Source organism: Acinetobacter terrae (genome assembly GCF_013004375.1).
In the GTDB taxonomy this organism is placed as follows: domain Bacteria; phylum Pseudomonadota; class Gammaproteobacteria; order Pseudomonadales; family Moraxellaceae; genus Acinetobacter; species Acinetobacter terrae.
Map to the genome: position 1 here is coordinate 1 of NZ_JABERI010000041.1, position 57,671 is coordinate 57,671.

49 protein-coding genes and 1 pseudogene (1 of these 50 running past the window's edge) are annotated in these 57,671 nt (G+C 40.4%); 17 read left to right on the forward strand and 33 right to left on the reverse strand.

Annotation, left to right across the window (positions count from 1 at the left end; all coding sequences use genetic code 11):
* Window positions 1-82 (forward strand): annotated as a pseudogene (locus HLH14_RS14810) (uracil-DNA glycosylase family protein); the annotation flags it as partial.
* 7 nt (window positions 83-89) lie between these two features.
* Here HLH14_RS14810 and HLH14_RS14815 read toward each other — a convergent pair.
* The 3 genes from HLH14_RS14815 to HLH14_RS14825 all read right to left on the reverse strand — a co-directional run bounded on the left by HLH14_RS14815 (window position 90) and on the right by HLH14_RS14825 (window position 3,169).
* A complete protein-coding gene (locus tag HLH14_RS14815; RefSeq protein ID WP_131272216.1) occupies window positions 90-575 on the reverse strand; it encodes a pyridoxamine 5'-phosphate oxidase family protein in 486 nt (161 codons plus the stop codon).
* A 261-nt stretch (window positions 576-836) separates the two neighbouring features.
* Window positions 837-1,274, reverse strand: a complete 438-nt coding sequence (locus HLH14_RS14820; protein WP_131272217.1) for a hypothetical protein — start codon at window positions 1,272-1,274, stop codon at window positions 837-839.
* Between the two features lie 335 nt (window positions 1,275-1,609).
* Window positions 1,610-3,169, reverse strand: coding sequence for a phospholipase D family protein (locus HLH14_RS14825; protein ID WP_131272218.1), 1,560 nt, complete (start codon window positions 3,167-3,169; stop codon window positions 1,610-1,612).
* Window positions 3,170-3,291: 122 nt separating this feature from the next.
* Here HLH14_RS14825 and HLH14_RS14830 point away from each other — a divergent pair, with 122 nt between their 5' ends.
* Window positions 3,292-4,407 (forward strand): S-(hydroxymethyl)glutathione dehydrogenase/class III alcohol dehydrogenase, encoded by a 1,116-nt coding sequence (locus HLH14_RS14830; protein ID WP_171533355.1) that lies wholly within the window; start codon window positions 3,292-3,294, stop codon window positions 4,405-4,407.
* Window positions 4,408-4,461: 54 nt separating this feature from the next.
* Here the strand turns inward: HLH14_RS14830 and HLH14_RS14835 are convergent, their stop codons facing one another.
* The gene (locus HLH14_RS14835) at window positions 4,462-5,667 is read right to left on the reverse strand and encodes an amino acid aminotransferase (RefSeq protein ID WP_171533356.1); all 1,206 of its coding nucleotides are present in this window, start codon (window positions 5,665-5,667) and stop codon (window positions 4,462-4,464) included.
* Window positions 5,668-6,286: 619 nt separating this feature from the next.
* Here HLH14_RS14835 and HLH14_RS14840 point away from each other — a divergent pair.
* Both HLH14_RS14840 and HLH14_RS14845 read left to right on the forward strand, forming a co-directional pair.
* Window positions 6,287-7,348, forward strand: coding sequence for a 3-deoxy-7-phosphoheptulonate synthase (locus HLH14_RS14840; RefSeq protein WP_086193287.1), 1,062 nt, complete (start codon window positions 6,287-6,289; stop codon window positions 7,346-7,348).
* Between the two features lie 288 nt (window positions 7,349-7,636).
* Window positions 7,637-8,830, forward strand: a complete 1,194-nt coding sequence (locus HLH14_RS14845; protein ID WP_086193286.1) for a PilT/PilU family type 4a pilus ATPase — start codon at window positions 7,637-7,639, stop codon at window positions 8,828-8,830.
* Window positions 8,831-8,947: 117 nt separating this feature from the next.
* Here the strand turns inward: HLH14_RS14845 and HLH14_RS14850 are convergent, their stop codons facing one another.
* The 5 genes from HLH14_RS14850 to HLH14_RS14870 form a co-directional block, all read right to left on the reverse strand.
* Entirely contained in the window at window positions 8,948-10,129 is a 1,182-nt protein-coding gene (locus HLH14_RS14850) for an MFS transporter (protein WP_086193285.1), read from the reverse strand.
* 317 nt (window positions 10,130-10,446) lie between these two features.
* Entirely contained in the window at window positions 10,447-10,821 is a 375-nt protein-coding gene (gene gcvH, locus HLH14_RS14855; RefSeq protein ID WP_086193284.1) for a glycine cleavage system protein GcvH, read from the reverse strand.
* A 71-nt stretch (window positions 10,822-10,892) separates the two neighbouring features.
* Window positions 10,893-11,921, reverse strand: a complete 1,029-nt coding sequence (locus HLH14_RS14860) for a helix-turn-helix domain-containing protein (RefSeq protein WP_171533357.1) — start codon at window positions 11,919-11,921, stop codon at window positions 10,893-10,895.
* A 111-nt stretch (window positions 11,922-12,032) separates the two neighbouring features.
* A complete protein-coding gene (locus tag HLH14_RS14865; RefSeq protein ID WP_171533358.1) occupies window positions 12,033-12,482 on the reverse strand; it encodes a MaoC family dehydratase in 450 nt (149 codons plus the stop codon).
* A complete protein-coding gene (locus HLH14_RS14870; protein ID WP_171533359.1) occupies window positions 12,482-14,335 on the reverse strand; it encodes an ABC transporter ATP-binding protein in 1,854 nt (617 codons plus the stop codon). Before HLH14_RS14870 ends, HLH14_RS14865 begins: the two co-directional genes overlap by 1 nt.
* Window positions 14,336-15,372: 1,037 nt before the next feature.
* Between HLH14_RS14870 and HLH14_RS16175 the strand changes: the two genes are divergently transcribed.
* From HLH14_RS16175 to HLH14_RS14880, 3 genes are all read left to right on the forward strand, one after another.
* The gene (locus HLH14_RS16175; RefSeq protein WP_265733065.1) at window positions 15,373-15,507 is read left to right on the forward strand and encodes a hypothetical protein; all 135 of its coding nucleotides are present in this window, start codon (window positions 15,373-15,375) and stop codon (window positions 15,505-15,507) included.
* A gap of 438 nt (window positions 15,508-15,945) precedes the next feature.
* The gene (locus HLH14_RS14875) at window positions 15,946-16,437 is read left to right on the forward strand and encodes a glycine zipper 2TM domain-containing protein (RefSeq protein WP_086193280.1); all 492 of its coding nucleotides are present in this window, start codon (window positions 15,946-15,948) and stop codon (window positions 16,435-16,437) included.
* A 512-nt stretch (window positions 16,438-16,949) separates the two neighbouring features.
* Window positions 16,950-17,087, forward strand: a complete 138-nt coding sequence (locus tag HLH14_RS14880) for a hypothetical protein (RefSeq protein WP_155859772.1) — start codon at window positions 16,950-16,952, stop codon at window positions 17,085-17,087.
* Between the two features lie 199 nt (window positions 17,088-17,286).
* On the opposite strand, the gene HLH14_RS14885 is transcribed toward HLH14_RS14880, so the two are convergent.
* From HLH14_RS14885 to plsB, 7 genes are all read right to left on the reverse strand, one after another.
* Complete coding sequence (locus HLH14_RS14885) at window positions 17,287-18,558, reverse strand: mechanosensitive ion channel family protein (protein WP_171533360.1); 1,272 nt, start codon at window positions 18,556-18,558, stop codon at window positions 17,287-17,289.
* A gap of 239 nt (window positions 18,559-18,797) precedes the next feature.
* Window positions 18,798-19,334: a DUF2058 domain-containing protein gene (locus HLH14_RS14890; protein WP_067722655.1), complete on the reverse strand. Its 537-nt coding sequence runs from the start codon at window positions 19,332-19,334 to the stop codon at window positions 18,798-18,800.
* 14 nt (window positions 19,335-19,348) lie between these two features.
* Entirely contained in the window at window positions 19,349-20,023 is a 675-nt protein-coding gene (locus HLH14_RS14895; RefSeq protein ID WP_171533361.1) for a YoaK family protein, read from the reverse strand.
* 32 nt (window positions 20,024-20,055) lie between these two features.
* Window positions 20,056-21,249 (reverse strand): serine/threonine transporter SstT, encoded by a 1,194-nt coding sequence (sstT, locus tag HLH14_RS14900; protein WP_067722651.1) that lies wholly within the window; start codon window positions 21,247-21,249, stop codon window positions 20,056-20,058.
* Window positions 21,250-21,569: 320 nt separating this feature from the next.
* A complete protein-coding gene (locus tag HLH14_RS14905) occupies window positions 21,570-23,294 on the reverse strand; it encodes a SulP family inorganic anion transporter (RefSeq protein WP_171533362.1) in 1,725 nt (574 codons plus the stop codon).
* Window positions 23,295-23,395: 101 nt separating this feature from the next.
* On the reverse strand, window positions 23,396-23,713 hold the full coding sequence (locus HLH14_RS14910; protein ID WP_067722645.1) for an ArsR/SmtB family transcription factor: 318 nt from the start codon (window positions 23,711-23,713) through the stop codon (window positions 23,396-23,398).
* 185 nt (window positions 23,714-23,898) lie between these two features.
* Window positions 23,899-26,400 carry a glycerol-3-phosphate 1-O-acyltransferase PlsB gene (gene plsB, locus HLH14_RS14915; RefSeq protein ID WP_171533363.1) on the reverse strand — a complete coding sequence of 834 codons (2,502 nt, stop codon included), beginning with the start codon at window positions 26,398-26,400 and terminating at the stop codon, window positions 23,899-23,901.
* Between the two features lie 267 nt (window positions 26,401-26,667).
* Between plsB and cysK the strand changes: the two genes are divergently transcribed.
* Window positions 26,668-27,666, forward strand: coding sequence for a cysteine synthase A (gene cysK, locus HLH14_RS14920; protein WP_131272081.1), 999 nt, complete (start codon window positions 26,668-26,670; stop codon window positions 27,664-27,666).
* Between the two features lie 98 nt (window positions 27,667-27,764).
* On the opposite strand, the gene HLH14_RS14925 is transcribed toward cysK, so the two are convergent.
* Together HLH14_RS14925 and HLH14_RS14930 are read right to left on the reverse strand one after the other, a co-directional pair.
* Window positions 27,765-29,195, reverse strand: coding sequence for a coniferyl aldehyde dehydrogenase (locus HLH14_RS14925; protein WP_235940530.1), 1,431 nt, complete (start codon window positions 29,193-29,195; stop codon window positions 27,765-27,767).
* Window positions 29,196-29,367: 172 nt separating this feature from the next.
* A complete protein-coding gene (locus HLH14_RS14930; RefSeq protein WP_171533364.1) occupies window positions 29,368-30,975 on the reverse strand; it encodes a GMC family oxidoreductase in 1,608 nt (535 codons plus the stop codon).
* Window positions 30,976-31,272: 297 nt separating this feature from the next.
* Here HLH14_RS14930 and HLH14_RS14935 point away from each other — a divergent pair, with 297 nt between their 5' ends.
* Window positions 31,273-32,208: a LysR family transcriptional regulator gene (locus HLH14_RS14935; protein ID WP_171533365.1), complete on the forward strand. Its 936-nt coding sequence runs from the start codon at window positions 31,273-31,275 to the stop codon at window positions 32,206-32,208.
* Between the two features lie 31 nt (window positions 32,209-32,239).
* On the opposite strand, the gene HLH14_RS14940 is transcribed toward HLH14_RS14935, so the two are convergent.
* Window positions 32,240-32,848 carry a TetR/AcrR family transcriptional regulator gene (locus tag HLH14_RS14940; protein ID WP_086193269.1) on the reverse strand — a complete coding sequence of 203 codons (609 nt, stop codon included), beginning with the start codon at window positions 32,846-32,848 and terminating at the stop codon, window positions 32,240-32,242.
* Window positions 32,849-33,486: 638 nt separating this feature from the next.
* On the opposite strand from HLH14_RS14940, the gene HLH14_RS14945 reads away from it, so the two are divergent.
* The 4 genes from HLH14_RS14945 to HLH14_RS14960 all read left to right on the forward strand — a co-directional run bounded on the left by HLH14_RS14945 (window position 33,487) and on the right by HLH14_RS14960 (window position 38,670).
* Window positions 33,487-35,268: an acyl-CoA dehydrogenase C-terminal domain-containing protein gene (locus HLH14_RS14945; RefSeq protein ID WP_171533366.1), complete on the forward strand. Its 1,782-nt coding sequence runs from the start codon at window positions 33,487-33,489 to the stop codon at window positions 35,266-35,268.
* A 94-nt stretch (window positions 35,269-35,362) separates the two neighbouring features.
* Window positions 35,363-36,532, forward strand: coding sequence for a thiolase family protein (locus HLH14_RS14950; RefSeq protein ID WP_171533367.1), 1,170 nt, complete (start codon window positions 35,363-35,365; stop codon window positions 36,530-36,532).
* A gap of 99 nt (window positions 36,533-36,631) precedes the next feature.
* Entirely contained in the window at window positions 36,632-38,134 is a 1,503-nt protein-coding gene (locus tag HLH14_RS14955) for a succinate CoA transferase (RefSeq protein ID WP_171533368.1), read from the forward strand.
* Window positions 38,135-38,331: 197 nt separating this feature from the next.
* Window positions 38,332-38,670 carry a hypothetical protein gene (locus tag HLH14_RS14960; RefSeq protein WP_171533369.1) on the forward strand — a complete coding sequence of 113 codons (339 nt, stop codon included), beginning with the start codon at window positions 38,332-38,334 and terminating at the stop codon, window positions 38,668-38,670.
* A 509-nt stretch (window positions 38,671-39,179) separates the two neighbouring features.
* Here HLH14_RS14960 and HLH14_RS14965 read toward each other — a convergent pair.
* From HLH14_RS14965 to HLH14_RS15025, 13 genes are all read right to left on the reverse strand, one after another.
* Window positions 39,180-39,896: an SIR2 family NAD-dependent protein deacylase gene (locus HLH14_RS14965; RefSeq protein WP_171533370.1), complete on the reverse strand. Its 717-nt coding sequence runs from the start codon at window positions 39,894-39,896 to the stop codon at window positions 39,180-39,182.
* Window positions 39,897-40,048: 152 nt separating this feature from the next.
* On the reverse strand, window positions 40,049-40,825 hold the full coding sequence (pcaD, locus tag HLH14_RS14970; protein WP_086193263.1) for a 3-oxoadipate enol-lactonase: 777 nt from the start codon (window positions 40,823-40,825) through the stop codon (window positions 40,049-40,051).
* Window positions 40,826-40,932: 107 nt separating this feature from the next.
* A complete protein-coding gene (gene pcaF, locus HLH14_RS14975) occupies window positions 40,933-42,138 on the reverse strand; it encodes a 3-oxoadipyl-CoA thiolase (RefSeq protein WP_171533371.1) in 1,206 nt (401 codons plus the stop codon).
* Window positions 42,139-42,309: 171 nt separating this feature from the next.
* Window positions 42,310-42,963, reverse strand: a complete 654-nt coding sequence (locus tag HLH14_RS14980; protein WP_171533372.1) for a 3-oxoacid CoA-transferase subunit B — start codon at window positions 42,961-42,963, stop codon at window positions 42,310-42,312.
* Window positions 42,964-42,984: 21 nt separating this feature from the next.
* Window positions 42,985-43,656, reverse strand: coding sequence for a 3-oxoacid CoA-transferase subunit A (locus HLH14_RS14985; protein WP_171533373.1), 672 nt, complete (start codon window positions 43,654-43,656; stop codon window positions 42,985-42,987).
* Window positions 43,657-43,683: 27 nt separating this feature from the next.
* On the reverse strand, window positions 43,684-44,904 hold the full coding sequence (gene benE, locus HLH14_RS14990) for a benzoate/H(+) symporter BenE (protein WP_171533374.1): 1,221 nt from the start codon (window positions 44,902-44,904) through the stop codon (window positions 43,684-43,686).
* A 60-nt stretch (window positions 44,905-44,964) separates the two neighbouring features.
* The gene (gene benD / locus HLH14_RS14995; RefSeq protein WP_171533375.1) at window positions 44,965-45,750 is read right to left on the reverse strand and encodes a benzoate diol dehydrogenase BenD; all 786 of its coding nucleotides are present in this window, start codon (window positions 45,748-45,750) and stop codon (window positions 44,965-44,967) included.
* Between the two features lie 16 nt (window positions 45,751-45,766).
* Window positions 45,767-46,783, reverse strand: a complete 1,017-nt coding sequence (gene benC, locus HLH14_RS15000) for a benzoate 1,2-dioxygenase electron transfer component BenC (RefSeq protein WP_171533376.1) — start codon at window positions 46,781-46,783, stop codon at window positions 45,767-45,769.
* A gap of 89 nt (window positions 46,784-46,872) precedes the next feature.
* A complete protein-coding gene (gene benB / locus HLH14_RS15005) occupies window positions 46,873-47,364 on the reverse strand; it encodes a benzoate 1,2-dioxygenase small subunit (RefSeq protein ID WP_086193257.1) in 492 nt (163 codons plus the stop codon).
* Entirely contained in the window at window positions 47,361-48,746 is a 1,386-nt protein-coding gene (benA, locus tag HLH14_RS15010; protein WP_171533377.1) for a benzoate 1,2-dioxygenase large subunit, read from the reverse strand. Before benA ends, benB begins: the two co-directional genes overlap by 4 nt.
* 81 nt (window positions 48,747-48,827) lie before the next feature.
* The gene (gene catA, locus HLH14_RS15015) at window positions 48,828-49,748 is read right to left on the reverse strand and encodes a catechol 1,2-dioxygenase (RefSeq protein ID WP_067722606.1); all 921 of its coding nucleotides are present in this window, start codon (window positions 49,746-49,748) and stop codon (window positions 48,828-48,830) included.
* A 149-nt stretch (window positions 49,749-49,897) separates the two neighbouring features.
* Window positions 49,898-50,188, reverse strand: coding sequence for a muconolactone Delta-isomerase (gene catC, locus HLH14_RS15020; protein WP_086193254.1), 291 nt, complete (start codon window positions 50,186-50,188; stop codon window positions 49,898-49,900).
* A gap of 15 nt (window positions 50,189-50,203) precedes the next feature.
* On the reverse strand, window positions 50,204-51,313 hold the full coding sequence (locus HLH14_RS15025) for a muconate/chloromuconate family cycloisomerase (protein ID WP_171533378.1): 1,110 nt from the start codon (window positions 51,311-51,313) through the stop codon (window positions 50,204-50,206).
* Between the two features lie 115 nt (window positions 51,314-51,428).
* On the opposite strand from HLH14_RS15025, the gene HLH14_RS15030 reads away from it, so the two are divergent.
* From HLH14_RS15030 to HLH14_RS15040, 3 genes are all read left to right on the forward strand, one after another.
* The gene (locus HLH14_RS15030) at window positions 51,429-52,343 is read left to right on the forward strand and encodes a LysR family transcriptional regulator (RefSeq protein WP_067722600.1); all 915 of its coding nucleotides are present in this window, start codon (window positions 51,429-51,431) and stop codon (window positions 52,341-52,343) included.
* A gap of 324 nt (window positions 52,344-52,667) precedes the next feature.
* Window positions 52,668-54,041: an MFS transporter gene (locus HLH14_RS15035; protein ID WP_171533379.1), complete on the forward strand. Its 1,374-nt coding sequence runs from the start codon at window positions 52,668-52,670 to the stop codon at window positions 54,039-54,041.
* 108 nt (window positions 54,042-54,149) lie between these two features.
* Window positions 54,150-55,466: a DcaP family trimeric outer membrane transporter gene (locus HLH14_RS15040; RefSeq protein ID WP_171533380.1), complete on the forward strand. Its 1,317-nt coding sequence runs from the start codon at window positions 54,150-54,152 to the stop codon at window positions 55,464-55,466.
* Window positions 55,467-55,556: 90 nt separating this feature from the next.
* On the opposite strand, the gene HLH14_RS15045 is transcribed toward HLH14_RS15040, so the two are convergent.
* Window positions 55,557-56,444, reverse strand: coding sequence for a DUF4198 domain-containing protein (locus HLH14_RS15045; RefSeq protein WP_171533381.1), 888 nt, complete (start codon window positions 56,442-56,444; stop codon window positions 55,557-55,559).
* A 105-nt stretch (window positions 56,445-56,549) separates the two neighbouring features.
* Here HLH14_RS15045 and HLH14_RS15050 point away from each other — a divergent pair, with 105 nt between their 5' ends.
* A protein-coding gene (locus HLH14_RS15050) for a DUF2271 domain-containing protein (protein WP_171533382.1) crosses the window boundary here: on the forward strand, window positions 56,550-57,671 show its 5' portion. 438 nt of this gene lie beyond the right edge of the window; only the first 1,122 of its 1,560 coding nucleotides appear in the window; its start codon is at window positions 56,550-56,552; its stop codon lies off the right edge, out of view.

Below are 57,671 nucleotides of genomic sequence, written 5' to 3' on the forward strand. Positions count from 1 at the left end.
TTCATCACGTGCTTATCCACTTGCTATAGAGAAAAAAGCTGAAGCATATGGTCAATTATTTAATGAAATAGGCTTACTATAAGTAAGTTTTATTTACCAAAAGGCATCATTTTGGGATATTTGACCCATCTAAAAGACTGCACGCTGAAATCCCGTACCTGAGTAAAATCGGACCAGATGAGTTGACTGCCTTTGGTCCATTTCAGACTTTGAATACGCTGTGCAATTTGAGCTAACTCTTCATTAGTGGCAGGGCGTAGTTCTCCAATTTCAACATAGAGTCGCACACCGGGATAATCACTAAATTCACCTTTAAATAAAGATTTTAACCAAAATAAGCGGCTGCTGTTAATTGCTTGAATACAGGCTTTTTTATTCTGTGGCAAATTTTCTTTAAAAGATTCAGCATAAGTATCAAAGAAAAAACCGGTTTGGTTTTCTCTAAGAAATAAAGTACCTATAGGCGTGATGGTGGGCTGTAACTGTGCATCAACAGTGGCAATAGAGCAGTGCATGGCAGCTTTTTGAGTATTTTCCATCACTTTACGAATATGCCGCCATTCTTGATTATTCATTTTGATTGTCCTTTTTATTATTTTTAATATTATTCAGTAGGATGAAAAAAAATTGAATACATTTTTAGCAATCTGACTGGTCATTCATATAATTTTTAAGTTTGAAAAACGATATGAACAATGTCCAAGATATAACGATATCTAAGTTGATAAACATCGTTTTGTTAAATGTGTCGATAAAAAAGTATTCGATGTATTGTCAGAGGCTATTGAGAATTATCAAACTTATGATGTTTAAAGATCATTAATAAAGCGTGAAATTTATCCATCATATTCAACATAGTCCCATAAATTTAAACGGGATTTAATTTCACGGCGGATATTCGGTAGCATGGGTAATAATGTGCCATCAATCCATAAACTTAAAGCCTGTGCAGAAATATTCTTTTGTTCACTATCGATAATTTGAGCGCCTTTAACCAAGAGCAAGGTTTCTTCATTTGCTTCAGTTTCAATGCCTTTAAATACCACCTGTAATTCCGAACCAGTATCTTGAATTATCCATTCCAATTCCAGCTGAATATTTTCACTGGATTTCAAAACAGCCTGACCTTCAAGAGTTTCAGAATCAGATAAGCAATCATATTCCACACGGACTTTGGCTAAAAACCATTCTTGCTGTCCAAGTTCATTTAGTGTTTTGTAGGGCGTTAAAATACCACTTAAATTAAATTGACGACTTAAATCAAAAAATTGCATTGCAGGGGGTCACGATCAGGAGATAAATGAGTTAAAAACTCGAAAAGTGGGATGTTAAAGCAAATCAGGAAATGAGTAAAACCATTGTGCTGATTCATCTAAAATATGTATAAATCGCATTCAATATCTTATAAGTCATAATAATAATGTTAATCAAAGAAGTACCAAGCCCCATTGATTTAAAAAATCCACAACATGCAGAACATTAGGCGAATGAAATCAATATTAAAAAACCGTGACGTTATTAATTTTTTAATTATTATGCTGAACTGATTCAATTGAAATAGCATTGGAAATAAAAGGACAATCTCTATTTTGATGTCATTCACTTGTCATTACATCACCCATTCAATCGGGAAATAAGACACCACTTTCATGGCAAAACGCTGGAATTTGGTGCTTTTAGGGTCTTGGTTGTATTCAACTGTAGATCCATCTTTTTGATAATCTAGCCAAATCACTTCCCCTTGTGGGTTGAGTTTTAACTCATAAGCAATTTGTGGTAAGTATTGATCCAGTGAGGTTGAAATCTGATCTTGTAATACATCAGATTCAACCACCAATCCGACTTCAGTATTTAAATTGGCTGAACGCGGATCGAAGTTAAATGAACCAATAAACACCATACCGTCGATATCAAAAAATTTTGCATGCAAGCTTGAGGCATTTTTATTTTTGGCGGGAATCACATTGCCTGTGACCACTTCATACCAGGTACGTTTATGCCGTTCAATATAAGGCTTAAACTCATAAAGTTTGACACCACCTTTTAGCAAATCATGACGATATTTTTTATAAAAGGCATGCACTACTGGAACATCATTGGCCATGAATGAATTGGTCAGTACTCGAACCTCAACATTATTCTTGACCAGCTTGGTTAAATAATCTGTACCTTTACGGGTCGGTACAAAATAGGCAGAAACCAGTTCAAGATGCTGCTTTGGTTCCCCCATAATATTCAGCATCTGACGGTAAATCAGTTGATCTCCTGATGCCTCTGCACGAATTTTGTTCGGTGAGTCTGCGACAAAATGTGCTTTTGCCCAATTAATGGGACGGTCTTTTAAGTGCTGATTAATTTGTTTTTCGGCCAGTTCAATCCGTTTTTTCAGCTGATCTTTTTGTAAAGCCGTCAGTTCATAATATTTACGTAATTTGGAAAGTTGCTCTTGATGACCATCGCCTAGCAGCTGGGGAACTGAATAGCTTAAATCATCATTCCAGAAGTCCTGAAACACTTGATTGGACTGCTTCACTGCTGTGCCATAAAACAAAATATCCATGTCGGTAAACTGAAAATTTTCACTGGCATCAAAGTATTCACGGCTGATATTGCGTCCACCCGTCACCGCTATGGCACCATCTGCAATAATCAACTTATTGTGCATACGGTGATTGATTTGGTTAAAACGAAAAACATAATCAAACACCCGTAATTTTCTAAATCTAAATGTGTAAGGATTAAAGAGTTTAATTTCAAAGTTTGGATGTTTTGCCAGTTGTTTTAAGGTGAAATCGAGTTGGGAACCGTTTTGGTCATCAATCAATAAACGGATTTTTACCCCACGATCTGCGGCTTTGAGCAATTCAGCCAGCATCAGATGTCCAATCGAATCATCTTCCCACATGTAATATTGCAAATCGAGATTATATTGCGCTTTATTAATCAGATGAAGTCTTGAAGCAATACTGATAAAGGCATCTTCCAAAGTAAAATAAGCCGTTAGACCTTGTGCCATTTGTGCATCAACATTGGAACCGTTTAACCAGTGTTCAGCATGAACGTGAATAGAAGATTGCTTTTTTGATTCATTCATCGGCAAACTGCATCCTGTCAGTGTGATGACTGCAAATGAAAGTAAGACAGCTTGAGCAGATTGTCTAATTTGCATAATTATTATGAAGTCATAAAGTTATAAGTACATATTATCATCATGTTAAAGGTTGAACCGGACAATAAAAAGCGGTTACTGTAGCTCATCTGTTAAAGAACCAAATAAAGGATGGTCATTTCATGAAATCACGTGCTGCAGTCGCATTTGGTCCGGGTCAACCACTTCAAATTGTTGAACTGGATGTGGCTCCACCGAAAACAGGTGAAGTCTTGGTGAAAATCACACATACCGGCGTATGTCATACTGATGCCTTTACTTTATCCGGTGATGATCCTGAAGGTGTTTTCCCGGCAGTATTGGGCCATGAAGGTGCAGGGATTGTCGTAGAAGTGGGGGAAGGCGTGACCAGTGTTAAACCTGGCGATCACGTGATTCCACTTTATACCGCTGAATGTGGTGAATGTTTATTCTGTAAATCTGGAAAAACCAACCTGTGTGTCGCAGTTCGTGCGACGCAAGGTAAAGGCTTAATGCCAGATGGTACGACTCGTTTTTCTTATAATGGTCAGCCAATCTATCATTACATGGGTTGTTCAACTTTCAGTGAATATACCGTAGTTGCTGAAGTGTCTTTGGCAAAAATCAATCCAGATGCAAATCCTGAACATGTATGTTTATTGGGTTGTGGTGTTACCACAGGTATTGGTGCGGTACATAACACTGCAAAAGTTCAGGAAGGCGATTCTGTTGCAGTGTTTGGTTTAGGCGGTATTGGTCTTGCAGTTGTACAAGGTGCTCGCCAAGCTAAAGCAGGCCGGATTATTGTGGTCGATACCAATCCGGAAAAATTTGAACTTGCGAAAGAATTCGGTGCGACAGATTTCTTAAATCCAAAAGAATATGACAAACCGATTCAAGAAGTAATTGTTGAAATGACAGGTTGGGGCGTTGACCATTCATTTGAATGTATTGGCAATGTCAATGTGATGCGTTCTGCGCTTGAATGTGCACACCGTGGTTGGGGACAATCCGTGATTATTGGTGTAGCCGGTGCAGGTCAGGAAATCTCGACCCGTCCGTTCCAGCTGGTCACTGGTCGTACCTGGAAAGGCACCGCTTTTGGTGGTGTGAAAGGTCGTTCACAACTTCCGGGCATGGTTGAAGATGCAATGAAAGGCGAGATTCAACTTGAACCTTTTGTAACGCATACCATGGGTCTAGACAGAATTAACGAAGCTTTTGACTTGATGCACGAAGGTAAATCAATTCGTACAGTCATCCATTTTAAAGATTAATCTTCTTCAAAATAAAAAAATGGGCATATCGCCCGTTTTTTTATATCCGCTTGTTTAAGCAGTAGCTTTAATGACTTCTGCAATAGATTCAGCCACATAATCAATATTACTTAAATTCAGTCCTGCAGCACACATACGACCACTGCGCACCAGATAAATAGCATATTGATCTTTTAAGATATCAACCTGTTCAGCCGTTAAGCCTGTGTAACTAAACATCCCTTGCTGTTTGACCAGATAACTAAAGTCACGTTCAGGCAAAGCTTGGCTCAATTTTTCATTCAAAATTTGACGCATTTTAATGATACGTTCGCGCATTTCTGTCAGTTCCGCCTGCCATTGTGCAGTCAGATCAATATCATTCAGTACATTATCCACCAACAAGGCACCCGTGGTTGGAGGGCTTGAGTAAATACGACGTACAGTTGCCTTTAGTTGACCCAACACTTTTTGTGCGGTGGCTTGATCATCACATACAAAAGTTAAGCCACCGACGCGTTCGCCATAAAGTGAGAAAATTTTAGAGAATGAATTGCTAATAATAAAATTCATGCCTGCCTTATCTAAAGCACGAATCGCATAAGCATCTTGTTCTAAGCCTTGACCAAAACCTTGATAGGCAATATCCAGGAAAGGAATCAGATCCTGTTTTTGCAAGACTTCAATCACTTGATCCCATTCAGCAGAGGTTAAATCTGCACCTGTCGGGTTGTGGCAACAAGGGTGTAACAGCACAATGCTTTTTGCTGGAAGCTGGTTTAATTTTTCTAGCATGGCGGGCACATTGACGCCATTGGTCGCTGCATCAAAATAAGGGTAGAAATGCGAGTGAATGCCAGCGCCATTAAAGATGGCAATATGATTTTCCCACGTCGGTTGACTCATCCAAACGTCAGATTCCGGAAAATATTTTTTAAGAAAATCTGCACCCACTTTCAGTGCGCCAGAACCACCCAAAGTTTGAATCGTTACCGCGCGACCATCACGACGGGCTGGACTATCTTGACCTAAAACAAGGGCTTGAGTAGCTTGATTATAAGACTTCAAACCATCCATAGGTAAATAGAGCTTGACCTGATCATTGGTCGCTTCAATATTTTTATAGGCTGCTTTAATGGCATTTAATTGAGGAACAATATTGTCTTCATTGTAATAAAGTCCAATACTTAAATTAATTTTTTGCGTCCGTTCATCTTTACCAAACTCTTCCATAAGAGAAAGAATCGGATCACCTGCATAACTATCAACATGTTGGAACATGAATATATCCTTCGTTATATGTGGTAAACAAATCAAGCCTTCGGTATAGAACGCATTTTATCTTTTAATGCCAATGGATGGTCTTTTATTTTTATAGGAACTGCCCAGTAGTATTGAGATATTTATTTAAAGAACATGAAAAATAGAAAACGATTAAATTGAAGTTTGAGAGCCAAGCTTTATTTTTAAACAATATATAAGTAAAAGTTGACTGATTTATGTATTTTTATTTTGTATAAAATTCTTGTCAAATTGATGAATACAGCGTATTTTAATTTTAAGACACATACTTTTTTGAAGAAATAAAGATGTTAAAGCAACCAGTCATCTCAAACGCACGTTATTATTTTTGGCAATTTAGATAATTGCCTGAACGCGTTCGGGCAAGAAATGGTTGCCCACCAAGTTTATAACCTGATCGGCAACCCTGATCAGGTTTTTTTATGCTTTATTTTTCTTACACTTTTTGGAGTTAGCTCATGAAATCATTAAATTACTCATATTTTAGCAACTCTTATTGGTTTTACTTTAGTCAAATGATGACGCTTGCCTTGCAATCCATTAGACCCATAACGCTCAAATAAAAGATTGGACTGAAAAAAGTCCCCAGGAAAGACCAATGAATGCTTTAAATACTGCTTTACAACAAACGCAAACGACTGCGAAAGAAACCACTTTAAGTTTGCCTCATCAATTGAAGGCACAATTTCCTTTATCTGCAAAACTGGCTCAACAAATTGCCGAGCAGCGTCAAACCATTCAAAATATTCTAGATGGCAAAGATCATCGTTTGATGGTGGTGACAGGTCCGTGTTCCATTCATGATCCCGTTTCTGCACTTGAATATGCTGAAAAATTACAACAATTACAAAGTCAGGTATCAGATCAAATTTTTCTGGTTATGCGTGCATATATTGAAAAACCACGCACCACGATTGGTTGGAAAGGTTTTTTATATGACCCAAATTTAGATGGTTCATCTAACATGCAATTGGGCTTAGAAAAATCACGCGAGTTATATCTGCAAATTATAGAAATGGGTTTACCAATTGCATCGGAAATTTTAAGCCCGATGGCGACCGCATATTTCGATGATTTGCTGGCTTGGGGTGCAATTGGTGCACGTACCAGCGAATCGCAGATTCACCGTGAAATTTCAAGCCATATGCCATACAGCATTGGTTTCAAAAATGGCACAGATGGTTCAATTCAAATTGCACTTGATGCCATTCAATCGGCTTCACATCCACATGAATTCCTAGGCATGAGCCAATCCGGCTTACCTTGTATTCTAGAATCACAAGGTAATCGAAAAGCGCATCTGATTTTACGCGGTGCAAATTCGGGTCCTAATTACCAATTGGCTGAAATCGAGCACATTAAAGAAAAATCCAAAGTTGAATTGCCGGCATTAGTGATTGATTGTAGTCATGGTAATAGTCACAAAAATCCCTTATTACAACCTGAAGTTTTACGTACCATTGTAGATGAACGCGTACAAAGCAATGTTCGTGGCGTGATGCTGGAAAGCTATCTGGTTGATGGTCAGCAAAAGATTTCATGTGAGATGACCTATGGTCAATCTGTGACTGATGGTTGTTTAGGTTGGGATAAAACCCAGCAACTTTTATTGGGTGTTGCAGATTCCCTGCGTATTTCTCAATTAAAGCGTAGTGCTTAATATTTTTAAAAAGCGTGATTATTTTCTAACAAAGCCCCGTTGATCGGGGCTTTGTTGTTTCTTATAAGCACATTTATGTTGTCTGTTTAAATTTAGAACAATACTTTGTTGATGCTCTATACATTTTTTATTCATTCTTTTAACTGATTGGAATTAACAAATTTGAGTCGTATAGCTTCTTTAGGCACAATAATTGAAATTGATACTCAGCAATAACTAATTGTTTAATAATTACAATTCACTATAGATATTGCTGAGTACTGGAAATAATTTTAAATGGGGAAAAATATGTATAGTGCGGAATTACTGGAAGAAGCGCGTAAAATAATATTTCATATGCTGACCAAAGTGGTGGAATATGGTGGCTCGGACTTATTTATTTCAGCAGATTTTCCGCCCAGCATTAAACATCAAGGCCTAATGAAACCGATTGGGCAACAGGCATTAACTGCAGATAAGACAAAATTATTTGCCTACAGTTTAATGAATGAAAAACAACGTCAGGAATTTGAAAAAGAACTCGAATGTAATTTTGCCATTAATGTTCCCGATGTTTCGCGCTTTCGTATTAATGTGTTTCAACAACAGTTACAAGTGGGTATGGTGATTCGAACCATTACCGCGGAAATTCCAAATTTTACCAAGTTAAAACTGCCTGAAACATTAAAAGACGTGATGATGGCGAAACGCGGATTGATCCTTGTCGTTGGAGCTACGGGTTCGGGTAAATCTACGTCTTTGGCGGCAATGATTGATCACCGTAATGAAAATTCAGCCGGGCATATCATTACCGTTGAAGATCCGGTTGAATATGTACATAAGCACAAGAAATCGATGGTGACTCACCGTGAAGTGGGTGTAGATAGCCACTCATGGCACAATGCCTTAAAAAATACCTTGCGTCAGGCACCTGATGTGATCCTGATTGGGGAAATCCGTGATACTGAAACCATGGAACACGCAATTGCCTTTGCGGAAACCGGGCATTTATGTTTAGGAACCTTACATGCCAACAATGCCAATCAGGCACTTGATCGAATCATTAACTTTTTCCCTGAAGAACGAAAAAATCAATTGCTGATGGACTTGTCTTCCAATATGAAAGCGATTATTTCCCAGCGCTTGGTGCGAACTCAAGATGGCAGCGGTCGTCGTGCTGCCATTGAAATTTTGCTGAATACTCCATTGATTGGCGATAATATTTTGAAAGGTCAACTTCATGAACTGAAAGAGATTATGAAAAAATCCCGTGAATTGGGCATGCAAACTTTTGATCAGGCATTATTTGATTTGTATAATGAAGGTGCGATTAGTTATGAAGAAGCCTTGCGCAATGCAGATTCCATGAATGAATTACGCTTACAGATCAAATTAAAAAGTCCTAGAGAGGATCAATCTGTGCCCGGTTCAGCATCATCATTTAGCATGATGCAGGAAAGTAATGTAGATGAAAGTGAAACCAAAGAGAAGAATCAAGCTTAGTTGAGTCATGTTTTAAAATAATAATTTTAAAACTATTAAGTGAAGCTATAAAAAATATGCATCATCCAATTTTAGGGTGATGCATATTTCTATTATATGAGTCTGGTTTGAAGTTTTTTAGGCTGCTGTATGTTTGCGATCTACAAATAATTTATAAAAAACCAAACTTAATGCCGTGATCAATGCACAGAGTAGATAGGCAAAGCTGTAGCCCTGATGAGCAATCACCATACCCAGCAAGATTGAACCAATTGCAATACCGATGTCATAACAGGTAAAGAAAGTTGAGGTTGCATGCCCAATTCGATTTTTCGGTGAATGCTGAATGGAAATGGTTTGCAAGCAGGGTTGAGCTGAACCAAAGCCCATACCGACAAATACCGCAGCAATCATCAATCCAGTCACGCTATTGATTTGACTTAGAACAATCAGCCCAATCGAAAATAGCGCAATCGCAGGGTAAACTACAAAATTTGGCCCTTTACGATCATAAATTTTCCCAGTGATGGGTCGCAAACTCATCATCGAAATCGCAAAGACCACAAAGAATAAACTGGCATAAGCAAGTAAATTTTTTGATTCGGCAAAAGTCGAAATGAAGGACATGATACTGGCATAAGAAAAAGAGACGATCATTGCCATGACCGAGACGGGCAAGGCTTTCTTTTCAACAAAATCATGAACAGATAATTTCCGTTTAACGGTTTCAACTTGATTTTTTATGGTTTCTTGAATTGGGATCAGGAAGCAAAATGCAAACCCTAAACAAATAATGCCGGCTAAAATCGCTGCAACCATTTGATAAGAAAGTTGCTGAATCAAGGTCAGACCAATTAATGGACCCAGCACAATCCCCAAGTTGACTGACATGACAAAATATCCCATGCCTTCACCCTTACGGTTTGCAGGAATAAAGTCATTGGCAATCGGGACGGTAACCGTGGTTAAAATACTAAACCAGATACCATGAAACAGGCGGATCACTAAAAGAAAAGTCAGATTATCTGCAAAAATATAGGCAAATGAAAAAAGACAGAACAAAGTCTCTGAAATATAAAGCGCTTTTTTTCGTCCAATTTTCTCGATAATTAAACCACTGAAAGGACGAACTGCAATCGATGAGGCCATAAATAGCGTCATGGCTAAACCCGCTTGCGCTAAAGTTCCATGTAATTCATTTAAAATATAAATAGGTAAAATTGTGGTTTGTGCAAAATAAAATATAAACAAAAACAGATTATTGGCTAGACACAGAATAAAGGACTTATTCCATAACTGTTGTGCATTTACAGGCGACATAATTTACCTAGATCCATAAGAGATAGACGATTCATCGGGCTTATCGAGGCAATTATTTTTGTGAGCCAGGAAAATGATTTTTATAATGATTAAAGACAAGTCAGATCATCGTTAGATTGTATAAATTTTAGATGATTATTTTTGAAAAGTATAGTTTATCAAGAATAAAACATCTTAATTAATTTTATTCTGTGGTTTTATTTATTATTAATCTCATATTGTGATTTTTAGATGTGATATTTTCATATCTGACTGTTGTTGGCTTAAAATAAAAAAATCAGCCCTAAAGACTGATTTTTTTATGGATATAAACAGGATTATAAACCTGCTTCATATTCACTGCTTGAAAGTAACTTTTCTACATCCGCCATATTATTTGGCTTAATTTTATAAATCCAGCCCTTGCCATACGGATCATCATTCACAAAGTCAGGATCATCTTCAAGCTCTGGATTCACTTCAACCACTTCGCCTGAAACAGGTGCATGAATATCAGAAGCTGTTTTAACCGACTCCACCACACCTGCCTGTTCACCGGCAGTGATTTGCTGGCCTACTTCAGGTGCTTCCACATAGACTAAATCGCCTAAAGCATCCTGTGCATGGTCGGAAATACCGGTAACAACCAGATCACCTTCAATTTTGACCCATTCGTGAGTACTGGCGTACTTTAATTCTGAAGGGTGATTCATTGATGACTCCTTTAAAATATTCAAATCATTTTTGCCATGTTTTATACAGGTTTTTTGATAAAAACAAAAGTTTATAAATAAGGATCTTTACGCCAGTTGCTTGGACTACGACCACTCCAGCGTTTAAATGCCCGGCTAAAATTGGCCACATCACTATAGCCAAGTTCATCGGCAATCAACTCTAGGGTGTAATCCGTCCGAGAAAGCAGCGATGTTGCATGACGATAACGCACTTCATCCACGATGGTTGAAAAGGAAGTACCTTCGGCAGCCAATTGGCGTTTTAAAGTCCGATCTGACATATGCAATCGATCTGCGACATTTTCGATACTTAAATAATGCTGTTCCGAATTGGTCAAAATATCACGCACCCGCATGGCCAAACGTCGGCGTTCACCTAATGCCGAGAGTTCAGCTTCACATTGGTTAATCGCAATCTGGCTGGCAAGGGGGTCAGCATTGACCATTTTTAAACTCAGGTATTTTTTATCAAAACTTGAGAGTAAATGAGGTTGTTCAAAACGGAAAGTATGCGATGGAAATTTTGTCATATAACGCTCAAAACCGGGTGGTTTTGGGAAATCAAAATCAATCTCGCCAGATAAATCATCACAACCGGTTAATGCTTTGGCCATGGTAATAATGCCAAAGGTCAAAGCAATGGCAATTTCAGTGCGCAAAGGCTCAATATCAAAATCACATTGCAATTGCAGCGTGGCTTTGTCACCAAAAGTGGAAAAATAAAGCTGTAAAAAGGGCAGACGGAGCTGAATAAAGCGGTTGGCCAAGACCAGGGCATCGCTAATATCATGTGCAGTCATGATGGCATAGCCAATAAAGCCATGAATGGAAATCCGCATTTGGGTACCCAAATGAAAACCCAGCGTCGGTTCACCGGTTAAACGTAATGCGTGTTTCACCAGTTCATTTGCAACAGGCGTTGGAATGCGAAAATTTGGCTCTGCCAGTTGTTCACTGCTTAAATTAAAAGGGGTAAACAATGCTTCTGCGTTGTAGCCCCAACGTGACACCACATCTAACAGGAGCAGACCGTAAACCCCGGGTATCCCTTGATCTTGTCTTGGAGAAATCGTTTTCATGCGCTATCCATTGCACTTAGTCGTTTTTTCTATTTGTTGATTTTTCATATTGGCATGAAAAGAAACAGCATTCTATTAAAATTGTTCGACAATTTTTTCAAACTGCGTAAATTAAACAGGTTTAAATTCCTTTTTAAAGACCACGATTTTCGTTGTAGAGATAAGCAGTACATCATTATTTTGATTCAGTGCCTGAGTCACATAGCTCACTATAGCGCGGTCAGTTTTGGTTTTTGATGGCGTAATTGCAACAATTTCAACTTCAACATGAACTTTATCGCCAGGACGAGTCGGTCGTGGCCAGCGCAAGTTGGATTCTGAACCAATCAGGCCATAAGCCACCGGAAAACATTCTGTCCATAAACGCATGGTCACGGCACAGGTATGCCAACCACTTGCGGCAATCCCTTGAAAAATAGGATGCTCTTTAGCCTGATCTTCATCGGTATGGAAAACTTGTGGATCATAGGTATGCGCAAATTGCTTGATTTCTTCCAGGGTCATTTCATATTCACGACTAATAAAACGATCACCGATTTTTATATCTTCTAAATACAGCATTAATGTGCTTCCTTTTTCTTCAATGCTTGTTGTTCTATCAAAAAACTGCCGGTTTGTCTTTGCCACAAATGCGCATAAATGCCATTCAGGGCCACAAGTTCATCATGCGTGCCTTGTTCCACAATTTTACCTTCATCTAGTACAACTAAACGGTCCATTTGGGCAATGGTGGACAGGCGATGGGCAATGGCAATAACGGTTTTACCTTCCATTAAGTCATCTAGACTGGATTGAATGGCTGCCTCAACTTCGGAGTCTAAGGCGCTGGTCGCTTCATCTAAAATCAAGATCGGTGCATCTTTTAAAAATACCCGGGCAATGGCTACGCGTTGACGTTGCCCACCAGAGAGTTTGACCCCACGTTCACCGACATAGGCTTCATAACCCGTTTTACCGCGTAAGTCGGTCAGCTGGGGAATGAATTCTTCTGCTTTGGCTTTGCGAACAGCCTCAAACATTTCTTCATCGCTTGCTTGTGGGCGACCATATTTAATATTTTCAGCCACAGTGCGGTGCAATAAAGAGGTATCTTGAGTCACCAAGGCAATGCTTTTACGCAAACTATCCTGAGTCACATCTTCAATGTTTTGACCGTCAATCAAAATACGCCCTTGGTTGAGCTCATAAAAATGCAGTAACAATTGAATCAGGGTTGATTTACCTGCACCAGAACGACCAACAATGCCAATTTTTTCACCCGGCTTGATGGTTAAATTTAAATGATCAATCACATTTTTATTGTTATAGGCAAAGCTGACATCTTCAAATTTGATTTCACCCTGTTGTACCTGTAAAGGCTTGGCATTTTCCTTGTCTTGAATGCTGATCGGGCGACCCATGGTTTTCATGCCATCTTGAATGGTGCCGACATTTTCAAATAGTGCTGAAGATTGCCACATCATAAACTCAGCGATGCTGTTGAGTTTTAATATCATCGCGGTAGTCGCAGCAATAATGCCCAGCTGAGCTTGCCCATTGATCCAGAGCCAAATCGCTGTCCCTAAAACACCTACATATAAAACCACACTGAGTAAATTAATGCTGATTTCATACCGAACCCCTAAGCGCATTTGCTTATAAACTGTGATCATGAAGCCTTGCATGGATTCTTTGGCATACTGACTTTCACGACCTGCATGGGCAAACAGTTTCACGGTTTGAATATTGGTATAAGCATCCGTCACCCGACCAGTCATCACTGCACGTGCGTCAGCCTGTTTATTGGAAATTTGGCTTAAACGTGGAATGAAATAGCAGGCTGCAATAATAAACAGCACTAACCACAACATCAGTGGCAAAATAAGCAGAGGGGAAATTGCGCCCAGAACAAAACTGATGGTGACAAAGTAAATCAGCACATATGCAAGCATGTCTCCCAAAATTACCCAGAACTCACGTACCGCAAGCGAAGTTTGCATGACTTTGGCAGATAAACGGCCGGCAAAATCATTATGGAAAAAATCTAGACTTTGCAGCAAAAGTAGGTTGTGAAAGCGCCAACGCAGGCGCATCGGGAAGGTGCTGTATAAAATTTGATGCTTGATAATCGATTGCATGCTGGCGAATAAAATATTGGCCAGCAGAATACCCGTCAAAAGGGTCAAATTTTGCGTATGTTCAGCTAAAAATGTTTCAGGTTGGCTCTTGCTCAACCAATTCACTAAATCGCCAATTTTTGCATACAGTACGGCTTCAAAACTTGCCGCTCCTGCAGTACATAACACAAGTAACAGCAAATACCGGCGAACGCCTGTTGCAGCTTGCCATACAAAAGGGAAAAAACGCGTTGGAAGTGGTTCGTTTAAACCTTTGGTGGGATAAGGATCGACCAGTTTTTCAAACCACTGCAACATTGCTTACACTCCATTTGGTTAAAACGATTTAATATCGGTATTATGCAATTTTTCCAGTATAAACAATATTCTATATTAACGTTGAAAGCCTGTTTGAATAAGTGTCAACAAGCATCTATGCATTAAACCTGTTTATGTTTAGACCCTGAATGACGCCATACTGGAAAACGGTTGAGATGTAAATTTTCTGGTAACAGTTCCTACAACACAACTTTTAGATGGTATTTTAAGATACCGCATTGAAATTCGCATCAATCATAAAGACTAACCTGAATACAAAGAGAGTCAAACTTTTAGCCCATGATGCAAGTCAGAAAATTGGCTTAAAAATGTGAAATCGAAATTGAAGTCAACCAATTATTCTATATGACGATCAATATGAAAAATATGAAATGAACGGATGCTATTAAGCTTTACCTCAGCAAAGCAGGTGATGTAGAGAGTAAATCAAAAATGAATACACTTAATTTAATGAAAAGATTTCCTGTTTCCAAGAAGTTTATCATGAAATTAAATCGTATGGATTTATCAGATCATGGGGGGCTACGAAAAGTATATTTATCTAAAATTAGGTTTTGATCCTATTTAACCTCGTATGATCCAGCATGAACTTTTGCAGATCCCTAGCTTTTTCGTACAAGCATCCGTTATGTAGGAATACTTAGCGACTTAAATAAAGCTGCATAAGAATTTTAGTCTGTCTTAGGAAAACAAGAGGAGTTTATTATTTTTACGGTATATTTATTAAAATAAAAAAAACAATAACTTAAAATGAAATACGTATGCACAGAAAGTGCATCAGAACATTGTGTAACATTGCTTTATTGTGTGGAACATTTCTTGATTATTATTGTACTTTTAGTAATAAATGTTAATAAAGTCGCAATATATTTTTTGTAGATCAATCAGATATATTTATCAGGCTTACATTGAAGGAAATTGAAACAGATGTAGGCTTGGTGAATAAAATATAAGGAGTAGAGTTAATAAAGTCGTGATTAGTACGGTATATACCAAACTGTAAGAGGTAAATATAAATGACTACTCGAGAACCAGTTCAACAGAACCCGAAAAAACAACCAAACCAACAACAGCAACAACAAAACCCGCAAAAGCAACCCAACCAACAAAACGACCATCAACAAGAACATCCGCATAAACAACAGAAATAAAACTTTGATCTACTATCTTGAATATTAATTGTTATTCATGATTTTTCCTGTGTTCAAAGTTTTCTTAGATTTATAGTTTAATTATTTCATTTCTATTTATCCTTATTTATCAAAAAGGGAAGAATAATATGAACTCAAAAGATGTAAAAATCATAATCGGTGTCATCGTCGCTGTAATAATTGTAGTCATTCTTTATTCCCTATATGACAGAAATAAAGATGAAAACATGGGAAATTTGAAGAATGAGCAAGGTAATACACTGCTTAGCCCTATGCACAAGATAAGTTCAAGCGCGTAGACCAATACGATAATGCGAAAGATGATCACAAGTAATGAATTTAAATTAGATGCTTTTTTGAATATAGAAACTCCATAAGTGAAACTGGCTAGAACAAGTCAATGTCCCTAAACACAATATTGTTATAAGGAGAAAAAAGATGGCGAATTCTGATGAAGATCGTATCAAAAACAATCCAAATACTGATGAGGATGATTCACACCCCGTGGGAACAGGTATAGGCGCAGCAAGTGCTGCCGCTGCAGGTGCCGCGATCGGTAGTGTGGGCGGTCCAGTAGGAGCTATAGTTGGTGGGACAGTAGGTGCAATAGTGGGTGGAGTAGCCGGCCATGCAGCAGGTGAAGCGATGGACCCCACTGTTGAAGATACTTATTGGCGTGAAAACAGTATTCATCAACCTTATTATCAGTCCACACAAAATACTTATCCTGATTTGGACTATGATCGAGATTATCGGCATGCCTATCGTGTAGGTTATGAGGATTTATCCGCATATGATTCAACCAAAAGGTTTGAAGATGTAGAGCCAGATCTTCGTACGAAATGGGAAAGAGCAAAAGCAGAATCTCGCCTATCCTGGGAAGAGGCTAAACATGCTTCACGTGATGCATGGAATCGTTTACGTCCCTAGCAGCTACTAAATAACCTCAATCATCTTAAAACCAATCTTTTTTAATTTTAAAAGGTTGGTTTTTTTGATCGCGTATTCGATGTAAAAGTTGAATCATATTTTGATCCGAATGTTTTTTAATAGTTCTCAAGTGATGGCTAATTTTTGCAAGTTCATTTAGGCACGTTAAGACACACACGTTAATAGCCGCCTCTGTATATACAGCATTTATTCACTCGCTCTCACCGTAAAAAAATATCAAATTTGCATCCTTCATTAAGCAATGAATTAAAAATAAGTAAAGGTTTTTTGATTATAAATAGGGGGCACAATGTTAAAGATAAGTGAGTTCAAGTAATGATTATGGATGTAGAGGGGACGGGACAACGATGAATCAATAGTATGCAGTTATCTTATTTACAATGAAAGAAATTGACACAGATTTAGAGTGAGAATAAGGCAAAAGAAAGAGTAAATTGATAGTGTCGTGATGAAGGCGATAGAGATTCAAAATCTAAAGGAGGGAGTTAAACATGACCAATCAATCACAAAATCCACAACCTGACCAACCCACCCTACATATTGAACATACTCAACAGCCTGATGAAATAAAAGTGCCCAATCCGCCTAATCCACAGCCTGATCAACCGAATCAACATCTTCAACAGTAAAATTCCCGGAAGCAACTCGGTTAAGATCGTGCAAATTTATTCAGACAATAGATATGAAAACTTTGCCTAGAATCGTGAATCAGGTATTTAGAACTTATTAATTCAAAAATAATAAATTAGAAAAATCAAAATCATATAAAAAACCCTCGATTGAGGGTTTTTTAAGGTCATCATAAGTTCGTCATTTAAAATAAGTACCTTAAATCGATGGATGATTTGATTTTGCTAGCGTTGCTGAAACAGCCGATAACTGCTTAAAATCGGCGCCAGAAGGGGCTTGATAAACTTTCAAACCAAACTCTGGAATAATCGCAATCAGATGATCAAAGATATCAGATTGTATCGCCTCATAATCCTTCCATACCGTGGTATTGGTAAAAGCATAAATCTCCAGTGGCAAACCTTCACTGGTCGGTTGTAACTGACGTACCATTAGCGAGTGATTCTTGCTAATTCCCGGATGCTGTTGCAGATAAAACTCGATATAGGCACGAAATGTTCCTAAATTGGTTAAACGGCGCTGGTTATACTGCGAATGATGGCTGAGTTGCAGGTTAAATTGCTCCAGTTCTTCTGCCTTGGTATTTAAATATTGATCTAGCAGAATAAAATCTTTCAGCTTGTCCTGTTCTTCAGCCGACATGAAATGCACACTGCTTTGATCAATCTGAATCGAACGTTTAATCCGGCGCGCACCGGCTTCCTGCATCCCGCGCCAGTTTTTAAAAGTGTCCGTCACCAGTTTGTTGGTCGGAATCGTGGTCACCGTTTTATCAAAGTTCTGCACGGTAATGGTATGTAATGACATATCAATGACATCACCGTCGGCATTTAAAGACGGCATTTCAATCCAGTCACCAATACGCACCATGTCATAAGATGAAATCTGCACTGAAGCGACTAAAGACAGAATGGTATTTTGGAACACCAACATCAGCACCGCAGCCATGGCACCAAAACCTGCGAGCAAGGTAAAGACATCTTTTTTCAGGAATGTGCCTAAAATCATCAAGCCACAGACAATAAAGATAATCAGCTTAACCAGTTGTAAATAGCCTTTAATCGGCTTGTTTCTTGATTTTGGATTACGCTGATAAATCAGATTGAAAATGCTTAAAAATTCACTGATTGCCAAAGCCAAAGTCAGGAAAATAAAGGCTTGTGCGCCCATTTGAACAAAGGTGACGATTTTTTCTGAAAGGTGCGGAACAGTCACGATGCCGTTCATAATGACAATTGCAGGCACGATGTTGGAAATACGACGGATAACATTATGTTCAGCAAAAATGCTCGAATTCGCCGACTTCATCTTGGAGACAAGCTTGCGAATACCTCGAACCACCACCTGCTTGGCAATAAAATTTGCGAGGACAGCCAGTAAAATCAAGATACTTAAAGAGGTCAGCATCTCTAACCATGGATATTGATCTGACCAATCTTGAATATTCTGGATAAAAGCAAAATGCTGCAAAAGTACACCCTCAATATGGAAATTTAAAAATTCTTTATAGTTTATATAGTTATATTTTAATCATCGCTAATGATAACGTTTTAGCTACATGAACCCAAACTGAATTAACGACCTTGAGTCATGTTGAGATCAGGCGGCGAGTATTTTTGAAATGTTATTCAATTTTTTATTTTGAGAGCGATGCCAATACGGATATTGACATCGCTATTTTTAATTAAAGATAAAAAGATAAGCTGAACTTACCACATCAAATCATCAGGGATCACATAAGCTGCGTATGGATCTTCTTCATCGGTGATTTGCTCATTCTTTTCAGAATTATTGACAATAATAAAGCCTTCCATTTTGTCATTAATTCGATCTGCCAAGGCTTTAGGCAAAACTGCATAACCCTCGCTTTCTTTGGCAATCACCAAGGAGCCTGAAACCAGCGCATTATAAATTTGCTGATTCAGATAAATCTTTTTGATTTTGCTGTCATCAATAAATTGATAAGACACTTCGCCATCGATGTCGCGAATTTTGTGCTGATTGATCATTTGGATAATCGCAGCTTTTAATTCTTTACCTTGCAACAGACGTTTTTTCTCTAAATCCAAAGCTTGATCTTTCGCGAGTTTTTCTTGCTTATCTTGCGCAATTTTCGCTTTCAATTCAGCTTCGTTGCTTTGTCCAGTACGTTGCTCATGTACAGCCTGTTTAGACAGCTTTTTAGCCTTTTTATTATCGACTAAACCCGCTTTTAGCAATTGAGCCTGTAATGCATTTTTGACCATAATAAATTCCGAAACTACTCTTGAATACGTCGATAACGAAAATAAATAACCCAATATACGGCGCTAAGTGTCCAACTTAACAGCGCAGGGACAAGGAATGAATCTAATTTTAAATAAGGATAAATGATGCTGGCAACCAAGCCCCCCACGAAAAATCCACATAAAATGGCTAAATGGAGAATAATCCGTCTGCGATCTACATCTAGGCCACGTAAACGATAACCTAACGCTAAACCCAAATCGGTCAAAACACCAGACAAATGAGTGGTTCGGATAATTGCGCCTTTGTAATGGCTGATCATGGCATTTTGTACTCCCATCGCCACACATGCCCAAAGCAGGGCGTAACGAGGGAAATAAGGCAATAGGAACCAACACAGACCAATAAAAAAAGCCACCAGGCTTAAAGGGAAACCATAACGGCGTCCTAAGCTAAAGTGGCTATTTCCCAGTATCAATCCGCTATAACATGAACCAATCACATAACATAGGACAACCAAGCCTAAGTAGAGGATCTGTTCAGGTTGCCAATGCAACAAAGCCATGGCCAACATGCTGACATTACCGGTCATATGTGAAACGGACTGATGCAACACGGTCACCAGTCCGAGGACGTTAATCATTCCTGCATTCATTGCAAGAAAAAAAGCACCTAATTGAACCCAAAGCGGTAAAGTTTGAAGAGGCATAACGTCATAAAAAAATCTTAATAATGACTATCTTAATCTAAACCGCGGTCTACAGCAGCAGTAAATAGCACATCTGTCGAAGAATTTAATGCAGTTTCAGTCGAATCTTGCAATACACTGATGACCATACCAATGGCAACCACTTGCATGGCGATATCAGAACTAATGCCAAACAAGCCACAAGCCACTGGAATAAGCAGTAAAGAACCACCAGCAACACCAGACGCGCCACATGCTGAAATGGTTGCAAGTACCGATAAAATCAGCATGGTGGTGAAATCAACCGAAATACCCAAAGTATTTACAGTAGCCAAGGTGAGGACGGTAATGGTCACTGAAGCGCCCGCCATATTAATGGCAGCACCGAGTGGAATAGCAACACTGGCAGTAGATTCGCTCACGCCTAAACGTTTGGCTAAATCCAGGTTCACTGGAATATTTGCAGCCGAACTACGGGTGAAGAAGGCGGTAATCCCGCTTTCACGTAGACATTTAAATACTAGTGGATATGGGTTGGCGCGGGTAACAAATGCCACCATGATTGGATTAACCACCAAAGCCACAAAGAACATGGTGCCAATCAGCACAGCCAACAATTGCGCATAGCTTTCAAAGGTACTTAATCCGGCTTCTGCAACGGTGACAGCCACCAGACCAAAAATACCGACAGGGGCAAAATTAATCACCAGACGAATCACTGTGTTTACGGCATTTGCAGCATCGGTGAGCAGTACTTTTGTGGTGTCATTGGCATGACGGAATGCAGCACCCAAAGCAACAGCCCAAGCCAAAATACCAATAAAGTTCGCTTCACTAATCGCCACCACAGGGTTCGCCACAAAACTTAAAAGAAGGTTCTTTAAGATTTCAATCAGGCTACCTGGTGGTTGCAAGTCCGCGTTTGCGGGGATATCCAGAAATAAGGTACTTGGGAAAATGATACTGGCAATCACTGCACTTAACGCAGCCAAGAACATCCCAACACCATACATCACCATAATCGGTTTGATTTTAGCACCATGTCCGACTTTAAAATTAGCAATAGACGATAAAACCAATACAAAAACTAATATAGGTGCAACAGATTTAAGAGCTTTAATAAACAAGTCACCCAACAGGCTTAAATAGGGAGCCACATTAGGGAACAAAACAGCAACACCAATACCTAAAATAATGGCGATAATAATTCGGGAGACTAAACTCAAACGCATTAAAGCAGAGAACATAAGGGTGCCTTGTTACAAATACGAGGACTAAAAAATTCACAAATATGTTCACCATTTTATACCTAAAAGAGTTACTGCTAAAAATTAATTTTTATATAAAAACTAACTACTTATTTTTAAAGTTGATATTTTTATTTTTAAATATTTTTCAACTCAAAAATTTCAAATATTGTTATCCTGCAAATGCTTCAAAGCATCATTATTGTGGCGGAATTTTTTCTAGAAGTTATTCATTTATTCACCACCATGGACTAGATTTAATCCCGTCCATGGTTGTGAATAGGCTTGAGAGATTTAGAATTGTGATTTATCTCAATCATTTAAAAAACGTCAGGTGAAAGCTCTTGCATGGCTTGAAAATGCGACAAATAAATCTGACCACTTAAATGTTTTAACAGTTTCGAATGCTGTAATTTATCCATCACTGGACCCTTGATTTCTGAAAAGTGCAATTTGATATTAAGTTTTCTAAATTCAGCATTGATATCTTCCAGCATTTCCAAAGCACTGAAATCAATTGCACTGATACTGGAACAGTTAATCACCACATGTTCCAAATCAGCATAGGGACTGATCGCATTAATTAAAAAACCTTTAAAGGTATTGGTATTTAAGAAGGTAAGATTTTCATCAATACGCAGGGAAATCACTTTGGAAGAGGTCAGTACATGATGACGTTGCACATTTCTAAAATGCTGCGTGCCTTCAACTAAACCAATCACTGCAATATGTGGACGACTAATTCGCCATAATAAAAGGATAAAGGTGGAGACAATGCCGATAATTAAACCGGTGGTAATATCAATGCAGATCACGCCAAAAAAGGTAATCCACATGGCAATACCATCGGCTTTTGAATAACGCCAGGTTTCAATAAAAGGTTTGAAATCGACCAGCTTCCAGATAGAAACGATAATGGTCGCTGCCAAAATAGCCAAAGGCAAATCACGAAAAAAACTGGTGAAATAAAGGCTGACTAAAATAATCAGCAGCGATGAAAACACACCTGCCAGTGGTGTTTTGGCACCAGAGTCTGCATTTACCACGGTTCGAGATAAACTGCCTGTGACAGGAAATGCAGAACTGAGACCGGCACTTAAATTGGCTAAACCTAAAGCCACCAGTTCCTGGTTGCTGTTTAAATGACTGCGTTGTTGTAATGCAGTCGCTTGTGCGATGGATAAAGACTCGACAAAGCTAATCATGGCGATCATCGCAGCACCCGGTAATAAGGTGATGACCAAGTCCAAATTCCAAAATGGCATAGTGATAGGCGGAAATCCTGAAGGAATTTCTCCCACAGTTTTAATACCGATTTCTTGCAAATTTAGAAAATAAACCGCAGCAATTGAAACCACCACGAGTACCAAAGGCAATGCTTTAGAGATAAAAGCTGTTGATCCAATGCGACTTTTAACCGCATTGGAACCTAAAACTTTAGGCAGATAGATAAGAAACACTAATGCAACAATGCCAAAAATGAATGTTTGAATGTTGCTATAACGAATATAGTGCCAAAAACTGAGCAAAAACTCAGGAATATTGTTGGCTTCTAAGGGGACATCGACAAGAAACTTGAATTGACCTAAAGCAATCAGCAAAGCGGAAGCAATAATAAAACTTTTAATCACGGGATGGCTAATCAGTTGAATCAGAAAGCCAAATCTAAAAATCCCGAGCAATAATGAAATGACCCCGACCATCACTGCAAGCAGACAGGCGGCTTGTATATAAACCGGAGAACCAACTTCAAATAAGGGATTTAAAGTGGCAAAGGTCATCATGGAAATAATGGCGACCGGACCGATCGAGAGTGTAGGGCTACCACCGACCATGGCGTAAATAATCATCGGCAGAATGCTGGCATACAAGCCCATAATAGGCGGTAAGCCTGCAAGCATGGCATAGGCCATACCTTGCGGAACCAGCATTGCAATGACAATCAGCGCAGAAAGCAGGTCAGATTTAAATTTGGCTTGATTGTATTTTTGCAGCCATTGCCAAGCGGGCAACAACATCGTTAAGCGAGTATTTAAATCTGACATATCTAAAACTAAATCACTATTTTAGATATATTATGCATAAAAAGTGCTAAGAAGTCTTAAGCTATTCAAATGACTAAGCTAAATAATTGATATTCATTTAATTAAATTATATTTTTAGGACAATACAAATCATATAAAGTATTTAACAGCTGCACCATTTTTTCATCCTTAATCGAATAAAAAATTTGTTTGCCGTCACGACGGGTCGAAACCACATCACTTTTGCGTAACATCATCAGTTGTTGAGATAAGGTGGGTTGATTAATTTGAGTCATTTCTTCAATTTGCGAAACATTGAGTTCTTGTTTAGCCAGATGACATAAAATAAGTAGGCGATCTGTATTGGCGAGTGATTTTAATATCGTGACAACGATATCGACAGAATCATGCATAGCGGCAATTTCAAGATCGGTGTTCATAGAGCATTTCCATACTACTCATCAGTAATATACGCAGTATAAAGCCTGCATAATTGAATACATGATGAAAAAGTAATATTTTCAATGGTTTTTAATGAAGCTAAATATCAAATATTCTTATATAAATAAAAATAAGGCATGGAGTTTAAACTCCATGCCTTATTTCAGTGCTAAAAATGTTGAAGTTATTTTTTAACCGGTTGCTTAAATTGTTTTAATTCTTTTTCATTGAAATGAAGCGCTTCAATTATGGCCTGACGAGTATCAAGGTCATACCAATTGAAAATAGCCGACATTTTCTCTTCAAAATCATCACTAATCGCAAAATGATCATCCTGAATATTTAACAAGCTGTTTTGTTTCAGTATTGAAATAAAGCTTTTTAAGGTTGCACTGTCAAAATAATAGCCAGATTGAATTTTTTGAGTCTGGAAAAGTTTTTGCAATACTGCTTTGCCCATTTTCTCTAACTCTTTTATGGTCAGCGCTTGAATCGGAGCGTAATGCTTGAGTAATTCTGAAATCATGATCATGTTATTCAGGCTGGAGCTAGATAGATGAGCAAGTGATAACAGCTTATTTTGCATTTGTTGATCTGATGCAATGGATACCGTGTTGTTTTGCTGAACAATCCAGCCTAACTGTTCTAAGCTATTTAAAATTAATCCAATTTCATTTTCTAATTCATCAAGATTCCATTTTAAGAAAAACTCTTCTTTAAAATAGGGATAGATATTTTTAACGGTATCGATTAAATAATGACATGAAATCTTTTTATAAGATTGAATCAGCATGGCAATTAATGCAGGAACAATAAAACAATGCAGAATATTATTACTAAAATAACTTAACAGAATTTTTTGACTTTCAGCTACACGAATCCAGTTTTCATTATTTTGACTAAAAGTTTCAACCTGTTTTAATTTTTTAGCATATTGAATAATTTCAGCGCTGGATAATTCCGTCATCATCATTCTTGGATCGTATTTTGTGTCATTTAATAATTGACGATATTGATCAATCTGTGAGATTAAATCTTGCTCACTTAAAACATGATTTTCAACATTGAGTAAAATCAGTGAGATCAGTGAAATAGGATTAACCACAACCGCTTTATTAATATTTTCTAAAATTGAACTCGCAACCTGATTGACTGTTTGAACTACAGGTTGAGGTAATTCATCATTAATATTGAGTTTAATTTGATCTGCGTGATTGGCGGTTAAAATTTTATTAAGGAAAATAGGTTCGCCAAAATTAACATAAACCTGCCCAAAAACTTTCTCAATTTTACGCGCTGAACTTAAAATCCCCCAAATCGATTCAGCTTCCTTGGGTTTGCCATTCAGTTCATTTAAGTACGAGGTACCTTCCATCAGCTTTTCATAACCAAAATAAGTTGGAATAAAAGCAATCGGTTTGGTCGCGCCACGTAAATGACTTTGTACTGTCATCGAAAGCATGCCTTTTTTAGGCGGCAACAATAATCCCGTGCGTGAACGTCCACCTTCAATAAAATATTCCAAAGGTGTGTTGCGTGATAAAAGGCTATGCAAATATTCTTTAAAAACAGAAGTATAAAGTTCATTACCACTAAAGGTACGACGAATAAAATAAGCACCGCCACCACGCATGATTTGACCCACAATTGGCAGGTTTAAATTAATCCCCGCGGCAATATGCGGAACCATGAGTCCACGGTTAAAAATCACATAAGAGAGCAGCAAATAATCGATATGACTGCGATGGCATGGGGTATAGACAATTTCATAATCCTTGGCTAATTCACGCACCGTATCGAAATTATGCACTTCGATACCATCATAAAGTTGCGTCCATAACTTGGTCAGAGCCAGTTCCGCAAAACGTAAGGTTGAATAGGAAAAATCCGAAACCACTTCGGTTAAATAACCTTTAGCGCGATTTTCTGCCTCAAACATACTGATTTTATGATCAATACTTTCTTTGCGAATGGCATCTTGAACCGTTTCGGTTTTCATTAACTTATTAATGAGATTGCGACGGTCTGATAAATCGGGTCCTAAAATCGCTTCTTTGTGTTTATTAAAATTTGTATTGAGTTCTTTGACAATCGAATGTGCGGGAGAAAAATTTGGATATTCGACTTTAGCTTTTTCAATCGCTGCTTTAAGCGAAATCGGCTTATGAAATTCAATGTAGTTTTCACGACTATATAATGAAATATTCAAGGCTTGTTTTAATTTGGATGGGGTTGCCCAGGCATCCGCAAATAAAGCTTTCAACCAGGAATTTTCATATTCAGGTGAACGTCCCCATAAAACCGTCACCGGTACCAGTTCAATATCGTATTCAGGGTATTTTTCCAAAGCTTCAATCAGTCGAATGAGTTTGGCCGAATAATGGTAGGCCTCATTTTTGGAACTCGGTACATTTAAAGCCAGAATGGAGTCATCTTCTTTAAACTCCTGAATGCTTAACGGTGTAAAAACCGAAGGCAGTTTTCGTGCTTGGGCTTCAGTATCAATGATGACCGTGTTGCTGATGGATGCATCTTGTAAAACATAACAAATTATTTTTTTATCAAGTTGATCTTCTATGGTTTTTTCTAATTCTTCAGTATTGCCTAAGACTTGAGGTGTCACGATTTTATCGAGGATTTTCTGCGTAAATTGTCGATAGAATCGGCTATAACCCTTATTAGACATTGTATTCCCTAAATCAGTTTTCATTTGCTTGATATTGTGTGCAATAACAAGGATAAATACAAATCTTATTGATGACAAATACGTCATTTAAGTTGTAACTATTTAAGAAAAAACCAGCTGTGAGGATGTGAAAAAATCTTTGCTTATTAGGCTTAAATATATGCTTAAGGCGAAAAAAACTGGAATAGAAAAACTTATCTTCACAGTCCAAATGGCTTATGATGAAAGGCATGACTTTAAAATCAAAAGATCGCTCAAGGAGTTAAAATGAGTACAGATTCTGCATTTCCAATACCAAATAATTTAGGCATTGCGGTTTATAGTAATAATGCTGAATCTATTGGCAACACCCCCTTAATTCGTATTAATCGTTCAATTTCTTCAGCTGCAACGGTACTGGCTAAAATTGAAAGCCGTAATCCTGCATTTTCTGTGAAATGTCGTATTGGTGCCGCTTTAATTGCAGATGCTGAAGAAAAAGGTTTGCTTAAACCGGGTATGCATATTGTAGAGCCGACCAGTGGTAATACCGGGATTGCACTTGCATTCGTAGCGGCTGCAAAAGGTTATGACATCACTTTAACCATGCCTGCAAGCATGAGTGTTGAACGTCGTAAAGTGTTAAAGGCATTTGGTGCAAATCTGGTATTGACTGAACCAGCTAAAGGCATGAAAGGCGCGGTGGATGAAGCGGTTCGTTTAGCGACAGAACAACCGGAACTGTATTATTTACCGCAACAATTTGAAAACCCGGCCAACCCTAAAATTCATGAGCAAACCACGGGTCCTGAAATTTGGGAAGCAACTGGCGGTAAGGTCGATATTTTAGTTGCTGGCGTAGGAACAGGCGGTACCATTTCAGGTATTTCACGTTATTTTGAGCAGGTAAAAAATCAGCCGCTTTATTCGGTTGCTGTTGAACCTGCGGAATCGCCAATTATTGGACAAACTAAACGTGGTGAGCCACTAACTCCGGGGCCGCATAAAATCCAGGGGATCGGCGCAAACTTTATTCCAAAAAATCTGGATTTAGATTTGGTTGATGAAGTCATTGCGATTGAAAGTTCAGCAGCGATTGAATGGGCGCGTAAAACCGCGACTCATGAAGGTATTCTGGTGGGTATTTCAAGTGGCGCAGCAATGGCAGCGGCAGCTCAACTGGCAGCACGTCCTGAAAATGCCGGAAAAACCATTGTGGTGATTTTACCGGATGCGGGTGAGCGTTATTTATCTTCGGTTTTGTTTGAAGATATTTCTGCAGAATAATTTTTGTCAAAATTGAAATTATTTTAAGCGATAAAAAAGAGTGAAAAGGCTGAAGTTGATCTTCAGCCTTTTTTATTTAGTCTGTATAACTAATAATCTTAACGGATAAACAGTTTTAAAATCAGTTTTTGAATAAATGTGCCATAAGGCGGATAGAACAAACGCATCAAACTAAATTTCGGTCGGTTAAATACGGCTTTCGCATGACTAAAGGTGACAAATCCTTCATAGCCATGATAATTGCCCATCCCCGATGTACCCACACCGCCAAAAGGCAAATCTTCCTGTCCGACATGAACCAAGGTTTCATTAAGGCAAACACCGCCACTGTGGGTTTGCATGAGTACTTTTTGCTGCTCTTGCTTGTTATAGCCAAAATAATATAAAGCCAAAGGACGCGGTCTTTGATTAATGTAATCAATCGCTTCATCAAGTTGTTGGTAAGTCACAATCGGCAATAAGGGGCCAAAAATTTCATTTTGCATCACCTGCATATCATCTGTGACATTGCTTAAAACATAATGCGCTAAACGTCGTCCTGAAGATGCGTCGGTAATGATATTAACAGTCGCATTTTTTGCAGTTGCATCTTCAATATAGTGATTCAAGCGATTGAGCTGTCGCTCATTAATAATCGCCGTGTAATCAGGGTTATCGGCTAATTTTGGAAAAAACTCCTGAATGGCTGTCGAATATTCCTCAATAAATTGAGCCTGCAATTGCGCAGGAATCAGCACATAGTCGGGTGCTACACAGGTTTGTCCGGCATTCATGGCTTTACCAAAGGCGATCCGTCGGGCACTCTCACGAATATTGGCATCGGCTAAAACCAGTGCCGGAGACTTTCCACCGAGTTCCAACGTCACTGGCGTGAGGTTGTTGGCTGCGGCACGCATCACATGTTTACCGACTTCACTGGCACCGGTAAACAAGATGTGATTAAAAGGTAATTGGGTAAATTTCTGTGCAACTTCTGCATCACCATTGACGACACACACCAAATCTTCCGGAAAGGCTTGGGCAATCAGTTGCTTGAATAGTGCAGAAAATTCAGGCGTATATTCGCTCATTTTCAACATCACCCGATTTCCTGCAGCAAGGGCCTGGCAGAGTGGGCCGATGGCTAAAAACAGCGGGTAATTCCATGGCACAACGATCCCCACCACACCGACCGGTTGATACAAGACATAACCTGTCGCAGGTTGGAAAAGAATACCAATATGACGCTTACTTGGACGCATCCATTTTTTTAAATTTTTTAACGCGTATTTAATGCCGAGTACGCTGGTCATCACCTCAAACATTTCAGTTTCAGAATGACTTCGGTTAGAAAAATCATGGCTAATGGCCACGTTAATCTCGGTCTTATTCTGCAGAATCAATTGCTGCAAGGTTTTAAGATGCTGTCTACGTTGCTCTAAACTCGGGTAACTGTTTTCCGTAAATGCCTGTTGTTGTTTCTCGAATAATTGTTGTAATTCGATCGAGATATTTTGATCTGTATTTTGATCCATTTTGTGATTCAACATCTTACATATCCTTTGCCTGTGGTGAGAGAGAATAACCTGAATTTTTCATTATGATTGGGTTATTCTCTCTTTGCTTATAACTTTGAATCTCTTAGAAATATTACATGCTGAGTTCGAACATATCATCAAGTACTATGAGCGAACTGAGAATGAACTGAGCTTGCTGTTTGAATTAAGCGTGCAATTGCTTGGCGCGTATCATATCCACCGCTTTTTCAGCAATCATGATGGTTGGCGCATTAGTATTACCATTGACCACATTCGGCATGATCGAGGCATCCACCACACGTAAATTTTCAATACCATAGACACATAGCTGTGGATCAACCACGGCCATCTCATCAACGCCCATTTTACAGCTACCTACCGGGTGATACACGGTATCCGCACGTTGACGCAAAATGTGCCGAATTTCATCATCGGTTTTGACCGAAGCACAAAATAGATCTTTTTTATGCAGCATTTTCAATGCCGGTGAATGCATCAATTGTTGTGTAACCTTATAGGCATTGACCATATCTTCAATATCATCTTCATGATCAAAGAAATTGGGGTCAATCAGTAGAGGATCATCGATGCTTGGGCCACTGATTTTAATGCTGCCGCGACTTTTCGGATTCAGTAGGCACACATGACAGGAAATACCGTGACTGGCATGGAAAGTTCGCGCATGGTTGTCGACCAAGGCCACAACAAAATGCAGCTGTAAATTCGGAATGTCTTTTTCAGGCGTACTTTTTAAAAAGCCGCCACATTCGGCAAAATTGGTACTGAGCATGCCACGGCGCTCTTTACGGTAGCGCGAAATTTGTTTCACCATATCGATCGTACCGGCCAGTGACACGCCAAAAGTGCCGGCAATCTCACTGACGGTATAACTAAAAATAAAGTCAGGATGATCATGGAAATTTTTACCGACACCCGGTAAATGCTGAGCCACATTAATACCATGCTCAAGCAATTCTTTTTCATCGCCAATACCGGATAGCATTAAGATTTGCGGCGAATGCATTGCTCCTGCGCTTAACAGCACTTCTTTATTAGCACGCAGCTGTTTGATTTGACCGCCATGTTTAACCTCGACACCAACCGCAACATTATTTTCAATTAAAATGCGCTGCGTCGATGCATGGGTGAAAATGGTCAAATTTAGACGTTCCAAATGCGGAAATAAATAGGCACGCGCCGCACTACAGCGCTCACCGTTAATATGCGTGACTTGATACACGCCTAAACCTTCTTGTTCTGCACCATTAAAGTCATCCAAAATTCGATAACCTTGTTCTTTGGCTGCCGTGATATAACGCTCATGCCATGGACTATCAGTGCGTAAATTCGATACCGACAACGGCCCAGTATTGCCATGATATTCATTTTCAATATCGTGATTGTTTTCCGAGCGAATGAAATAGGGTAGTACATCCTGATAACTCCAACCATGATTACCAAGTTCCGCCCATTGATCATAGTCTTTTTGATGGCCACGCACATAAATCATCGCGTTAATAGCTGATGATCCACCTAAACATTTCCCGCGTGGTTGGTAGCCTTTACGACCATTCAGACCTTTTTGCGGCACGGTTTCAAAGGCCCAGTTATTGATTTTGGTGGGGATGCTGATCACGGCTGCGGCAGGTGTATTGACTGTCCAGCTATTGCCATGACTACCAGCTTCTAATAAACACACTGAAATATCTGGATTTTCTGATAAACGTCCAGCCAACACACAACCGGCACTGCCGCCACCAATGACAATATAATCAAATGCCTTGTTTTCCATAGAGGATCTTGTTCCTGTTATTTATTCTTGAATGTTATTTTTTTGTTTTAAGTGATATTTCTATTGTTTTCATCACCTATTGAAACTGATCTTACCGAAGCCTTAAGCTAAAAGATATACACTTTAGCACTTGATTCATAAAATAAAAAATATTTTATTCTTATTCACAGTTATATGATTAAGCACCAATTTAATTACAATTCCATGCCATATTCGGTATAAATGAACATTGGAAATATGTCTAAAAAAGCAGATGATAGAGCAGTTTTAAAAATAGAAGATCAGGGATTTTGATTCGTGTTTGAACTTGACTGTAAATTACTCAGTGTTTTTCTTTATATCTATAAATATAAAAGTGTTTCAGTTGCAGCTGAATATCTGGCGATGAGCCAGCCAACAGTCAGTAATATCCTGAATAAAATTCGACAGCATTATAACGATCCGCTTTTTTTAAGAATTGGCAATGAAATGGTTCCGACAGAACTGTCGAAACAGCTTTTCCCCTTGGTCAGTGAAGCATTAAGCAAAGTCGAGATCATCAATAATTTCACCATTAATTTTGACCAGTCGACCTCGCAGCAGAAATTTACCATTGCCATGACCGATGTGTCGCATTTGGTATTATTGCCTAAAATATCCCAGTATTTAAAAAAGCATGCCTCAAACATTCGCTTGAATGTGCGTGCGATTACCTCTGAAACCAGTTATCAAATGGCGAATGGGGAAATTGATTTAGCCATTGGTTTTTTACCGAATCTGGAAAATGGTTTTTATCAGCAAAAATTATTTGAGCAATATTATGTGGTGATCGCTTCTAAGGATCATCCAAGGCTCAGCGGAAACAGTTTAAGTACTGAACAATATATTAGTGAATCACATATTGATATTGATGCGGGAATGGGGCATTACCATATTGAAAATGAATTATTAAACTTAGAATTAAAACGTAATATTCTGATGCGTCTACCCAGTTATTTAGGTGTGGGACTGGTGGTTCAGGAAACCGATGCGATTGCGACGGTGCCTTATTATTTAAGTAAAGTCTTATTGTCTCGGGGTAATTTGCAAGTTTTAGAGGCACCGATTACCTTTCCTACGTATGCAGTTAAACAATATTGGCATATGTCTTGTCATCACAAAACCAGCCATCAATGGCTGCGTCAGATGTGCCATGAATTATTTAGCCAAATGAATGAACTAGATGGTTCGGCTTATGGAATCATTCAGCACTAATAAGAACCACCAGCTCAATCATGGATTGTTATTAATCCACCGAAGAAATTTTATCAGGCGTCATGAGCGCCTGATTAATATACAGCTTGATTAAGCGTTCCCGTGAACCAATTGATTTTTGATAATGGGTTGAATTGAGTAATAATGATGCACCATAGGTCACCGTCCAGATATAAGATAAATAATCGCGAATCGACATGGCGCTATCTAATGATTTTAAATATTCATCGGTCATGTCCTTGATTTCAATAATCCGTTCTTCACGCACCTGATATAATTCTTCAAATAATTCTTTTAATTTTCTTTCATTATTGGTTAATCGGTCTTCAATCACATGTAATAAAATAGTGCGGTTGGCATTTAACATGTTGTATAGCATGTACTGGGAAACATAGGTTTTAATATTATTTTTATATTTCTTTGAAATTTCTAACAGTCTTTTTTCATTCAAGATAATCAATTCTAAATACAGCTGATTCTTGCTTTTAAAATGCTTGTAAATTGTACCCTTGGCAATATCCAGTTCAGAGGCTAACTCTCCAAGGGTAATATCTTGATTGTTATCCAGCAACAGCGTTTCTGCCATGGCTAAAATTTTCTCTTTGCGCAATAGAAAATTTTGTTGGCGTACTGTATTCATTGCAATCGTCCCAAGCAGACATTAAAAAAAGCGCCTTCAACATATACCAATAAAATCGTGATGACCATTCCACCATTGTCGGGTATGGGGAAAATTAATATTTAAAATAGATATTTTTATTTAACCCTATTTTGAATTTCATAGCTCTCAATTGCATAGCGAAAATTAAAAGTCAATAAATGAGAACCTGAGAGGTCAATAATCGCCAATAAAATTCCAATTGGGTAATAATTATTTTATTGTCTTTTTGCGCTGAAAAGTGAAATCACGGATTAAACGCAAACAGAATAATGTGCTGATCAAACAGTATTTCAACCGTACATTTAAAGATTAGGTTTTAGGATGGATCGTTCAATTCAAAGTAAATTACAGAAAAGATGTTTTATTCAGCAAACATTCGAGTGAACATCAGATGATGAACATATTTTAACGCTTAAACTCTTATGAGGCTGTCCTTCAAACTTGGTCCTGAGTTCAATAGCATTTCTCCTGATGGATATTGAAAACCGGTTTGAACGCCCAAATTTTATTTAAATATATATGGGTTGAAATAAAGCTCGTTATTTTCAGTTTAGGTTTTTACAACTTAAAAAAGCACTTCAATATTCAATGCGAAGTCTTCACCCAAGGAAAGCAATATGCCTATTTATAACGCACCACTTAAAGACATGGATTTTATTTTAAATGATGTATTTAAGGCTGAAGATTTTTGGCAAGGCAACGACGACTTAGCCCACATTGACATGGCAACAGCCAATGCCATTTTAGAAGAAATGGCCAAATTTTCTAAAAATGTCATTCTGGATTTAAACCGTTCAAGTGATGAAGAAGGCGGCGCTCAATTTAGTAATGGGGTAGTCACCACGCCAAAAGGTTTTAAAGAAGCATTTAAGCAATATGCAGAAGGCGGCTGGATTGGCCTGGGTGCTGAAGAAGAATGGGGCGGTCAAGGCATGCCAAAAATGCTGACCGTACTGGCTGATGAGATGATTTGGGCGACCAATCCATCGTTTATGCTTTACCCGCTACTTTCTGTGGGTGCAGGCATGGCATTGAACAACTACGCCTCTCAAGAGCAGAAAGAAACCTATTTACCTAAAATTTACACAGGTGAATGGTCAGGAACCATGTGCCTTACTGAACCGCATGCAGGGACCGATTTAGGCATTATTAAAACCAAAGCTGAACGCAATGAAGATGGTTCTTATGACATCACCGGAACCAAAATCTTTATTACCAGCGGTGAGCATGACCTATCGGAAAACATTATTCATCTGGTCTTGGCTAAAACCCCGGATGCACCTGCAGGTTCACGCGGTATTTCGTTATTCATCGTGCCGAAATTTCTGGTCAATGAAGATGGTTCATTGGGTGAACGTAATACGATGGGCGCCGGTTCTATTGAACACAAGATGGGGATTAAAGGTTCTGCAACTTGCGTATTAAACTTTGATAGCGCGAAAGGCTTCCTTGTGGGCAAGGAAAATGAAGGTCTGGCGGCCATGTTCGTGATGATGAATTACGAACGTTTATCTATGGGTATTCAAGGTCTAGGCGCATCTGAGTTTGCTTATCAAAATGCAGCACAATATGCGACAGACCGTCTACAAGGCCGCAGTGCAACAGGGGTGAAATCGCCAGAGAAACCAGCCGATTCGATTTTGGTTCACGGTGATGTACGTCGTATGTTGCTTAACGGTCGTGCTAATAATGAAGCATCGCGTGCATTTGCAGTCTATGTCGGTCAGCAACTGGATATCACTAAATTTTCTACCGATGCAGAAGCGGTTAAAAAAGCCAATGACCGTGTAGCGTTGTTAACACCAATCGCTAAAGCCTATTTAACCGATACGGCATTGAATGCAGTACTTGATTCACAAATGGTGTTTGGTGGTCATGGTTATATCCGTGAATGGGGCATGGAACAGTGCGTTCGTGACCTACGCATCTCACAAATTTATGAAGGTACTAACGGTGTACAGGCACAGGATTTAATCGGTCGTAAAACCATTCGCAACAATGGTGCAAATATGGCGGAATATATCACTGAAATTCGTGAATTTGTCGCTACACTGGATGATTCACTGGCGATTAAAGCCGCAACTTTAAATGCGTGTAGCGAAGTAGAAGCCATCACCCAGTTTATTTTGCAACAGGCGAAAGGCGCACCCGATTTTGCCAATGGTGTTGCGGTAGATTACTTGCATGCAGTGGGCTTACTGAGCTTCAGCTATATGTTTACGAAAATCGCGCAAGCAGCTCAAGCTAAAACAGAAGCGTTCTATCAAAACAAAGTTATTTTGGCGCAGTACTTTGCAGAGAAAGTATTACCAGGCTTAACTGCACGTATTGCACAAATTAAAGCCGGTTCAAACTTAATGATGCAGTTGCCAGAAGATTACTTTACTGCTCAATCTTAAGTCTAAGAGCAAGGCTTTACTTCAAAAGGAAATGACATGAGTAGAGTCTTCTGCTCATATCAAACAACAAAATTTATAAATTAGGATGGAAAAAATGATTGTTATTGTAAATGGTGTACGTACAGCGATGGGTGGTTTTCAAGGCGCACTTTCTGCATGTACCGCACCCGATTTAGGCGCAGTGGCCATTAAAGAAGCGGTTGCACGTTCAGGCTTACAGCCTACAGATATTGATGAAGTGATTTTTGGCTGTGTTTTGCCCGCAGGCTTAAAGCAAGGTCCGGCACGCCAAGCCATGCGCCAGGCAGGCTTACCTGATTCTACCGGTGCGACCACCATCAATAAAATTTGTGGTTCGGGTATGAAAGCGGTGATGCAAGCTGCTGATGCCGTTAAAGCCGGTTCTGCACAAATTGTGGTTGCCGGTGGTATGGAATCGATGAGCAATGCGCCATATCTACTTGAAAAAGCGCGTGCCGGTTACCGTATGGGACATGGTAAAACCACAGACCACATGTTCCAGGAAGGCCTGGAAGATGCTGAAACCGGTCTTTCCATGGGCATTCTTGCACAAGAAATGGCAGATAAAAAAGGCTATACCCGCGAGCAACAAGATGCTTTTGCGATCAGCTCTTTAAATAAAGCCGTGACGGCAATTAATAATGGTTATTTCAAGGCTGAAATTGCACCTGTAACCGTATCTAGCCGTAAAGGCGATGTAGTGGTTGAGCAAGATGAGCAACCACTGAATGCCAAAGCAGATAAAATTCCGACTTTACGTCCAGCATTTAAAAAAGATGGAACCATTACAGCGGCAAACTCAAGCTCGATTAGCGATGGTGCATCTGCCTTGGTGATCACTTCGGAAGAAATTGCCGCTGAACGTGGTCTTGAACCCGTTGCTAAAGTTCTAGCCTATGCAGGCCATTCACAACATCCTTCTGAATTTAGTATTGCACCCGTAGGCGCAATTGAGAAAGTCTTGAAGCAAACTGGCTGGACTGCTGCAGAAGTTGATCTTTGGGAAATTAATGAAGCCTTCGCGATGGTGACCATGGCAGCCATTGATGCTTTCAATTTAGATAAAGCCAAAGTCAATGTGAACGGTGGTGCGTGTGCACTTGGACATCCACTGGGTTCATCAGGTTCACGTATTATTGTGACCTTGATTCATGCACTTAAACGTACCGGTGGCAAGAAAGGTATTGCAGCATTATGTATTGGTGGTGGTGAAGCGACTGCTGTTGCGGTTGAATTGATTTAAACCGATACAACAATAAATACATGAATAAGCACAACAAACGCCATGATTCTAGTGCGCTAGGATGATGGCAAAAATTATGTTTATGTTGAGATTTTTTAAATGAAAAACGGTTTAGAACGCATTCGCTTAGTCTCCCTTCGCGACAAAATAATGTCTGCTCAACAAGCGATTGAATTGATTCAAGACGGTGCTGTAGTAGGTTTAAGTGGTTTTGGTGGTGCGGGTGAAGCCAAAACTGTCCCTTTGGCTTTGGCGGATTTCGCTCAACAACATCCTTTAAAAATCACCCTGGCCACCGGTGCTAGTTTGGGTAATAGAATTGATGGCCGCTTGAATGAAGCGCATGCCATTCAACGCCGTTATCCCTATCAGGCCGATCCCAGCTTGCGTAAATCTATTAACGCCGGTGAAGTGATGTATATCGATCAGCATCTGTCTGAAATGGCTGATAACATTCGTCATCATAATTTACCGCGTATTAATGTGGCTGTCATTGCAGCAACTGCCATTACAGAAGATGGTCAGATTATTCCAACAGGTTCATGCGGTAACTCGGCTAATTTTATTGAAATGGCTGATCATGTCATTATTGAAATTGATAATACAATCAATCCTGTGCTTGAAGGCGTGCATGATATTTATGTGCCCAAAGCCCGTCCAAATCGTGCGCCGATTCCCTTGATTCACGCCGGCGATCGTATTGGTACGATTGGAATTCAGGTGAGTCCTGAAAAGATTTCCGCGATTGTACTGAATGATATTCCAGATACATCCTTCAATATGGATGAACCAGATAGCGATACCTTGTCGATTGCCAAACACCTGATTCAATTCTTTGAGAATGAAGTGGCAGCAGGGCGCTTGCCGACAAATCTGGGTCCGTTACAGTCAGGTGTGGGTTCAATTGCCAATGCCGTTTTTTCGGGCTTTGAACATTCAAACTTCCATCATTTGGAAATGTACTCGGAAGTCTTGCAGGACTGTACTTTCGACTTGATTGATTCTGGCAAAATGACTTTTGCTTCAGGCTGTTCAATGACCCTGTCTGACGCTTGTGCCAAGCGTGTCATGAGCAACTTTGAACAATACAAAGACAAGATTGTGCTACGGCCGCAAGAAATTTCCAATAATCCTGAAATCATCCGTCGTTTAGGGATTATTGCGATTAACACGGCACTTGAGTTTGATATCTACGGTAACGTAAATTCGACCCATGTCACCGGTACCAAAATGATGAATGGTATTGGCGGTTCAGGTGACTTTACCCGTCATGCACATCTGGCAATTTTTGTGACCAAGTCGATTGCCAAAGGCGGCGCAATTTCCTCAGTTGTTCCAATGGTCAGTCATACGGATCATACCGAACATGACATTGATATTTTAGTTACGGAGCAGGGTCTGGCAGATTTACGTGGTTTAGCACCGCGTGAACGTGCCCGCAAGATTATTGACTGCTGTGCGCATCCAAGTTACCACGATGCGTTAAACGACTATTTTGACCGTGCTTGTGCAAAGGGCGGACACACGCCGCATATTTTGCAAGAAGCTTTGTCTTGGCATGCAAAATTTGAAGAAACAGGTAGCATGCAAAAAACTGCATAAGATCACGTCTAGCTAGAAAATGAGAGAACCCATCATGAGATGGGTTTTTTTATGAATGAAATGTGGATATAAATTTCAAAAAATGACGAAAGCAAAACAGATGCAGTACTGCTGAAACCGTTTGCCAACAAGAACCTGCTTAACCGAAAGGGCGTTCTTTTTATAATGACCGCTTTGCAATACTCAAGGTCAAAATTTTGAAATATATTCAATATTTTTCAGGAATCACGTTATTACTTCTGTTAACTGCTTGTGCTAAAGCACCGGATTATCAAGGTACTTGGAAAAATACCTTAGAAAACCCAAAACTTGAAAATTCACTCGTGATTGCCAAAAATGGTGACAATTATTTCATTACCAATACGTTAAAAGACAAAGCAACCGGTAAAACTGAAAAGAAAAATCCTGTTCCTGCCTCAGTCAGCAAGAATGGTTTACTTGAGGTGAATGCAGGTGCCGGTGTGGTTGATTTTGCGATTGACGAGAAAACCGGAAATCTGGTGGGTTCAGGCTCAATTTATAAAAAAGCAAAATAATTGAATGATTGTATCCGATGCCGTGGCTTAGTTTAGTTACGGCATCTTTTTTATCTCATTGATAGAATTTAATAACTCGGCATAATCTTGCACAAAATAATTTGTATAGGTTTTAATTTATTTTAATTCATGTACCGAATATTGATCATAGATAGCCTATATCGATCCTCACATTGTGAACTGCTTCAACACTAATCAATGAATCTTCAATAATGAGGCAATATTCAGCTTGAACCTCAAATTGTTGAAGACTTTTAAATACACTTTTTTAAGTTACGTATCACGCTGTTGTTGAATGAGGTCTAAATCTATTTTTTCTGTAGTGAGTTGTTCAATCAAACTGGCATCCACTTGATTTCCGCTACTGACGGAATCAATTCGGGTTTCAACTAAATCAAAACAAAATATTTTTTCCTTGAAATATGGTCAACTTAGATTTTTTAGTTGAATGAGCTGAATTACATCTCATCTCAATATGGACAGCGCTTTAAGTACAAAATTCTTCCATTTTAGCGATTATTCGAAAATCTTTCTTCAAGTTGGGTAAACAGGGTTTGCATGCCTTGAGTCGCTGTTTCGGGAATTAAATGATATTGCTGTGGTACACGAAGGTGATCGGCTTTAGGGTCGATATAATAAGCTTTACATGTTTCAGGTATTTCATGAATCAGTCCTGCAACTGGGTAAACCACCAAACTGGATCCAATCACGATGAAAATATCGGCATCTTGAACCAGTTGCATGGCTTGTTCATACGCAGGAACTGTTTCGCCAAACCAGACCACATGTGGACGCAGCGGATAGCCTTGCGGACATTTATCTCGTTCCAGGTTTAATTCCCAACCTTGAATCGGATAGAAAGTCTCAGAATACTGGGCACCAGGCGCAGAGCTTTTAGCTAAGCGAATATTGCCATGTAAATGTAAAACATGCCGGTTTCCAGCGCGTTCATGCAAATCATCTATATTTTGGGTAATGACATAACATTCTGCAAAATCTTGAATTTTGGCAATGAGTTGATGAGCTAAATTTGGCTGTGCTTCCAAAACACTTTTGCGTCGTGCATTATAAAAGCGTTGCACCAGTTCCGGATTTTTTTGCCATGCTTCGGGCGTCGCTACATCTTCAATCTTGTGGTTTTCCCAGAGTCCATCATGATCACGAAAAGTATTGATTCCGCTTTCTGCACTCATTCCTGCACCGGAAAAGATCACGATTTTTGGCATTTTTTCTCAGTTTTCTATCTTTAACTTAAATAAACGTATCATAAATTATTCAGGTTTTTATAGGTTTTATAGAGCACTTCAATTTTACTTTTGAGCCGCTATAAAGCAAAAGCCCCCACAAATTTGTGAGGGCTAATTCTGTTATTTTTCTATTAAGCAATAAACTGCTGAACAGCCTGATTGAACTCGTTTGGACATTCAATATTTGAAATATGCGAGGCATTAATTTCAAATAACGCGCTATTTTTAATATGATTTACCATATATTGACCGTCTGAAACTGTGGTCACTGGATCTTTTTGACCTGCAATAACCAGTATCGGTACACGAATTTCTTCTAACTGTTCACGTAAATCTGCTTTTGCTAAAGCTTCACAGCAACTTGCGTAACCTTCGGCGCTGCCAGCTGCCAAGCTGTTTTGCAACTTTTCAATTTCTGCTGCATTGCTTTGAATAAATTTATCTGTAAACCAGCGCCCGGCTGCAGTTGAAGCGATCGGCTGTAAACCTTGCTCACGCACCAGTGCTGCGCGCTCATTCCACGCTTGTTCTTGACCAATTTTCGCTGCAGTATTGCAGACAACGATTTGGTTAAAACGTTTGGCCTTGTGAACGGCAAGCCATTGACCGGTTAAGCCACCCATTGAAATACCACAAAAAACAGCTTTTTCAATATTCAGATGGTCAAGCAAGTTCACTACATCTTGACCCAATTGCTCAAGCGTATAGGGACCTTGTGGAGCTGATGATGCACCATGACCGCGTGTGTCATAACAAATCACAAAAAAATCATCTTTAAAATGATCAATTTGAGGTTGCCACATTGCATAATTTGTCCCAAGCGAATTTGAAAAAATGATCGCAGGTTTAGTCACATTACCAAAGGTTTGGTAATTGATTTGAGCACCATTAGAGCTAAAAGTTGGCATAGATATTCCTTGTATTACTTATCCTTCCTCAATCCTTACTGTACAAAATTTAAATATTGCTATAAAAAAAAGCACAGCAAGGAAGGGTTTTTGAAGGATTCTATTTTTTAAACGCGTTCAATAATCAAAGCGATACCTTGACCGACACCAATACACATTGAACAAAGGCCATACTTGCCACCCGTTTGTTCCAGCTGATTTAAAGCAGTCGTCACCAGACGTGCACCCGATGCACCGAGGGGATGACCCAGAGCAATCGCGCCACCATTCGGGTTGACTTTGGTTGAACCATCTTCTAAACCTAGGTCACGGGTTACTGCCAAGGCTTGAGCAGAAAAGGCTTCATTCAGCTCGATGACATCCATCTGCTCTAAAGTCAAACCGGTTTGTTTCAACAGCTTTTTAATCGCAGGTGCAGGACCAAAGCCCATGATGCGAGGTTCAACGCCCACCACCGTTGCGCCAATAATTTTGGCCCGTGGTTTTAAGCCATACTGTGCTACAGCATCATCCGAAGCAATCAGCAGGGCTGCTGCACCATCGTTAATCCCGGATGCATTACCAGCCGTCACTGTACCCTCTGCTTTTACCACCGGTTTCAGCTTGGTGAGGGCTTCAAGGGTGGTCGAAGCACGCGGATGTTCATCGGTATCCACGACAACAGGATCGCCTTTACGCTGCGGAATTACCACAGGCACGATTTCGTTGGCAAAGAAACCTTTTGCTTGTGCTGCTGCTGTGCGCTGCTGACTTGAGAAAGCGAACTGGTCTTGGTCTGCACGGTTAATGTTGAACTGTTCCGCCACATTTTCAGCGGTTTGCGGCATGGTTTCGACACCATACATTTCTTTCAGTTTTGGATTGATAAAACGCCAGCCCATGGTGGTGTCTTCAAGCTTTTGACTACGACCAAATGCAGTTTCCGATTTACCCATCACCAAGGGCGCACGGCTCATGGATTCCACACCACCGGCAATAATCAGATTGGCTTCACCAGCTTTAATGGCACGTGCAGCGATTGCTACCGCATCCAGCGATGAACCACATAAACGGTTGACCGTCGTTGCAGGCACTTGATAAGGCAGACCTGCAAGCAGAGATGACATACGACCGACGTTACGGTTATCTTCACCGGCTTGGTTGGCACAGCCATAAATCACATCATCAACCTGTTCCCAGTTCACACTTGGGTTACGTTCAATAAGAGCTTTAATCGGCAAAGCACCGAGGTCATCGGCACGAACGGGTGCCAGACCACCGGCATAACGGCCGAATGGGGTACGGATGGCATCTACGATATAGGCGTTTTTCATTGTGTAATCCTTTTACCTCCCTTAATCCCTCCTGAAAGGAGGGAGACTTACCCGGCTTCAAAATGATTTGAGCTTGGGTATAAAGTCTCCCTTTCTTGCGCATCGACTTAAAGCAATGCTTAAGTCTGGCTCAGGGGGATTAGGGGGATTTAAAATTTTCTTTAAAGTGTATTAGCCTTGAGTTGCATCAATCAGTTTGGCACCGGTCAATGACTGCAATTCTTCAAATGACAGACCTTCAACTTTCTCAATCACTTTCATACCTTCGCTTGTCACATCAATCACACACAGGTCTGTATAGATACGGTCGACACATTTCAAACCAGTCGCAGGGTAAGACAACTCAGCGACGATTTTTGGCTCGCCTTTTTTAGTCACGTGGTCTGTAGTGATAAAGACTTTTTTTGCACCAACAGCCAAGTCCATCGCACCGCCAACAGCAGGAATCGCATCCGGTGCACCGGTATGCCAGTTGGCCAGGTCACCATTTTCAGCGACCTGGAATGCACCTAGCACAGCAATATCCAAATGACCGCCACGCATCATGGCAAAGGAATCACCATGATGGAAGAATGAACCGCCTTCAAGCAAGGTAACAAATTCTTTACCGGCATTAATCAGCTCTGGATCACGGTCTTCTTCAGCAGGAGGAGGACCAAAAGCCAGCAAGCCATTTTCAGAATGTAAAAACACGTCTTTGTCTGAAGGCAGGTAGCTGGAAATCTTGGTCGGCAAGCCAATCCCGAGATTGACATAGGCGCCATCTGGAATGTCCTGTGCCACACGTTCAGCAATCTGGTCACGGCTTAATTTGGTATAACTCATCTTTTAATACTCCAATGCCAATTACTGTGCAGGTTTTACTGCAACCACGTGTTGAACAAAAATCCCCGGGGTGATGATGTGCTCTGGATCAAGTGCACCCAGTTCAACCACTTCAGAAACCTGGGCAATGGTGACATCGGCTGCCATGGCCATAATCGGGCCAAAGTTACGTGCCGATTTACGGTAAACCAGATTGCCCCAGCGGTCGCCTTTATGCGCTTTGATTAAAGCAAAATCTGCTTTGATCGGATTTTCCAGCACATAGTCTTTGCCTTCATAGTTCATGGTCGGTTTGCCTTCCGCCAGCAAGGTACCAAAACCGGTTGGGGTATAGATCGGACCTAAGCCCATACCTGCAGCCTGAATACGGCAGGCCAGGTTGCCTTGCGGTACCAGTTCCAGTTCGATCTTGCCGGCACGATAGATTTCATCGAATACATAGGAATCTGACTGACGAGGGAAAGAGCAGATGATTTTGCGTACCGCACCGGTTTTTAACAGTTTAGCCAAACCGTAATCACCATTACCGGCATTGTTGTTGACGATGATCAGGTCTTTAACACCCAGTTCAATCAAGCCATCAATCAGTTCAGCCGGTTGTCCAGCCGTACCGAAACCACCAATCATGATGGTTGCACCATCTTTAATTTGCGAAAGTGCTTCAGTCAGTGAAGCGGAGCTTTTATCAATCATAATGTTTCCTAGACAATCATTTGCCCATTAACTTTTAGAGCTTTGAGTTGAAGGGAGAGCAGTGCTATTCGGTTCACGTTTATTTAAAACTAAATGTGCAATGATACCGATACAAATACCCCAAAATACGGAACTGAGCCCTAAAAAATGCATGCCAGAGGCAGTGGCTAAAAAAGTGATGAGGGCTGCATCTCGATGAGATTCATTTTTCATCGCGACAGAAATATTGGTTGCAATCGCACCCAGTAAAGCCAGACCTGCTAATGCAGCGACCAACTCTTTAGGCAATAAGCTGAACAACATGACAATACTGCCGGCAAATAAACCGCCTAAAATGTAAAAAATACCGTTGGCGATTCCGGCGATATAACGTTTGTCTTTCAGTTCATGTGCATCTTTACCCATACATAAAGCAGCAGTGATAGAGGCCAGAACGATGGTAATTCCACCGACACAAGCGACTGCCAAGGATGCAATACTGGTTACCGTGATAATCGGTTTAGCCGGCGTGTCATAACCACTGAGTTTCATGATGGCCATACCCGGTAAAAACTGACCGGAAAGACTGACCAGAATCAGGGGAATGGCCAAATTCAGGGTTGAATTCCAGGTCCATTCAGGGGCGATAAATTGCGGAATGGCGAGGGTGAAATTGACATCCACCGGATTCATCTTGCCTAAAACCAGACTCAGAACTACACCTGAAACGAGCACCCAAACCATGGCATAGCGTGGCACTAAACGTTTTGCAACGAGAAACACCATCAGCATGCCAAAAACAATCATCGGCATGGTATCCGTTGCAGTAAAAAGCCCCAGACCAAACTGAAAAAGGATTCCGGCCATCATGCCAGCTGCGACATCTTGGGGAATCCATTTCAATAATTTGTCGAAATAACCGGTAATTCCAATCAAAAAAATCACCACAGCAGAAGTGATGTATGCGGCGATGGCTTCATTCAATGAAATATTGGGGAACAGGGTCACCAATAATGCCGTTCCCGGTGCAGACCATGCGGTAATCACCGGAACTTTGTATTTAATCGAAAGAAAAATACCGGCAACAGCTGCACCAATTGAAATTCCCCAAATCCACGAAATCATCATGGCACTGGATACTTGCGCTTTTTGGGCGGCTTGGAAAAAAATGATCAGTGGACCTGAATAGGAGATCAGCACGGCCAAAAATCCTGCGACCGTGGCTGAAATGGACCAATCATCTTTTAATGTTTTTAACAGGGTCGTCATTGCGCTATTGCCTCCATGCGTAGAATTCAATGATCCTGTTGAATTTTGATGAGATCAGGTTTAACCCTGATCGCCACCACCTACAGGAACCACAGTTCCTGTCATATATGAAGATTCATCTGAAGCCAGGAATACAATGGCATTCACCTGTTCTTGAATGGTGCCGTAGCGTCCCAAAAAAGTACGGTCAATGGTTTGATCCACTACTTGCTGCATCCATTCTTTTTCTGACTCGGTCAGAGGATTGGTATTGCGTGGCACTTTACGTGGTGGCGCTTCGGTTCCACCAGTTGCTACCGCATTGACACGGATACCATCTTTGGCATGTTCAAATGCGAGGGCAGCCGTTAAACCATTTACACCACCTTTAGAAGCAGAGTAAGGCACACGATTGATACCACGTGTTGCAATAGATGAAACGTTAACGATAGTACCTTTTTGATTTTTAATCATTTCAGGTAACACTGCACGGCAGCACCACATCGTTGGGAACAATGAACGATTCACTTCCTTGATAATTTCTTCTTCAGAAAATTCTTCGAAAGGTTTCATCCAGATCGCGCCACCGACATTGTTAATCAGGGCATCGACACGGCCATAGGTCGCTATTGCTTTTTCAACGACCGACTGGGCACCGGCAAAAGTTTCCAGATTGGCTTTGACAGTAATCGCATCGCCACCAGTGGCTTCTATTTCAGCCAGTACCTCTTCCACATAAGGGGAAAGGTCAGCCATCACCACTTGTGCGCCTTCGCTGGCAACTTGCAGCGCCACACCGCGACCAATGCCTTGAGCGGCACCGGTCACAATTACGACTTTATCTTGAAATCTTTGACGATCAGACATTTGATTGATTCCCGAATTAGTTTGCAGAGAATTTTTCAAATAAGAAGCTTGCAGGTTTAACGCCTTCAGCATCTAACCAGCCACGCACGGCTTCTACCATCATGACAGGGCCACACAGATAAATATCGACATCGCCTGCATTTAACCAGTCATTTTCAATATGACCTGTCACATAACCTTTACGCTCATGTGCAGATTCCGGATTTGCCACCACAGTACGATATTCAAACCAAGGAAATTTCGCTTGAAGTTCATTCAGTTTTTCAATGGCCACCAAGTCAAAGTCATTGGTTACACCAAAAACTAAACGTACCGGATGTTCTGAACCTTTTTCTTCAAGCACTTGCAACATTGACATAAATGGTGCAATACCCGTACCACCTGCCAGCATTAATACAGGACGGGTAACTGGACGTAAGTAAAAACTACCAAATGGACCGGCGAAGGTCATTTTGTCGCCCGCTTTGGCATTGGCACTTAAGAACTCACTCATTTTGCCGTTCGGTACGTTACGTACCACAAAACTGGTTAAACGGTTGCCCGGTTTAGAGCTGAAAGAATAAGAACGGGTTTCAGTGGTTCCTGGAATACCGACATTGACATATTGACCTGCCAAGAAGTGAATATCAGGTTGACCTTCGTCTAACTGGATGTCAAATGTAATGGTCGAGTCAGATAAATTTTCTACACGCGCCAAAGTACCTTGGAATTCATGAATTTCAGTTTTACAAACTTCTGATGAAGCTTGAATCTGGAATACTGCGTCTGAAGTCGGTTTACACTGACAAGCTAGGATGTAGCCTTCAGCTGCTTCTTCAGGGGTTAATGCATCTTCAATATAAGTTTCTTCAGGCATGTCATATGAACCTGATTCACAAAACGCACGGCACGTTCCACATGCACCGTCACGGCAGTCCAAAGGAATATTGATCTTTTGACGGTAAGCTGCGTCTGACAGGGTTTCTCCGTCTGAAACAGAAATAAAACGTGTAACGCCATCTTCAAATTGAAGTGCAACATTGTGGTTTGACATGGCTGAATATCCTATATAAATCTTTAAATCTGGACCTTTCAGCCAATTTTCCATCTGGCTGAAAGGTTTTACCGTCTGTTTGGGCAGTTTTAGAGGTGATACACATCAATCACTTGATTGATGTAATCATTTTTGAGAACCACGTATTTGTTCAAGATTTTGAACTGCTCGCTTGAGCAATCAATCACATAACGTGACATACCGAAGTAGCTGTAATTGGTTTTATAACGGAAACTCAAAGTATTCCAGTTAAAACGCACAGTGACTTGATCACCGTTTTGCTCAACAATTTCAATATTGCAAATGTTGTGACTGGTACGGGTATCCGGCATGGTTGCAGAAGAACGTTCAGTTTTGATACGGAACACGCGGTCTTCTAAACCTTGACGGTCAGGGTAATAAATCAAAGAGATTTCAGACTGAGGATCTGTAGTCAGTTTGTCATCATCATCCCAAGATGGCATCCAGAATTCTGCTGATGGGGCATAGCACTGTAACCAGTCATCCCATTGTTCATCATCCAGAAAACGAGCTTCTTTGTAGAGGAATTGAGCAATTTTTTCTAAAGTAATCGCGCTCATGCGTTTTCTCCTTCAGTTGCAGCAAGTTCTTTTTCAGAAGTAATCGCGTCTTTCATCAGATGTAACCAGTGTTCATGCTGAGCAAGATACAAACCTTCATCTTCAGTTTTAATTCCTGAAAGTTTTGGTTTTAAACCAATTTCATTGGCTGCATCATCTGGACCTTGAATCCAGTGTTTTGCACCACGGCTCATATCATTCCATTCAAGCGCAATACCGGCATAACCAGCTTGACATGCACGGAATTCTTCCAAGTCATCTGGAGTTGCCATACCTGAAGCATTAAAGAAGTCTTCATACTGACGAATACGGCGTGAACGCGCTTCTTTGTCTTCACCCACAGGGGCGATACAGTAAATGGTCACTTCAGTCTTAGAGGGAGATAACGGGCGCAGTACACGAATTTGTGAACCGAACTGATCCATGAAATATACGTTTGGATAAATACAAAGGTTACGAGAACGCTCGATCATCCATTTCGCCATCGCAGCACCGAATTTCTCGGTATATTCTTCTGCTTTAGGGAAGTTTGGACGGTCTTCAGGGTTCGCCCATTGTGTCCAAAGTAGCATGTGACCATTGTCGAAACCGTAAGAGCCACCGCCTTGTTTACCCCAAGAACCTGCACTCATGGCACGAATGTTGTCACCCGCTTCTTTTTCCTTACGTTGCTGAGTGGTCGCAGCATAATTCCAGTGAACGGCAGAAACGTGGTAACCATCGGCACCATTTTCGGCAGTTAACTTCCAGTTACCTTCATAGGTATAAGTCGAAGCACCACGTAAAACTTCAAGACCTTGATCAGACTGATCAACAATCATGTCCATAATTTTAGTCGCTTCACCAAGGTATTCTTCCAGCGGAGGAACATCCGGGTTTAAGCTGCCAAACAAGAAACCTTTATAGCTTTCAAAACGGGCCACTTTCTTAAGATCGTGAGAACCGTCTTTGTTAAAGCAGTCTGAATAGCCTGCATCAGAAGGATCTTTTACTTTTAACAATTTACCCGAGTTGTTAAATGTCCAACCGTGGAATGGGCAAGTATAGGTCGCTTTATTGCCTTTCTTATTGCGACACAATTGTGCGCCACGGTGTGAACAGGCATTAATCATGGCATTCAATTCACCTGCACGGTTACGTGCAATGATGATTGGTTGACGGCCAATATAAGTGGTATAGAAATCGTTATTATTCGGAATTTGGCTTTCATGTGCCAGGTAAACCCAATTGCCTTCAAAGATATATTTCATCTCTAAATCGAATAAGGCCTGATCTGTGAATACTGAACGATGAAGCTTAAATTCACCTGTTTCATAGTTTTCAACAAGTAATTCATCAATGCGATCGAGATGGCTGGTGTTAATTACAGGAATACGTGGCATGTCCGTTCTCCGACTTTCCAAATTTGGGCAAGTCCCCGAAATGTCATTAAATTGACATCTCGGTTCCTTATTATGAGGTCATTAAGCGCTTGCGCGGCGACGTTCAACTTCAGTAGAAGGTGCACCTTCTTTCTCTTGTTGAAGAACCACGTTGAATTGAATGTGTTTGAAAGGACCTTTCAAGCCACGACGCGCGATTTCAGCTTCATCAGTAACATCAACAGCTTCTGCAACCAAACCTTCACGTGTACCGAATGCGAAGTCATCCCAAAGGTATTTGTCACCTTCGATGTTGAACTGCGTAGTTAATTTACGGAAGCCCGGTGCAGAGATGAAATAGTGCACGTGAGCAGGGCGTTGACCATGACGAGAGATCTGGTTTAATACGCCTTGAAGTGGACCTTCAGGGTTTAAGCCATAACCTACAGGCATGGTGGTAAGCGCAGTGTATTGACCTTTTTCGTCTGCAAAGATTGAGCGACGTAGGTTGAAGTGGCTTTGTGACTTATCAAAGAATGAATAGTTACCGTGGCTGTTGGCATGCCATACTTCAACTTTAGCACCCGGAACGATGTTGCCATCAGTATCAGTTACTGTACCGTCGATGATAAGCGTCGGGATTTTACCTTCTTCAGAACCATCGTCCATACGTGCAAAACCAGTTGATTCAGGTGCACCTGCGACATAAAGTGGACCTTCGATCGTACGTGGCGTACCACCGGCTAAACCTGCTTTTACATCTGCTTCATCAGCACGTAAGTCAAGGAAATGTTCAAGACCTACTGCAGAACCCATCAATGCAAACTCATCTGCTTTTGCAATGTCGATAATAGTTTCAATACCTTTCCAAACTTCTGATTGGCTTAAATCTAAGTCTTCAATCGCTTGGAATAAATCTGTAACTAAACGTACCAGTACTTGTTGTACGCGTGCATTTACTGGACCTTCAGAAGTGTCCACGTTACAAGCTTTAACTACATTTTCAATCGTTTGACGATCCATTTTGTTACTCCTTGGAAGTATGCTTTTGGGTGGCTAGTTTCTCAGTGTTTGCTTTGAGATCACTGGCTGCCACAGTCCTTGTTAATTACCCTTTGAATGTTGCTTTTGCGAAGATGGAGAAGAAGTTCGCCATCTTGCATGTTTGAAACTTAGCGATCGTCTTCATGAATAGAAGAAGGATGACGGTTCAACGGCATAACTTCAATATTCATATACGGATATAGCGGAAGACCTTGTAAAATATTGTGTAGCTCTTCATTGCTCTCGACATCAAAAATACTGATGTTTGAGTACTGACCGGTAATGCGCCAGATATGACGCCATTTACCTTGACGCTGTAAATCATGTGAATACGCTTTTTCAACGGCTTTAATTTCGTTGGCCTGTTCAGCTGGCATATCCAGGGGAATATTTACATCCATGCGTACTTGGAAAAGCATGTCTAACTCCTTCAATTACTGACGACGTAAGTTGTCAATTTTGTCTAAATCGAGTTCGATACCTAAACCAGGTACAGTTGGCAGAACCAACTCATAGTTTTGATATTGAAGCGGTGTTTTTAAAATTTCTTCAGTCAATAGCAGTGGGCCAAATAACTCTGTGCCATAGGCAAGGCTTTCGAAAGTTGAAAACACATGTGCTGAAGCAATCGTTCCGACCGGACCTTCAAGCATGGTGCCGCCATACAGGTCAATACCTGCAAGTTTGGCAATTTTTCCAACTTCACAACCTTCAATCAGACCACCTGACTGGGCAATTTTTACTGCAAATACTGATGCACCGTTGTTACGGGCAATCTGATAAGCACTCTGCGGACCGTATAATGATTCATCCGCCATAATGGCAATATCAAAGCGTCGTGTTAAACGCTGCATTGCATCCAGATTTTCAATCGCACACGGTTGTTCAATCAGGTCGACACCACCATCTTGCAATAACTGAATGCCTTTAACCGCTTCAAGTTCTGACCAGGCACGGTTAACATCGACACGAATCGAGATATCTGAACCGAGGGCTTTTTTAATTGCCAGTACATGCTCGACATCCGCTTCAACAGGGCGCGAACCGATTTTGAGTTTGAATACGTTATGACGTTTCAGCTCAATCATTTTTTTCGCTTCGGCAATGTCTTTCTCGGTATCACCTGAAGCAAGCACCCAAAGCACTGGCACGCTATCACGCAGACGGCCACCGAGGATTTCGCTCAACGGCAAACCTAGGCGTTGTGCCTGAATATCCAGTAGCGCAGTTTGAATAGCGCATTTAGCAAAACGGTTACCGTTAATATTACGTTTAAGCGTTTTAATTATTTGAGCGACATTTAGACCTGAAAGTGATTTTAGTAATGGCGCAAAATATGTTTCAATATTGGTTTTGACGCTTTCCGGACTTTCCTCACCATATCCCAATCCACCAATCGTGGTCGCTTCGCCCCAACCGGTAAAACCATCTTCAGTCGTGACTTTCACCAACACTAATGTTTGGGTTTGCATGGTTGCCACAGCCATCTTGTGCGGACGGATGGTTGGAATTTCAACAAGCAACGTTTCTATGGATTTGTACATCTTTAAGCTTCCCAATCTTGCTTTGTCTATCTCATGTGGTATACCTTAAAAGAATAAATATATACTGTCTAAGATCAAATTTGCATTTTATTATGCTTTAAAGGTATGGTTAATTATGGAACTAAGACATTTACGATACTTTGTTGCCGTGGTTGAAGAGCAAAGTTTCACGAAAGCGGCTGAAAAACTGTTTATTGCTCAGCCCCCTTTAAGCCGTCAGATACAAAACCTTGAAGCAGAGCTGGGTATCCAGCTTTTTGAGCGTGGAAGCCGACCATTACTGACCACTGAAGCGGGTCAGTTCTTTTATCAACACGCTGTTAAACTTTTGTCTAATGCCGAGGAAATTAAGGCCATGACCCAGCGTGTAGGAATGGTCGAAAAAACCGTAACTATGGGTTTTGTCGGTTCGCTGCTTTATGGTTTATTGCCTAAAATTGTCTATCTATTCCGTCAACAACAGCCGCATTTAAAAATTGAGCTCATCGAAATGAGCACCAAAGATCAAATTCAGGCGCTGAAGGAAGGGCGAATTGATGTAGGCTTTGGTCGACTACGAATTTCGGATCCTGCAGTTAGACGGATACTTTTACGCGAAGAGCCTTTAATGGTCGCGGTGCATGCCAGTCATCCACTTGCCATGCAAAAGAAGGGCGTCTATCTGACCGATATTGTGGATGAGAACCTGTTTTTATACCCAAGCCACCCTAAACCTAATTTTTCTACGCAAGTCCGATCGCTTTTTTCGGAATACGGCCTAGATCCAAAAAGTTTAAAAGAGGTACGTGAAATCCAACTGGCTTTGGGACTTGTTGCCGCAGGTGAAGGGATTTGCGTTGTTCCTGAAAGTGCTAGAACCATTCAGTTATCGCATTTGCACTATATTCCTTTACTTGATGATGCTGCTGTCAGTCCTATTTTTCTGGCGATACGCAGCATGGATGAAAGTGAAGATATCCGCTCATTATTTGATTGTATTTATCAGGTTTATGACCTTGAAGCGATTGTTTATGATCGTGCCGTAATTTAACAGAGCAAGGTCTCATCTCCCTACAATTTTTAGCATTGTTATCCCCCAAATCAAACCGTGATTTTTGAAATATGCCTACTGATCAAGTTGTCTATATTTGATCAGTAGGCATATTTTTATCAGAAAAATAAAGCGCAATAGCGAAAATAAAATGTCACAACCGATATCATTCAGTTTTTAGATATCTATAAGGTATTGTTTTCATTTTTAATAACGCGAGTCTAACTTTTAAGGTATGAATATATATGTAATCGGTTTTGGACAAAAAAAACACTTTGCCGCATTGTTGCCACAAATCTAAAGATTCATATGCAGGAGCGCAAAATGAATACCAATAAACTGAACATAAATACTTTAGTGGATGAAGCCAAATTTACTCCTTTTCATTGGGGAGTGCTGATTTGGTGTTTAATGATTATTATTTTCGACGGTTATGATTTAGTCATTTATGGCGTCGTATTACCTATTTTAATGCAGGAGTGGGCACTCAGTTCAGTACAAGCCGGATTGCTGGCCAGTACCGCTCTGTTCGGCATGATGTTTGGTGCCATGAGTTTTGGTACCCTCTCAGACAAGCTGGGTCGCAAAAAAACCATCATGATCTGTATTGCCATTTTTAGCGGTTTTACTTTCATGGGCGCATTTGCAAGCACACCGACTGAATTTGGCATATTACGATTCTTGGCTGGGCTGGGTATTGGCGGAGTAATGCCAAACGTGGTTGCGCTGATGACTGAATATGCACCTAAACGTATTCGCAGCACCTTGGTTGCCATTATGTTTAGTGGCTATGCTATTGGTGGTATGGCTTCAGCACTCTTGGGCGCATGGCTAGTAGCAGACCATGGCTGGAAAATCATGTTCTATATCGCCAGTATTCCTTTGTTTACCTTACCGTTAATTTGGAAATATCTCCCAGAATCCCTGATGTTTTTGACCAAAAAGGGTGAAACAGAAAAGACGCGTGCAATTGTGAAAAAAATTGCACCTGAACAAGAGATTGGTCCAGAAACGACTTTTGTTCTGAATGAACCTACTGTTGGTGATGATGCACCATTACGCGCTTTATTTCAGCAAGGCCGTATGTTCAGTACCTTAATGTTTTGGGCAGCATTCTTTATGTGCTTGCTGATGGTTTATGCATTAGGCAGCTGGTTGCCAAAACTGATGATTCAGGCCGGCTATTCATTGGGTGCAAGTCTCATGTTCCTGTTTGCCCTGAATATTGGCGGCATGATCGGCGCAATTGGTGGCGGTGTTTTAGCGGATCGATTCCATTTAAAACCGGTACTCAGCATTATGTTTACTGTCGGAGCGATTGCCTTAATCTTGCTTGGCTTTAACAGCCCACAAGCGGTGCTATATGTTCTGATTGCGATTGCTGGCGCAGCAACCATCGGCTCACAGATTCTGCTTTATACCTTTGTTGCACAATTTTACCCAACTGCAGTTCGCTCGACAGGTATGGGCTGGGCATCAGGAATTGGACGAATTGGTGCCATTGTTGGGCCTGTCTTAACCGGCACCTTACTCACTTTTGAATTACCCCATCAAATAAACTTTTTGGCCATCGCTATTCCAGGAATTATTGCCGCTCTCGCCATTTATCTGGTCAATTTAAAAGTGTCTGTCGATGGTCAATCCCGTACAGCACATGAGGTTAACCCTACATCAATTACGCGAAAATTAACCCAATAATTTCTTATCATTTTCAATTAAGACAATAGTCTAAGTGAAATAGATTGCCATCGTAGTAGCGAAAATCTATTGCTAATATTTGATCGAACAACAACAAGTGAGTTTAGGATGAACACCACGCAACCAACAATGAAACGTACGCTCATGATGAGCATGATTGCCCTAAGTGTAGGGGGAGTCAGCGTAGCGGCCCAAGCCCAAACCCAACAGCAGAAAGAAATTGAACAGCTCAGACAGGAAGTTCAAGCTTTGCGCAACCTGGTTGAACAGCAAAAAGTACAGACAGCACAGACTGCAACTGCTATTGCAGCGGTTCAACGCCCAGCGCCTGTGGCTACAGCAACCCCTGTACTGAAAACTGCCAAAGGTGCCGAGTTTAATCTGTATGGTAATGTCCGTGCAGATGCATCCTATCAAGTGGAAGGCACGAGCAGAGATTTGCCCTATAACCACATTAATGCTGTTGCATTAAAGGGAAATAGTGAAAACAGTGACCGTTTAAGATCGACTTTAGCGGCAACACGTTTAGGTTTAGATTTTAAAACTCAAGCTGCTGAGCAAGAGGTCAAGGGTAAAATTGAAGTCGACTTCTTGGGTGGAGCCAACTTTGATAATCTGCGTATTCGTCATGCTTATTTAAATTATGGTAACTGGCTGATAGGGCAAACCTGGTCAAATTTTGCAGTACCTGACTATATGCCAGAAACGATTGATGCCTTGGCTTTTGTGGGTGGTGCAGTGAAACGTACGCCACAAGTACGCCATACCACTAAGTTTAGCCCACAAACTAATTTGGTTGTTGCAGCAGAAGACCCGAAAGATGGTACGGTAAATCAGCGTTTACCTGCTTTAACTGCACGTTTAAACCACCAGTTTGCCGACAATTTCAACATCAGTGCACGTGCCATGGGGCATGAAAAACGCATCAATAATGATGAAGAAATGGCATGGGGTGTAGGTGTAGGTGCCAAGTATGATGTGGTGCCAGGAACAACCCTAAAAGCCGATTATTACCATGTCAAAGGAGATAGCAGTTTTGTTTCCTTTACCAATAGTGGTGTAGCGGTTACTAATCTTAATAATGGGGCAATTACAGCAAATAGCCGTATTGCTGCTCAAAGTGAGTTTGATTCGATTACTGTAGGTTTGACCCAACAGTTTAATGAAAAACTACGCGGTACTTTGGGATATGGTTATATGACTTTTGATGAAGATCAAAACTATATTGATGCTCTTGCAGATAAAACCAAAGCCAACAAAGAACTTTGGCAGGCATGGGCAAATATTTTCTATAGTCCAACCAAGCCTTTAAGTTTTGGTCTGGAATATGTCTATGGTGAACGTGAAGCATTTGGTGCTGCACCAAATGGTAGCAAGACTGGTGAAGACAACCGCCTGAATGCTGTAGCGATCTATAACTTTTAATCTTCTATAACTATTAATAAAAAAGCCTTCATTTAAAAATGGAGGCTTTTTTATATGAATCATTTTTTAGATTTTATCTATCCAACAACGTTATTCTGTGACTTCAACCGTTAAACCATAAGTAAAGTTTTCTGTTGCCGGTTTTTGAGTGGCATCAGCATTGGCTTCTGGATAAGACGTGGTAATTAAATAAATACCTGCTTGATCTAATTTAATATCTACTTCGCCTTTAGCATTAGTTTTTACATGGGGCTGTTCACGTTTTGCATTTGGCTCGTAACTGCTGGCACCTTTAAACACATCAATTTCAAGGTTAGGAACAGGTTTGCCATTCATTAAAACCTGTGCTTTTAATGATTCTCCTGCATATAACTCATTTGGATGAGTCAGTAACTTGAACTCAAAACCTTTCTTGCTTGGTGCTGAAAGCGCAGAAGGTTTGCCTTTAGTCACATAACTTTCCGCAATAAAGTAGTTAGTCACTTCAAGTATGTTCGCATTTGCAGGCACTTGATCCGCTGCAATCACGCGTGGTGGTTGATTATTGACAGGTACTTTTTGTGTGCTTGCTGTTTCAACAGATTTAGCTGCAGGCGCTTGCATCGGAGCACGAACAGGACGAACGCGTAACCAGCGACCATCAACTAGGGCATATTTACCACTATTACCCAGCGCATCTTGAGTACGAATCCGGTAAGTACCTTCTTGAGGTAAATCAAATTCTGCAACATTAAAGCGTTTTAATGATGCTGCTGCATTTATCGGTTTTTGTTGGCCATCAGGTTCGGTAACAATATACGTGGTTTTAAAATTATTCCCCGCAACGAAAAACTTCTCGACTGTAATCGCACTTTGGAAACTAATACTTTGCGCTGCTTTGGTATCAAATACTTCAGGAAGCAGAAAAGGGCTCATGGTATGAGCATGACTCAGTACGGGTAGAGAGGTGAGTAAAGCAATTTTTAACCAGTTATTCATTGTTAGCTACTCCAGATCAACTTTATTTAATAGAATGACCGTAATCTACTTGATAATTACTATCATTATCAATAGTATTCATTAAAAATAATCTGGAGAATCAGCATGTCATCTGCTGTTAGAAATTTTTATCCGATCCGTAAGGCATTCCGTCTCTCACCATTGGTTATGGCGCTGGCACTGATTTCTCCTTTTCATGCAAATGCTGCCGAGCAAAGTGAAAAAATAGAGCAGTCTGAAAATATTGCTACACAAACCCATCGTTTCCATCGTGATCATATTTTAGGTACATCATTAGATGTAGTGGTTCAAGGTGCTTCTAAACAAGAGGCTAAACGCGCTGTAGATGCCATTCAAAAAGAAATTAGCCAGTTAGATCAGGTGTTATCGACTTGGCGTGATGACAGTGAAATTACTGCTTTAAATAACAATAAACAGGGCAATGTTTCAGCTGAACTTTTTGAAGTGATTGCGGCCTGTGAAAACTGGCGTGATAAAACTTGTGGCGCTTTCGATGCTCGCTTGGGGCAACTGATTACTTTATGGGAACAATCGCACGGTGTAGTCAAGCTGGATGAAGCCACCCGTGCCCAAGTTTTAAACCAGTTAAAAGTGGACAGCGTAAAATTAGATGCAGAACAACAAAGCATTGCGATGGATTCAGCTGTGAAATTTACACCTGATGCTTATGCGAAAGGTTACATTATTGACCGTGCATTAGTTGCAGCACGTCAAGCCGTTCCAAGTATTGAAGGTCTGTTGGTGGATATTGGCGGTGACATCCGTGTTTGGGGCAATGCACCACAAAAAGATGGCTGGAAAGTTGGCGTTCAAGATGCCTTTGTACATACCGATAACAGCGCACCACAACAAGTCTTAAGCTTAAAAGATCAAGCGATTGCCTTTAGTGGACAAGGTTACCGTAGTCTTGCAGGACAAACTCATTTACTTGACCCGAAAACGGGCATGCCTCTACAGCAAGTTGAACAATGCGTTGTGGTGGGAACCTGTGCTGCAGATGCGGATGCTTTAGCAACAGCTTTAGCCGCAATGACCCCATCTGAAGGCTTGGAACTGATTGAAGCACTGATTGGTTATGAAGCTAAAGTCACTTTGACGGATGGTCAGGTTTATCAAAGTTCGGGTTGGAACAGCTTGGTTCAAACACCTCAACATGCAGAAATGCGAACTGTAGCAGCGGGTCAATCCTCTGCAAAATGGCCAGCG

Excerpts from the sequence above, each read along its gene's own strand:
- HLH14_RS14815 (WP_131272216.1), bottom strand. The coding sequence starts at position 575 with ATGAATAATCAAGAATGGCGGCATATTCGTAAAGTGATGGAAAATACT.
- HLH14_RS14820 (WP_131272217.1), bottom strand. The coding sequence starts at position 1,274 with ATGCAATTTTTTGATTTAAGTCGTCAATTTAATTTAAGTGGTATTTTA.
- HLH14_RS14825 (WP_131272218.1), bottom strand. The coding sequence starts at position 3,169 with ATGCAAATTAGACAATCTGCTCAAGCTGTCTTACTTTCATTTGCAGTC.
- HLH14_RS14830 (WP_171533355.1), top strand. The coding sequence starts at position 3,292 with ATGAAATCACGTGCTGCAGTCGCATTTGGTCCGGGTCAACCACTTCAA.
- HLH14_RS14835 (WP_171533356.1), bottom strand. The coding sequence starts at position 5,667 with ATGTTCCAACATGTTGATAGTTATGCAGGTGATCCGATTCTTTCTCTT.
- HLH14_RS14840 (WP_086193287.1), top strand. The coding sequence starts at position 6,287 with ATGAATGCTTTAAATACTGCTTTACAACAAACGCAAACGACTGCGAAA.
- HLH14_RS14845 (WP_086193286.1), top strand. The coding sequence starts at position 7,637 with ATGTATAGTGCGGAATTACTGGAAGAAGCGCGTAAAATAATATTTCAT.
- HLH14_RS14850 (WP_086193285.1), bottom strand. The coding sequence starts at position 10,129 with ATGTCGCCTGTAAATGCACAACAGTTATGGAATAAGTCCTTTATTCTG.
- gcvH (WP_086193284.1), bottom strand. The coding sequence starts at position 10,821 with ATGAATCACCCTTCAGAATTAAAGTACGCCAGTACTCACGAATGGGTC.
- HLH14_RS14860 (WP_171533357.1), bottom strand. The coding sequence starts at position 11,921 with ATGAAAACGATTTCTCCAAGACAAGATCAAGGGATACCCGGGGTTTAC.
- HLH14_RS14865 (WP_171533358.1), bottom strand. The coding sequence starts at position 12,482 with ATGCTGTATTTAGAAGATATAAAAATCGGTGATCGTTTTATTAGTCGT.
- HLH14_RS14870 (WP_171533359.1), bottom strand. The coding sequence starts at position 14,335 with ATGTTGCAGTGGTTTGAAAAACTGGTCGATCCTTATCCCACCAAAGGT.
- HLH14_RS16175 (WP_265733065.1), top strand. The coding sequence starts at position 15,373 with ATGACTACTCGAGAACCAGTTCAACAGAACCCGAAAAAACAACCAAAC.
- HLH14_RS14875 (WP_086193280.1), top strand. The coding sequence starts at position 15,946 with ATGGCGAATTCTGATGAAGATCGTATCAAAAACAATCCAAATACTGAT.
- HLH14_RS14880 (WP_155859772.1), top strand. The coding sequence starts at position 16,950 with ATGACCAATCAATCACAAAATCCACAACCTGACCAACCCACCCTACAT.
- HLH14_RS14890 (WP_067722655.1), bottom strand. The coding sequence starts at position 19,334 with ATGGTCAAAAATGCATTACAGGCTCAATTGCTAAAAGCGGGTTTAGTC.
- HLH14_RS14895 (WP_171533361.1), bottom strand. The coding sequence starts at position 20,023 with ATGCCTCTTCAAACTTTACCGCTTTGGGTTCAATTAGGTGCTTTTTTT.
- sstT (WP_067722651.1), bottom strand. The coding sequence starts at position 21,249 with ATGTTCTCTGCTTTAATGCGTTTGAGTTTAGTCTCCCGAATTATTATC.
- HLH14_RS14905 (WP_171533362.1), bottom strand. The coding sequence starts at position 23,294 with ATGTCAGATTTAAATACTCGCTTAACGATGTTGTTGCCCGCTTGGCAA.
- HLH14_RS14910 (WP_067722645.1), bottom strand. The coding sequence starts at position 23,713 with ATGAACACCGATCTTGAAATTGCCGCTATGCATGATTCTGTCGATATC.
- plsB (WP_171533363.1), bottom strand. The coding sequence starts at position 26,400 with ATGTCTAATAAGGGTTATAGCCGATTCTATCGACAATTTACGCAGAAA.
- cysK (WP_131272081.1), top strand. The coding sequence starts at position 26,668 with ATGAGTACAGATTCTGCATTTCCAATACCAAATAATTTAGGCATTGCG.
- HLH14_RS14925 (WP_235940530.1), bottom strand. The coding sequence starts at position 29,195 with ATGTTGAATCACAAAATGGATCAAAATACAGATCAAAATATCTCGATC.
- HLH14_RS14930 (WP_171533364.1), bottom strand. The coding sequence starts at position 30,975 with ATGGAAAACAAGGCATTTGATTATATTGTCATTGGTGGCGGCAGTGCC.
- HLH14_RS14940 (WP_086193269.1), bottom strand. The coding sequence starts at position 32,848 with ATGAATACAGTACGCCAACAAAATTTTCTATTGCGCAAAGAGAAAATT.
- HLH14_RS14945 (WP_171533366.1), top strand. The coding sequence starts at position 33,487 with ATGCCTATTTATAACGCACCACTTAAAGACATGGATTTTATTTTAAAT.
- HLH14_RS14950 (WP_171533367.1), top strand. The coding sequence starts at position 35,363 with ATGATTGTTATTGTAAATGGTGTACGTACAGCGATGGGTGGTTTTCAA.
- HLH14_RS14955 (WP_171533368.1), top strand. The coding sequence starts at position 36,632 with ATGAAAAACGGTTTAGAACGCATTCGCTTAGTCTCCCTTCGCGACAAA.
- HLH14_RS14965 (WP_171533370.1), bottom strand. The coding sequence starts at position 39,896 with ATGCCAAAAATCGTGATCTTTTCCGGTGCAGGAATGAGTGCAGAAAGC.
- pcaD (WP_086193263.1), bottom strand. The coding sequence starts at position 40,825 with ATGCCAACTTTTAGCTCTAATGGTGCTCAAATCAATTACCAAACCTTT.
- pcaF (WP_171533371.1), bottom strand. The coding sequence starts at position 42,138 with ATGAAAAACGCCTATATCGTAGATGCCATCCGTACCCCATTCGGCCGT.
- HLH14_RS14980 (WP_171533372.1), bottom strand. The coding sequence starts at position 42,963 with ATGAGTTATACCAAATTAAGCCGTGACCAGATTGCTGAACGTGTGGCA.
- HLH14_RS14985 (WP_171533373.1), bottom strand. The coding sequence starts at position 43,656 with ATGATTGATAAAAGCTCCGCTTCACTGACTGAAGCACTTTCGCAAATT.
- benE (WP_171533374.1), bottom strand. The coding sequence starts at position 44,904 with ATGACGACCCTGTTAAAAACATTAAAAGATGATTGGTCCATTTCAGCC.
- benD (WP_171533375.1), bottom strand. The coding sequence starts at position 45,750 with ATGTCTGATCGTCAAAGATTTCAAGATAAAGTCGTAATTGTGACCGGT.
- benC (WP_171533376.1), bottom strand. The coding sequence starts at position 46,783 with ATGTCAAACCACAATGTTGCACTTCAATTTGAAGATGGCGTTACACGT.
- benB (WP_086193257.1), bottom strand. The coding sequence starts at position 47,364 with ATGAGCGCGATTACTTTAGAAAAAATTGCTCAATTCCTCTACAAAGAA.
- benA (WP_171533377.1), bottom strand. The coding sequence starts at position 48,746 with ATGCCACGTATTCCTGTAATTAACACCAGCCATCTCGATCGCATTGAT.
- catA (WP_067722606.1), bottom strand. The coding sequence starts at position 49,748 with ATGGATCGTCAAACGATTGAAAATGTAGTTAAAGCTTGTAACGTGGAC.
- catC (WP_086193254.1), bottom strand. The coding sequence starts at position 50,188 with ATGCTTTTCCAAGTACGCATGGATGTAAATATTCCCCTGGATATGCCA.
- HLH14_RS15025 (WP_171533378.1), bottom strand. The coding sequence starts at position 51,313 with ATGTACAAATCCATAGAAACGTTGCTTGTTGAAATTCCAACCATCCGT.
- HLH14_RS15030 (WP_067722600.1), top strand. The coding sequence starts at position 51,429 with ATGGAACTAAGACATTTACGATACTTTGTTGCCGTGGTTGAAGAGCAA.
- HLH14_RS15035 (WP_171533379.1), top strand. The coding sequence starts at position 52,668 with ATGAATACCAATAAACTGAACATAAATACTTTAGTGGATGAAGCCAAA.
- HLH14_RS15040 (WP_171533380.1), top strand. The coding sequence starts at position 54,150 with ATGAACACCACGCAACCAACAATGAAACGTACGCTCATGATGAGCATG.
- HLH14_RS15045 (WP_171533381.1), bottom strand. The coding sequence starts at position 56,444 with ATGAATAACTGGTTAAAAATTGCTTTACTCACCTCTCTACCCGTACTG.